This window comes from Paramylibacter ulvae (assembly GCF_014652655.1).
In the GTDB taxonomy this organism is placed as follows: Bacteria; Pseudomonadota; Alphaproteobacteria; order Rhodobacterales; family Rhodobacteraceae; genus Amylibacter; species Amylibacter ulvae.
In genome coordinates this window covers 57672-115342 of sequence record NZ_BMZF01000009.1, presented here as the reverse complement: position 1 = coordinate 115342, position 57671 = coordinate 57672, and the positions used below count along the sequence as shown (strand labels likewise).

The following is a 57671-nucleotide window of genomic DNA, read 5'->3' as shown; positions in this document are numbered from 1 at the left end:
GATAGCTAAATGGCGGCCAAAATGACCGCCATAGATATTAGTGTATCTTTGCATCCGATGGTTTTCGCGGTGGTTTTGACTTACCGTTCAAAATCAACCCCGTGTCATTTGCGGTTACTTTTACCGCACTGCCATCCAGCACATCACCAGACAGCAACAATTCGGCCAACTCATCCTGCAGTGCTTTTTGGATAACTCGTTTCAACGGACGTGCCCCATACACGGGATCATACCCTTGGTCGGCGAGCCACGTTTGCGCGGCATCATCAACATCAAGTGTAATTTTGCGCCCTTCCAAACGTTTGGCCAAAATCGCCAGTTGGATATCAACGATCCGGTCCATATTTTCACGGCTTAACCGATCAAACAGGACGATTTCATCCAAACGGTTTAGGAATTCAGGGCGGAAATGCGCCCGCACCGCTTCCATCACTTGGCCTTTTGCTTCTTCGGTATCTTGACCATCGGGCAAAATGCTCAACGCTTGCGATCCTAGGTTCGATGTTAAAATGATCAAGGTTTGTTTGAAATCAACGGTGCGCCCCTGACCATCGGTCAATTGCCCATCGTCCAATACCTGCAACAACACGTTGAACACATCTGGATGGGCCTTTTCGACCTCATCAAACAACAACACTTGATATGGACGACGACGCACAGCCTCGGTCAACACACCGCCTTCGTCATATCCAACATATCCAGGAGGTGCCCCGATCAGACGCGCAACCGAATGCTTTTCCATGAACTCGGACATATCAATCCGCACCATCGCGCTATCGTCATCAAACAGATATTCGGCCAATGCTTTGGTCAACTCGGTCTTACCGACACCCGTTGGCCCCAAAAACATAAATGAACCTAGCGGTCGCTTAGGATCATTCAAACCCGCACGCGCACGGCGCACAGCATTTGAAACAGCATGTACCGCATCAAATTGTCCAATCACGCGCTTGCCGATTGCGTCTTCCATTTTCAACAGCTTCTCGCGCTCGCCCTCCAGCATCTTATCAACGGGAATACCTGTCCAACGCTCGACAACCGATGCGATTTGTTCTGGGCGCACAGCCTCTTCGACCATAACATCGTCGCCGGCTTCTTCGGCCTTTGACAATTTCTTTTCCAATTCAGGAATGACGCCGTATTGCAATTCACCCATCTTGCCCAAATCACCCGCACGTTTTGCGTTTTCAAATGCCACGCGCGCGCCATCAAGCTCTTCTTTGATATCACGAGCAGAAGCCAGCTTATCACGCTCGCCTTGCCATTTTGCGGTCATTTGACTGGATTGTTCCTGCAATTCAGATACATCTTTTTGCAATTTTTTCAATCGATCCTGCGATGCCGCATCCGTTTCGGATTTCAACGCCTCCACTTCGATTTGCTTTTGCAATAACTCACGATCAATTGCATCCAATGCTTCTGGCTTGGAATCAACCTCCATACGCAACCGCGATGCGGCCTCGTCCATCAAATCAATCGCTTTGTCTGGCAAAAATCGATCGGTGATATAACGTTCGGACAAAGTCGCCGCCGCAACCAATGCGCTATCGGAAATGCGAATACCATGGTGTAGCTCGTATTTTTCCTTAATACCGCGCAAAATTGAAATGGTATCCGCAACTGTTGGCTCTTCAACCAACACAGGCTGGAAACGCCGTGCCAATGCCGCGTCTTTTTCAACATGCTTGCGATATTCATCGAGCGTAGTCGCACCAACACAGTGCAATTCACCACGCGCCAATGCAGGTTTCAACAGGTTCGATGCGTCCATCGCACCTTCTGATTTACCTGCACCAACCAGCGTGTGCATTTCGTCGATGAACAAAATGATTTCGCCCGCGGCCTCTGTGACCTCGGTTAAAATGGACTTCAATCGCTCTTCAAATTCACCACGATATTTCGCACCTGCAATCAATGCGCCCATATCCAACGCCATCAGCGTTTTGTTTTGCAAACTTTCTGGCACATCACCATTCACAATACGAAGCGCCAAACCTTCGGCAATTGCTGTTTTACCAACACCGGGTTCACCAATCAAAACGGGGTTATTTTTGGTTCGGCGTGACAATACTTGCATCGTGCGGCGAATTTCTTCGTCGCGCCCAATGATCGGATCAATCTTGCCGTCACGCGCCGCCGCGGTCAGATCACGTGCGTATTTTTTCAACGCATCATATCCATCCTCAGCACTCGCGCTATCCGCGGTGCGGCCTTTGCGAATATCATTGATCGCTGCATTTAAGCCTTGTGCATTCACACCGGCGTTTTTCAAAACCTCTTGCGCATCTGTTTTCACAATGCACAACGCCGTGAGCATCCGTTCCACAGGTACAAAGCTGTCGCCTGCCTTTTGCGCCAACTTCTGCGCCTCATCGAATACCCTATTTGTTTTGGTATCCAAATAAATGCTCGCACTATCGCCCGTAACCTTGGGTATTTTGGCAAGCTTCGCGTCAACATCTTGTAACGCGCGCTCTGGGTTGCCGCCCGATGCCTTGATCAGGTTGGCGGCTAAACCTTCGCTGTCATCCAACAGCGCTTTTAGCAAATGTTCAGGTGAAAATCGTTGATGGTTTTCGCGCATCGCAATGGTCTGAGCAGCATTAATCATGCCCCGAGACCGTTCAGTGAACTTTTCAAAGTCCATGTTCATCTCCTTTGTTAAGCACTTGCTATGAAATTTGACGCCCAATGTTAGGCACGTCAGATGCAAGCCTTCTCAAAATAAATAAGAACTCTTCGTGCAGCTCGCAAGTGTTCACTTCCAAATGTTCAAAATATCCTCGCCCAAGGCATCCAATCCTCTTCGCAAAACTTGACTTCGCCAACGGATTGCAACAAACCAGCCAAAACTTACAGGAGCCCCCGATGAACGCCGATGAACGCCTTATTGTTGCCCTTGATGTCCCAAATGTTTTGGATGGAATGAAATTGGTTGAACAACTTGGCAACAGTGTCTCTTTTTATAAAATTGGGCTTGGTATGTTGACGGGTGGCGGGCTTGCGCTTGCAAATGAATTAAAAGAAAACGGCAAACGCGTTTTTCTTGATATGAAATTCTTCGACATCGGTGCAACGGTCCAAAAGGCAGTATCAGGTATAGCACAATTTGATCTGGATTTTTTGACCGTTCACGGTGATCCACATGTGGTGCGTGCCGCCATTGCAGGGCGCGGTGATACCAATTTAAAAATCTTGGCGGTCACAATCCTTACATCCCTTGATCGCGGCGATCTTGATGATTGCCTCATTCAAACGGGCGACATTCAAAAATTGGTTGTGGAACGCGCACGCCTTGCATTACTTGCGGGTGCCGATGGTGTCATCGCCAGCCCACAAGAGGCCGCATTAATCCGCGCCCTGCCAGAAGCGAACGGAAAATTGATTGTAACCCCAGGCGTGCGCCCAACAGGTGGTGATGCGGGTGATCAAAAACGTATTGCAACACCTGCATCGGCTATTGGTGATGGTGCCGATCACATTGTGATGGGTCGCCCCATTTGGGCTGCGAAAAACCCCAAAGATGCGGCAATGGCCGTATTGGCAGAGTTGCAAAAAGTCTAAACTACGCAGATAATCGCGCCATGAAACGCCAAGCTTTGTGCCGCGATTGTCTATCCGCAATCCCCGATAAAAACCGCTGCCCCAAATGTGGGTCGCCGCGCGTAATCGCGCATGATGAATTATTTTCACTCAACATCGCGCATATGGATTGCGATGCATTTTATGCCTCGGTTGAAAAACGCGACAATCCAGAATTGCGCGACAAACCCGTCATCATTGGCGGTGGCACCCGTGGTGTTGTTTCAACCGCCTGTTATATCGCGCGGATCAAAGGCGTGCATTCCGCGATGCCAATGTTCAAGGCATTGAAAGTCTGCCCAGAAGCCGTGGTCGTGCGCCCGCGCATGGATGCATATGTCGCCGCATCCAAAGAAATTCGTGAAATGATGGATGCGCTCACGCCCGTGGTGGAACCGCTATCACTAGACGAAGCATTCATGGATCTGTCAGGAACCGAACACCTACATGGTGAACCGCCCGCATTATCAATGGCGCGTTTGATCAAACGTATGGAAACTGAATTGCAGCTGTCTGGTTCGATTGGTTTATCACATAATAAATTCTTGGCAAAATTGGCATCTGATTTGGATAAACCACGTGGGTTTTCAATCATCGGTGTAGCGGAAACGGAATCTTTGCTGGCGCCTTTACCTATTAAGAAAATTTGGGGTGTGGGCAAGGTGACCCAATCCCATCTTGAGCGCGATGGCATTCGCACCATAAGTGATCTTCGCCGTTATGAGCGCAAAGATTTGGCAAACCGTTATGGAACGCTTGGCGATCACCTTTGGCACCTGTGTCGCGGCATCGACAATCGCCACGTATCGCAACGCGCCAAGGTCAAAAGCATTTCCAAAGAAACAACATTCGATGAGGACACCGCAAGCATTGATATCTTAGACGGCCACCTATGGCGGCTGGCTGAACAAGTGTCTATGCGCGCCAAGGCCAAAGGCCAATCGGGCCATGTGGTCACGATCAAAGTAAAGCAAAGTAATTTTCAAAGCGTCACGCGCCGCATCACATTGCGCGAACCAACCCAAATGGCCGAACGCATTTATAAACACGCACGTCGCATGCTTGATGATGTTATACCCCTTGGCCCATTTCGTCTGATCGGTGTGGGTATTAGTAACCTTGATAGCGAAGAATTCGCAGATCAATTCAATGACCTCTTGGAACAGGACGACAAGGCACTGGCGGCAAAGGAACGTGCAACCGACGCAATTCGTAAAAAATTTGGCAATGATGCAATTGTTAAGGGGCGTTCGTTGCGCTGATCATTCGGCCGCAAATTTTAGCGGCGCTTGCGAAATCTTTGCCAATTCCAAAACGACCCGATCAATCCGACGCTTGATCAAATCAAACTGCTCGTTTTTGGTAACAGACGCTTCGTTCAAATAAAGAGCACGATCAATTTCCACCTGCACCGCATTGCGCCGCTGTGTTGGGCGGCCATATTCACGCAAAATATAAGCCCCCGCAAATGGCAAATTTCGCGCGACGACGAAATCCTGTCTGCGAAATGCAGCCTCCACCTGATCCGCGATTTCGGGCGCACAGGCCGAACCAAAACGATCCCCGATAATCACATCGGGGCGCGATCCACCGCGCACCGAAATATTATCAAGCGCTGTGTGGGGCATGGAATGGCAATCAATCAGCAATGATTCACCAAATGCGTCTGTGGTTTGTTTCAACAGGCCATTTAATCGCTGGTGATAGGGTTCGTAATATTTTGCGATCCTATCAAGCGCGTCATGGTTTGAAATCTTGCCCGATTGGATTGCCCGCCCTTGCGATACCACGCGTGGGATAACCCCCAAACCAGCTGCGGTTCGCGGATTGCCCTTGGTCGGTTTCACATCTTCGATAATCGCGCTATCCAATTCATCTGCACCGCGATTTAAATCAATGAACGCCCGTGGCATGACCGCCGCCATCAAAGGCGCACCTGATTCTGGCGCACTTGAAAACAGCTCATCCACAAACGCATCTTCTGAGCTTCGCAGATGATTGCGAGACAGATTCGATTTTTCAAAATACGAATCCGTATAATCCCGCCCGCTGTGTGGCGAGCTAAACACCGTTGAACTGGTCCAATTTGTCGGCAAAGACAGGGAAAATACGTAATTTGTCATGTTTCTGTCATAACCTATTCATTGTTTTCGCAAAAGCCCTTGATCAATTTTCACAACCCTTCTATAGAAGCCGCTCGTTAAGGGGTTTTCCCCTTGGTTATATCGGGCGTATAGCTCAGCGGGAGAGCACTTCGTTGACATCGAAGGGGTCACTGGTTCAATCCCAGTTACGCCCACCATCCTCGCCGAGGGTGGCCCAGTAATTCAAAGGCATCGGCATCGTCCGGCGCCACGACAAAGGAGAAGGCCATGAAGGTCAAGAACTCACTTCGCTCGCTCAAAGCGCGCCACCGCGATTGTCGTGTCGTGCGCCGCAAAGGCCGTGTTTACGTTATCAACAAAACACAGCGTCGCTTTAAGGCACGTCAGGGTTAATTGATTGCGAGATCAGTTTTAAAAAGGCCGCTCTTTGAGCGGCTTTTTTTATGCGAAAATGCTTGAGCCCCGAATCATCACTTGCTAGAATCACCCTATGCCAAGCTGCCTCTTGCATAGAATTAACCAAACACATGATTTCGCGAGCTTTTATCGCGTGGAAATCTGCGCGAATTTGTTCGAAGAATTTTCAGTCGTGCGTGAATGGGGTCGCGTTGGGCGGCATGGACGGCAAATTATCCAACTGTTTCCAGATTTGGTTAGCGCATCTAGCGCCGCAGACAAGGTGCGTGAAACCGCGATGAAACGCGGCTATCAACGCATCTAATCCACATTATTCTGCCGCAATTTGATCTGCCTTTTCCACACGTACAGCGGAAAACTTGAACTCTGGAATTTTACCGTATGGATCAAGTGCAGAATTGGTCAAAATATTCGCCGCCGCTTCGACATATGCAAATGGCAGAAATACCATATCCTCAGACACGGCGCGGTCAGCCCGTGCCATTACAGTGATCGACCCGCGCTTTGTGGTCAGCCGCACAATGCCGCCTGCATCTACGCCCAATTTGTGTAATGTGCGCGGATGAAGTGAACAGTTTGCCTCCGGTTCAACCGCATCCAAAACGCTCGCACGGCGCGTCATTGAACCTGTATGCCAATGTTCCAATTGACGACCCGTTGTCAGGATCATCGGATATTCTTCATCTGGTACATCATCGGGTGCAATAATGCTCGCTGGTGTAAATTTTCCACGACCATCGGCGCGTGGAAACCCATCGCCAAAAACAATCGCTTGCCCAGGATCGGTCGGTGAAAGGCTGGGATAGGTTACAACGTTTTCACGCTCCAACCGTTCCCATGTGATGTTGGAAAGCGATTCCATATTCAGCGCCATTTCACCAAACACTTGGGATGGGTGCGTATAATCCCAATTCAGCCCTAGCCGTTTTGCCAATTCAACCGTGATTGCCCAATCTTCACGCGCATCCCCCGGTGGATTGATCGCGGGGCGCCCCATCTGCACCTGACGGTTCGTATTTGTCACGGTCCCCGTTTTTTCCGCGAACGCAGATGCGGGTAAAACTACATCGGCGTAATTTGCCGTTTCTGTCAGAAAAATATCCTGCACCACCAAATGTTCTAGCTTGGCCAAAGCGGCGCGGGCGTGATCGACATCGGGGTCGGACATCGCGGGATTTTCGCCCAAGATATACATGGATCGAATGTCACCAGCATGGATTGCTTCGATAATTTCAACAACTGTCAGACCTTTTTCAGATGAAAAATCATCCGATTTCCAAACTTCGGTAAAGGCGGATCGCACGCCATCGTCACCAACAGGTTGGTAATCCGGCAAGAACATCGGGATCAGCCCCGCATCAGACGCACCCTGAACGTTATTTTGTCCACGCAACGGATGCAGACCCGCACCCGATTTACCAACATTGCCTGTCATAAATGCCAGTGAAATCAAACAGCGCGAATTGTCCGTGCCGTGAATATGTTGGGAAATCCCCATCCCCCAAAAAATCATCCCTGCCTTGGCACCCGCAAACACACGCGCCACATCGCGCAGGGTATCCGCATCGATGCCGCAAATCGGTGCCATTTTTTCAGGACTGAAATCGGCAAGATGCTCTTTTTGCGCTTGCCAATTTTCGGTGTGGTTTTTGATATAATCGTTATCAAACAGCTCTTCTTCGATGATCACATGCATGATTGCATTCAACATGGAAACATCCGCACCCGGGCGGAATTGCAACATATGCGACGCATGACGTTTTAATGCCTGACCGCGTGGATCCATCACGATCAGCTTGCCACCACGTTTAGCGAATTGTTTGAAATAGGTTGCCGCAACGGGGTGATTTTCGGTGGGGTTAGCACCAATCACGATCGCCACATCCGCGTTTTCAATTTCGTTAAATGTCGCCGTCACCGCGCCCGATCCGACGTTTTCCATCAACGCCGCAACGGATGAAGCGTGACACAACCGCGTACAGTGATCGACGTTGTTATGCCCAAATCCTTGGCGGATCAGCTTTTGAAATAAATAAGCCTCTTCGTTGGTGCATTTGGCAGAACCAAACCCCGCAATTGCATTGCCGCCAACGCTATCGCGCAATTTTGCCATGCCGCTTGCGGCGGCGTCTAATGCTTCATCCCATGTTGCTTCGCGAAAATGGGTGAATGGATTAGAGGGGTCAACATTCAAACCCTTTGGTGCGTTTTCCAAACGGATCAACGGTTTGGTCAGACGGTGCGCGTGATCGATGTAATCGAACCCAAACCGCCCTTTCACACACAAACGATTTTCATTGGCGGGGCCATCAATACCATCAACCCATGCAACCTTTTCATCTTTGATTTTAAGGCTGATTTGACAACCAACACCACAAAATGGGCAAACGGATTTTACCTCGCGGTCGAAATCATTGCTATCGCCGATCTGGTTTTCGTCAACTACGCTTGATGGCATCAATGCACCCGTTGGGCAGGCTTGCACACATTCACCACATGCCACACAAGATGACGCGCCCATGGGGTCATCCATATCAAAAACGATTTTGGCGTCGTGCCCGCGACCCGCCATGCCAATCACATCATTGACCTGCACTTCGCGACAGGCACGCACGCACAGGTTACATTGAATACAGGCATCCAAATTCACCTTCATCGCGACATGGCTATCATCGAGCAACGGCACTCGGTTTTTTTCAATTGCGGGAAAACGGCTCTCACTTACGCCTTGCATCGCGGCCATATCCCACAGATGCGAAGATTTATCATGTGCCTGATCTTGGGCCGGTTGATCAGCGACAAGCAATTCCATCACCAATTTGCGCGCATTTTCTGCGCGCGCGGATTCTGATTTCACCACCATGCCATCGGTTGGTGTGCGAATGCAGGATGCGGCCAATGTACGCTCGCCATCAATTTCGACCATACAGGCGCGACAGTTACCGTCCGAACGATAGCCCTTTTCACCAGAATGGCAGAGATGGGGAATTGTTGTTCCTTCCCGTTTGGCCACGGACCAAATGGTTTCATCCTTGTCTGCGGTGACTTCGCGCCCATCAAGGGTAAAGGTGATTTTGTCAGACATAACATTTCCACATTCAATTTGTTTGTCTTACTAGAACACAGAAACGCGCGATTGGTAAATAATTTACCGACATGATTGGCGCAAAACGCGCCGCTGATGTTTATTTCGAAACCACCATTAATCGGTTGCGAATGCGCCGCACTGCGATGGCCACAACGATAATCACGGGCAAGACCAACATCGCCGTGATTGTGTGTTTTTCCCAACCCAACAAATTGCTGCCAATTGGTGATAACAGATATGACATCAGGCTGACGGCATAATAGCTAATCGCGACGATGGAGAGTCCTTCTACCGTTTCTTGAAGGCGCAATTGAATATCGGCGCGTTCATCCATGCGTGCCAATACGCGCTGGTTTTGGCTGGTTTGGCGCACGCTGACACGTGTGCTTAACAAATCCGATGCTCGTGCAGATCGCAGCGATATGTCCTTAAGCCGTTCTGACGCCGCTTCGCATGTACGCATCGCAGGATCAAATCGGCGCATCATGAATTCCGAAAATGTTTGGCGGCCCAAAAACCGTTCTTCGCGCAAAACGGAAATGCGTTGGTTAACCAATGTGCTGTATGCGCGCGCCGCAGAAAAACGAAACGCGTGTTTTGAAATCAGCTCTTCGATGCGCGCAGATATCGACAGCAGTTTTTCCAGTGCCTCTTGTGAACTTCCTTGTTCATCGGACAGACCGTCCACCGCGTTGGATAATTCCGCATCCAAATCTTCCAGCTGTGCAAATACTTGTCGTGCGATGGGCAAGGTTAACATCGACATGGATTTATAGGTTTCGATTTCCAATAGCCGCTGCAAAATACGGCCCAACCGATTGCGCCCGACCTGACCAATTGGGTAAATGACAAACCGAATGTTATCCGCCGTATCAATACGAAAATCCGATGCAACCACGGCGGTTTTATCGACCACATATGAAACGGATAAACTTTCGGACACCAAATTATCTGCGAAAAATTGTTGTGCGGTTTTTTCAACATTTATGGTTGCATCGCTTGGGTGAACAACAACACTCACGGATGTGATCACCGTGGATTGCACATTGGCCAACCAATCGTTGGGAAATAATTCATATCCCGCGATGTCAAAACCGACTTTGCCCGCAATGGATTTAATGAGCGTATAGGTTACAAATTCAGTGTGCTTTTCCCATTTTAAAATCGCGCCACCCAATTCGCAAAAATGATGCGTTGCATCGCGTGGAATTGCCGTGGCACCAAATCGTTGTAACAGCTCGGACAGAAATTTGTGATGATCGCCGTCATCCATAAACGCGACATATCCCACCACACTTGGTGCATCAACTTGTGGAAATGGACGTGCGTGCAATTCATTTGCAAGTCCATAACGAAGCGCGTGATTTTTGACCATGGACATGCGAGAACACCCTTATTCTGTTCTGTGCATTTTAGGCGATCCAAACGATTTGTGGATTGTATATAGCGTCGCAGCCAAAATCAGCGCGACATCGATCATTAGCGTTGCAACTTTAATACATCCGCCGCTTTTTCCTCGGCGATTTCCTCGAAATCAAACGCATCAAGTCGCTTGGCGCGTGTACCTGCCTTGGTTGCGGATATCTTGATTTCCTGCACGTCTTTTGCCGCCTGTCCAAAGTGACGATCTAGGTTTTCAACACGCGTCCCCAGTCGATCGACATCTTTATAAAGTGCGCCCAATTCACGGCGAATTGCGCCCGCCTGTTCGCGCATCCGTGCATCCTTGAGAACTGCACGCATGGTATTCAATGTCGCCATACATGTGGTGGGGGACACGATCCAAACTCGTGCATCGAACCCCTCGCGCACAACTTCTGGGAAATTGGCGTGCAATTCTGCGTAAACAGCCTCGGATGGTAAAAACAACAATGCGCCATCCGCCGTTTCGCCATCAATGATGTAACGCTCGGATATATCTTTGATGTGTTTGCGAAGCGAGCTTCGCATAAATTGCCCCGCACGCTGGACATCCGCATCGGTCTTCGCATTGCGCAATGCTTCGTATGCCTCTAGCGGGAATTTGGAATCGATAACGATGGGGCCTGGCGGATTGGGCAGGTTGATCAAACAATCGGCGCGTTTCCCATTCGACAGCGTCGCTTGAAATTTATACGCCTCTGGCGTTAATGCCTTGGTTACAATGTCGTTCAATTGAATTTCACCAAACGCACCGCGCGTTTGTTTGTTGGACAAAATGTCTTGTAACGACAAAACGTCGCCTGACAATTTTTCAATATTTGTCTGTGCCTTGTCGATGGTTTCAAGTCGTGTATGCAGTTCGCCCAACGAACGCGCCGTACGCGTGGCGGTGCCATGCAAGCTGTCACCCATATTGCGTTGTACTTCTTCAAGGCGGCGTTCAACCGTTTCCAACATCTGCGCCTGCGCCTTGGCCTGTGCGTCGGATACATGTTGCAAACCACCGGTCAGCTGGTGTTGGTTGTCATTCAATCCACGCACGCTTTCGCCAAGCTGTCCCATTTGAAATGCCAATGGTTCCATAGCCCGTGCGGATCGCGCCGAGGCACGCAGCGCCATAAACACCATAATTAACAATGCTAAAAACAGAACCCCACCGATCAACGCAGCAATAATAATCGGTTGATTAAAATCCAAAATGATATCGCCAATCTGTATCATGTGCGCCCAAACAATCGTTCGATATCGGACAGTTTCAATTCAACATATGTCGGGCGGCCATGATTGCACTGACCCGAATGGGGTGTTACCTCCATTTCGCGCAGCAACGCGTTCATTTCTTCGCCGCGCATAATGCGCCCAGAACGAATGGAACCGTGACAGGCAACGCGTGACAATATCGCCTCGATCTTATCTTTCACGCTTTGTGTTTGGTTTAGATCGGACAACTCGTCCAAAATATCGTGCAACATTGCCTTGGCGTTCACCTCGCCCAAGATTGCGGGCGTTTCACGCACGGCCACCGCATTGCCGCCAAATTCTTCGATAACCAATGCAAACTCTGCCAACTGGGATGCTGCATCCAAAATCGTTTGGCGATCAGATTCTGACAATTCGACGATTTCTGGGATCAACAGAGCCTGCCCCGCAACACCATTTTGCGCCATCTGTTTTTTCAGCTTTTCATAAACTAAACGTTCATGCGCCGCATGTTGATCCACGATCACCATGCCATCATTAGTTTGTGCAATAATGTAATTTTCATGAACTTGTGCACGCGCCGCACCCAATGGATGATCCCCGTGAGATGTTTCATCCAACTGAACCGTATCTGTTGGCATTTCCACACGGCCAGAATACCCCGTTACAGAATCGTTAAACCCCTGTTGTTGCGCCATATGATTAACCCGCAACGCCGATTGCGACGGGCGATCCATTTGATATATCGGCGCGGTCGGGCGTTGCTCTGGACGAAACGCTCCGAGCGTTGCATCGGCCACCGTCGATGATGCGCGGTGCCCTGCCCCCGCCAACGCATGGCGCAAACCTGATACCAGCAATCCTCGTGCCACGCCTGGTTCGCGAAAACGGACCTCTGCCTTGGCAGGGTGCACGTTTACATCCACCCGTTCTGGATCGCATTCGATAAATAACGCAACGGCCGGATAACGATCGCGGCTTAGAAAATCGGAATAGGCAGCGCGCAATGCGCCAATCAAAACTTTGTCTTTGACGGGGCGCCCGTTGATAAACAGATATTGCGCCACCGCAGCACCACGCGAATAGGTTGGCAAACTTGCGTAACCTGTCAGGGTCATTCCCTCGCGTTCAGCATCAATCAGAATGGAGTTTTCAGCAAATTCTTTGCCCAAAATTGTGCGCAGGCGTGAATGCAACGCTTCGAATAAATCACCATTGCATGGGTCGGCGCGAAATACGATGCGCCCCTCGCCCCCCCCCGAAACATCGCGCAGGATAAACCCGATATGGGGTTCTGCCATCGCAAGACGTTTCACAACATCGCTGATCGCGCCCGATTCAGATCGATCCGTGCGCAAAAACTTGAGCCGCGCTGGTGTTGCATGAAACAAATCGCGCAATTCAACAACGCTGCCTTTGGCCAATGCCGCTGGTCGCACGGATTCGATATCACCACCATTCACCGCGATTTGCGCAGCACTATCCGCACCTTGTGCGCGTGACGTGATCGTCAAACGACCAACAGCACCCATGGATGGCAATGCCTCGCCGCGAAACCCAAATGTATGGATATTCAACAAATCTGACCCATCGATTTTCGATGTTGCATGGCGCGACAATGCCAGCGCCAATTGATCTTGCGCGATGCCATGCCCATCATCGGTCACGCGGATCAAGGTTTTTCCACCATCCGCATAGGCGATTTCAATACGCGTGGCCTGTGCATCAATTGCGTTTTCGACCAACTCCTTCACCGCCGAACTCGGCCGTTCCACAACCTCCCCTGCAGCGATGCGATTCGCCGCCGCTTCGTCCAACTGGCGGATTTGCGGTTGATTTGCGCTTATATTGGGATTTGCTTGGCTCATACCACTAGGGATAGCATAAACCAATGTACTCACGCCATAACAATCAGATCAATCTGTACTCGCAACGCCCTCTGGTTTGCCAACCACAACAAAACGCAATTCATCCGTTTTTAACAATCGTTTTGCCACACGCGACACGTCATCCATCGTCACCGCGTTGACCTGATCATTGCGCGTGGCAATGTAATCAATGGGCAAATCTTGCGATTGCATTCCTGCTAAAATGCCCGCGATTTGGCTGTTGCCGTCGAACCGCAATGGATATGCGCCGGTTAAATATGTTTTCGCCGCCTCCAATTCATCCGCCGTTACGCCACTATCGGCCATGCGTGCCCACTCAACGCGAATAACATCCAATGCTTCTTTGATGCGCCCGTTGGCCGATGCGACAGACCCGCCAATGTAATCACCAAATTCTCCAGACGCGATATAGGAATAAACACCATAGGTAAGGCCACGTTTTTCACGCACCTCTTCCGTCAGGCGTGAAGTAAATCCGCCGCCACCCAAGATGCGGTTCATTACATAGGCTGCGAAAAAATCGGGATCATGGCGATCAAGTCCCGCTTGCGCCCATAATGCCTGTGCTTGTGGTGTATCGAATTCAACAACCGTTGTACCACCCGTTGCGCCAAACGGTGTTTTGGTTGGCATCGGCGCACCAGTCGCGGGTAAATCTCCCAACAATATATCCAACATCGGGCCAAGTTCTTCGGCGGTGACGTCACCAACAACACCGATAAAGATACGATCAAGCGCCATAGCGTTTTGATGCGCAACACGCATATCATCAGGTGTTAAGGTTTGAACCGTTTCAATGGTGCCCTCTTTACCACGTGCATAAGGGTGATTTGGGAATGACAATTCGCGCATCGCTTTGCCCGCAATGGCATCAGGGTCGGTTTCATCTGATGCAAGCCCAGATAAAATTTGTCCCTTTACGCGATCAACGGCTACCTTGTTAAATGCGGGCTTTGTGATCGCTTGTTTTAACAAATCCAATGCTTCTGCTGCATTTGATTTCAAAACTTCTGCGGTGATGGAAACCGAATCGCGGCTCGCACTAAACCCAAATCGTGCGGCCATACTTTCAGATGCACGCAAGAATGCAGCTGCGTCCATGTCGCCTGTACCCTCTTCCAATGTTGCGGCCATCAGGTATGTCGCACCGCTTTTCTCATCATTATCCAAACTGGCACCACCGCGAAACGCGATGTCGAATGCGATCATGGGAATAGACGGCTCAGACACCAACCACGCCTTGATACCATTTGGCGAGGTGACTTCTTGGATTTTCACCTCTGCAAAACTTGGAATTGCCGTGATGAAAAATACGATGCAACTTATAAAAACACGGATCATTTTGCGGATTCCTTATCTGCCACCAACCATCCTGTTACGGATGCTTTGTCGTTCAACACATTGCGGGCGGCATTCATGATATCGTCAGGGGTGACCGCTTGAAGTGCATCCGACCAACCTTGTACATCTTCGATTGTTAAGCCTGCGGTCAATGCCTCGCCGTATCGGCGGGCAAGCCCACTTTGATCATCAAGCGCATAAATTTCAGAGGCGGCAATTTGCGTTTTCAAACGGGCCAAATGGTCGGTATCCACTCCCTCTTCTAAGAAAGCAGCAATAGTTGCGTCTAGCTCTGACTCCAGTTCGGTCAAGCCAACCCCAGGCGCGGGCACGGCGTAGATCCCGAGCGAAGTTGGATCATATGAAACGCCATCGTAAAATGCTGCTTGGTTGATCGAAATCTTTTTGTCCAACTGCATGCGCTGCCCCATAAACGAAGTCACACCTGAACCGCCAAACAGTTCCACAAACAGGGTCAGTGCCGCCGCCTCTTTTTGATCGCCAGCCTTACGGTTTGTCGCAGCATAGTTACGAATGACATATGGTTGGCGCACACGCGGATCTTCAAACACGGTGCGTACAGCGGCGCGATGGGGTGGTTCTGCGGGGCGAACGCGTTCGGGAATCGTTGTTGATGGTGTCAATGCGCCATAATAATTCTGGGCTAATTCCTTAACCTCGTCAGGTTCTACATCGCCTGCAACAATCAAAATTGCATTGTTTGGCGCATAATAGGTTTTGTAAAATGCTAGCGCGTCCTCGCGGCTTAGCTGTTGCATTTCATGCATCCAGCCAATCACAGGAATGCCGTATGGGTGATTGTCATACATCAACGCCGTGCGGTGTTCGCTAAACAACGCGCTTGGGTTGCTTTCGGTGCGCGAATTGCGTTCTTCGATAATTACATCGCGTTCGGGCAACACTTCTTCTTGGGTCAATTTCAACCCCTGCATACGATCCGATTCGAGTTCCATCATCAATGGCAATCGATCCGCCGCGATACGTTGGAAGTATCCTGTATAATCCTGATTGGTGAATGCATTTTCCGAACCACCATTGGCAGCAACAATCTGTGAAAATTCACCCGCTTCCATTTTATCCGTTCCCTTGAACAACAAATGTTCCAAGAAATGTGCAATGCCCGATTTTCCGGGCGCTTCGTCTGCGGCGCCTACCTTGTACCAGACCATATGTGTCACAACAGGTGCGCGGTGGTCTTCGATCACCACCCCTTGCATACCGTTGTCCAACATAAACGTGGTGACATTTTCATTGTCTGCCATGGCAAAAGTGGGAATTATCAATGTCGTCACAACGACGAAAAGGCGACGAATGAACATATTTGCTCCGAAGGTTATTTCACGCCAAACGTATTGCACCACCTGAATGATGCAAGCCCAACTTACGCGAATGTGAGAATAATTTTATTCGGCGGGTGGTGCCGTTGGTGTGCGTACGCCCAAACGGCGCAAACGTATCAATTCACGATCTGCGTCTAACTCAAATTTAGTATAGGCTCGGATTGTGCTGCTGTACCCAGCGAGGCGTTCCAAAACGCGCGGCGGATTGTCTTTGCGCTGTTTCAAATCTTCGGTCGCAAGGGTTGATCGGATGGATGGATCAACACCGTACCGCTGAGCGCTGCGCAATAATGTCTGTTCGCTGGAACGGATCAGATTTCCGTCTAATGCGGCGCCATTCCCACCAAGTGCGGCAACCGCATCTTTGTTTGGTTCTTGATCAACACGGCTGAGCGCGCCGGGACGTGGCTCTGGCAATGCGTTCAAATCATCGGGCATGGTTAAAGGTTTAGTTGGCACCACGGCAAATTCATCTGGGCCTTTACTGCTTTTGCCAGCGCCACTACATGCCGCCAAAGAAAACACAGCAATGCCTGCCAATATAACCGCTGATTTCGCCATCATTATCAAACCTAAATTACCTGTTCGCAGCATCATTAACGCATTTCAAATCAAAGGTCACGCCCGTTTGGGCAACCGTTCGCCAAAGATTATTAATCCAATGGCACCGGCGAAAACCCAGATGTCTGCCACATTGAATGAATATGGATTGTAAAACCCACAACATGACATGTTTAAAAAATCGGCAACGGCGCCGTGCAAAACACGATCAAGCGCATTACCCATTGCACCGCCCACGATCAATCCAACCAATGCCGCCGCCAACCATCCCGTAAATTGACGCGCCCAAATCAATATACCGATGCTGATGCCCATCGCCAGAATGATCAAAAACCATCTTGCCGACAGACCAGACATCAATCCAAAATTAATGCCCTCATTCCAGCCCATGCGAAAATTCAACACGGGCGGCAACACATCAATCGCGCGCTGATTGATCAAATCCAGATGCCAAACGACGTACCATTTGGTAAATTGATCAATCAAAAACGTGATTGCAGCGATGATAAGGGCGCGTGGTATCATGGATCAGTGGCGGAAATGGCGCATGCCAGTGAACACCATTGCAAGCCCTGCATCATCCGCGGCCTTGATCACTTCGTCATCGCGCATGGAACCACCAGGTTGAATGATCGCAGTTGCACCAGCGGCCGCCGCCGCAAGCAACCCATCCGAAAACGGGAAAAACGCATCAGATGCCACAACCGACCCTTGCGTTAATGGCGCATCCATACCCATTGCTTCTGCCATATCTTCGGATTTGCGTGCGGCGATACGTGTGGAATCAACACGGCTCATTTGCCCAGCGCCGACACCAACCGTTGCACCGTCTTTCACATATATAATCGCGTTTGATTTCACGTGTTTTGCAACCTTCCATGCGAATAGCATGTCTTGCATTTCTTGATCACTTGGTGCGCGTTTGGTCACAACCTTGAGATCTTCCAAATCTATAGCGCCGTTATCACGATCCTGAATCAGATATCCACCCGATACCTGACGCCAAGTTTGCCCGCCTGATTTCACATCTGGCAAACCACCGGTTGTTAACAATCGCAGGTTTTTCTTGGCTGCAAAAATTGCCTTGGCCTCATCCGTCACATCGGGGGCGATCACCACTTCGGTGAAAATCTCAACGATCTTGGTTGCGGTTTCGGCGTCTAGCGTTGTGTTCAATGCAACGATCCCACCAAACGCAGATGTTCGATCACAGTTATATGCGTTTTCATACGCCTCGACCAATGTGGCACCGCGTGATACACCACATGGGTTTGCGTGTTTGATAATCGCAACCGCTGGGCCATCTGCTGGATCAAATTCGCCAACCAATTCAAATGCCGCATCCGTATCATTGATATTATTGTATGAAAGCTCTTTACCTTGATGTTGCTTGGCGGTTGAAACGCCCGCGCGGGTTGATCCATCGGAATAAAAGCTTGCGGTTTGATGTGGGTTTTCACCGTAACGCATTTCTTGCACGAACGTGCCCGCGATTGCGCGGCGACGTGGTGCGTTATTGCCAATCGCATCGGCCATCCATGTGGAAACGGCCGCATCATATGCAGCTGTGCGCGCATATGCGATTTGTGCAAGTTCTTGGCGGAACGCCAGTGATGTAGCACCATCGTTTGCATCAAGTTGTTCCAACAAACGCGCATAATCTTCAACATCAACAACCGTGGTGACAAAACCATGGTTTTTGGATGCCGCACGGATCATCGCAGGGCCACCGATATCAATGTTTTCGATGCAATCCTCGTAATCGCCACCCTTTGCCACAGTTTCCTCGAACGGGTACAAGTTCACAACCAACAGATCGATCGCACCAATTCCATGTTCATCCATTGCGGCAACGTGGTCTTTGTTATCGCGAAGTGCGAGCAATCCACCATGTACCATTGGGTGCAGTGTTTTCACGCGCCCATCCATCATTTCGGGAAAACTAGTTATTTCGGAAACGTCTTTGACAGGCAGGCCAGCTTCACGAATTACGGCGGCGGTACCACCTGTGGACAATAACTCCACGCCCTTGTCATTCAACGCTTTGGCCAAATCAATCAGCCCCGTTTTATCAGATACAGACAGCAGCGCGCGGCGCATTTTCACAAGGTCGTTTGACATTTCCATTCCTTTGTCATGATGCCCGACCAATGCAGATTGGCCAAGCAAACCCGCATTATCCGCGGGTCAGGCTCCAACTTATGCTGCCCTCATAATCGGTTGCTTGCGAAGTTACCACAATCTGTTTGGTCGCACGCATTTTTAATCGGCCATCTTCGACATATGCGCTGTCTTGAATTTCGATTTTTGAATTCTTGCTTTGGAAAACCCAGACCGTTCCGTCGGGCAAATGCAATGAAACCGCGCGTCCGTTCATGCCAATTTGTGCATCCACATCGGGATGGATATGAAAATGAGCGTTTATCGGCATGGAATATTTGCCGTGAAACGTCATCCAATTGTCGAACCGATTGGTGGCATCCGCGCCTTCGGCGACCAAACGATCGCGCCCACGGATGATGCGCCCATTTCGCGCCACATCAATCGTGCGAAAATGTTCCAGTCCATGTGTGTGTACATATCCGCTGTGTTTACAGACTAGCATTTGATATTCTTCGTTTTCGCTATGCGTAACAACAGGGCGGGGAATTTCGCCATTCTTACCCATCTCTGCATTTTTTTCAGGCGCTTTGCCAAGAATTGAAACGGTATTATGCGCACCCACCTCTGCGCTGGCCGAATGCCATTCTTCGCCATAATAATGCCCGGGTCCGACATTTACGAATATCGGATATTTTCCGGCCGATACTTCAAACGCAAGTGGGCTGTTATGCGCCAATGCACCCGTGGGCTGATCCCCTGTATCCACCAAAACAGTGACACCCGACTGTGAAAGCCGTGCGTAACCCATACCCCCCAGCGGATAGGCATCAAGACGAATGCTCGCATCCGCCAGCGTTTGATCTAGCAACCCTTCGCGTCCACGTCCACCACCGTGGAAATACACCAATCCCCCATCGCCCAACCGCAACGCGCGCAGCGTTGGCACGATACGTTCCATTGCCAACAGATGTTCGCGGTGTGGAACGTGCCCCGCATCACTTAACGATTGAGCCGCCCACGTTAACAGGGTGAAAATTTGCAACAATTCCTCTGGATTGCGCGACTGAATGCTGCCATCGCTTTGAATGCTTTTCTGGCATTCCGCACCCAACGAGCGCAACGCGGGTTCCAAAAGGTTCGTCTTTGTTTCAAGCGCGAGCCCACAATAAACCAAGCCAACCAATGCCTCGAACCGTGGTAATCCAACGGGTGCTGCTTTCCATCGCCGCGACAGAAAACTGGCCTGATGACCCAAGGATTTGAAATACTGTACGGAACGTTCAGCAGGTTCGCCTTGCAACAGCAACAACGCATGATTGACCCAACGGATCACACGCCGCCCTGTGATGTGTGGCGACCAGCCAGCGCCAGCGCCAGATCCGCAATGTTCAATCCAATGCCAGAGCCAATCTTTTGATATTGCTTTGCTGTCCTTGGTGCCAAGTGCCACCAAATCATCCAGCCACGCAAACCCGTGGATGTCCTTCGCGAATGCAGATGTTTTTGGTTCGGCATCCCAAATGGAACCATCTGGCACGACAACCAGTTCACCTGCGAATAAAAAATTTCCAGAAATCAATTGCATCCCGCGATTGGGTAAACCAATTGATTTTGGCTGTGGATATGAAACGAACGCTTTGGCAGGGCGCGCGAAACGGGTTAATTGCGCCGCAATAGCATTGCCAATATCAGTTCCGATAAACCCCATGATGCGCTGCCTGTTGTTATCCGCCAGTTTACTTGGCGCGTTATTTTGACAAGTTTACGCGTTCATCTGAAATTTTGCTACGAAAAATCCATCCATGCCGCCCTCTGCCGCCCAAAAATCGGGGCGAAGCCGTAAATCACCGTTTGCTGTGGCGGCATCACTTGGCAATCCCAAATCCGCCGACGCCAATGATTGATGGGTTAATCCATTGTCTCCCGCAACCAACCAATCGGATTGATCTTCGCCTTCTTCGGCAAATAATGAACAGGTACTGAACACGATTTCACCGCTTGGTTTTAACCATGTCAGCGCCTTGGACACCATTGCCTGTTGCAATTCAACCAGCGCAAATAAGTTCAACTGATCTATCAACAGCGGCAAATCTGGATGGCGGCGCACTGTGCCCGTCGCCGAGCAGGGTGCGTCGATCAATATTGCATCAAACTGCATATCTGGTTCCCATTCCATCGCATCTGCAACAACCAAATTGGAAATCAACCCCGTGCGTTTCAAATTTTCACGCACACGTTTCATGCGATAGTTCGATATATCAAGGGATGTCACATCCGCGCCCATCGCGGCCAATTGCATGGTTTTACCACCGGGCGCGGCGCATAAATCCAACACCCGCTTGCCCGACAAATCACCAAAGCATCGCGCTGGGATTGTTGCGGCGGCATCTTGTATCCACCAATCGCCCGCATCAAATCCATCGAGTGCGGATATCTGTGCATTGTGATACATCCGCAGCCCACCCGTGGGCAGGATTTCAGCATCCAACCGATCAGCGAATTCATCCAACCGCGATGCATCCTTGAGCGAAATATCAACAGGTGCGCCCTGTTCATGTGCAGCTTCGATTGCATCGGTGATTTCGCGACCATAAATGCCTATCATATGCTGACGGAATTCTTTTGGTAGATGCTGTGGCGCTTGTCCGTCAAAATGCTGTGCACCATCGGCCACCAATTTTCGCGCAACCGCATTGGTTAGCCCAGAAAAATGGCTGGTGCGGCGATTACTTTTGACCAAGGTGACAGCCGCATCAACCGCTCCATGTGGCGCAATGCCATCAATCAACAATTCGGCGGCACAAAGACGCAGGATATTATGAACTGCGGGCGGCGGGCGTTTGGTTAAAAACCGTGCCAAAACGGCGTCAAGCCGTCCAAGGTATCGCAAAGTTGTTGTTGCCAATGATTGCGCGCGTGCGCGTTCTGCTGGTGCTAACCCAACCAGTGGACCATCACGACGATCCAACACCTCGGACAACAAACGTTGCTCATTCAGCACCGCGTTCAATAACTTTGCAGCTGCTTTGCGTGCCTCTAAACCTTGTTTTGCCATCGAATATTCCTTTCAACGCACCCTGTAGCGTAACAGTTGCGACAACAACAGGGCTTTTGCATGAATGCAAGACAGGTTATATCGCACGCATGACCGATAAAGACGAAAAAATCAAAGCGGCGGCCAAACGCGCCCTAACCGAAGCAGCAGAGCGCAAAGCGGCGGAAACCGCAAAACCGCGTGCCACCGAGCTGGGCGGGCGTGAAGGCCCCGAGCCAACCCGATTTGGCGATTGGGAAAGAAAAGGCATCACCTCCGATTTTTGAGTGGATGCGTTCAAATTTAAAACAAATCCGCGCAATCATTCTGTGCAAAGTGGCGGAATTTTACCAACCGTAAACACTGTTAAATTAACAAGTCAGTCAACTGTACGGGGCTGACATTGATACATATTATTTTAAGGGTGATGATTGTTGGCGTGTTTTCATGCACCGCTGTCGCCACACAAGCACAGAACGAAACAAACCGGTTTTGGTTGATGTGGGAACAAAGCCGCATTGATTTGGCGGCCTGTCTGCATGATGGGCTGTGTAACCCCCAACGATCATTCATTACCCGCCTTGTCGAAGAACCCGATTTCGCGCGCGCGCAAAGCGTGTTTTACGAATTGGATCGCGTATCACTGGCGCGACGGCAACCACCAATTCATCCCGATACCCCAATCGTTTGTCCCGCAAATTTCAACCAAATCGAACAACCCACAACACCACAATTACAGGTGTACACTGACTCGCCCGATTACGAAAAGATGGAAATCAGCGATAAGCTCGCACCATTAAAAAACCTACCAGGGGTTTATTTCAAATTGGACGGAGTGCGCGGCCCAACGGATGATGGCGGTAAATTTGGCCAACAATTACAAGGTTACGTCACCGATGCGATGACCAAGGCTGGCATTCCAATATTAACCAAAGAAGAATTGGAAAACACACCGGGGAAACCCCAATTCAGCGCATCATTTTCTGGCACACAATCCAACGGATGCACATGGCGTGTGTCTGCAATGTTGAAACAAACCGTTCTTTTGTCTCGCGACTTGTCGGTGAAATTGGCCAGTACAACTTGGGCTTCTTTTGGCGGGTTTGATGCCGCACAGCCTGAACAGGATGAATTTGATGCGCTTACCATGTTGATTGACAAATTCATCACCGATTACAAAAAGGTGAATGAAATAGCGGATTAAAGTCCAAGCACATCCATCATATCATATTCACCTGGGCCTTTGTCCTGCCCCCATAACGCGGCCTTGACCGCGCCGCGTGCGAATATATTGCGATCTGTTGCCAAATGGCGCAGCACAATCCGTTCGCCATCTGCTGCAAAAATCACATCATGTTCGCCCACAACATCGCCGCCACGTATCGCATGAAATCCAATATCACCACGTTTGCGCTCACCCGTAATGCCATCACGACCCCGATCGGAAACATCATCCAACGTAACGCCGCGCCCCGCCGCCGCGGCCTCGCCCAGCATCAATGCCGTACCTGATGGCGCATCGACCTTGTGTTTGTGATGTGATTCCACAATTTCGATATCGAAATCTGCATCCAGTGCTTGTGCGACTTTTTGGGTTAACTTGGTCAACAGGTTCACACCCAATGACATATTGCCCGCACGAATGATCGGCGCATGACGCGCAGCGGCGGATAGCTTTTTCAAATCATCCGGCGCAAACCCCGTCGTGCCAATCACATGCACGGCGCGTGCCTGTGCTGCCAGTTCAGCATGGGCAATTGTGGCCGCTGGTGCGGTGAAATCAATGATTGCTTGGGATTTTGCAAACACTTCCAAAGGATCATCCGACACGATCACCCCAATCGGCGCCCCGCCCATGCATTGCCCCAAATCCTGTCCAATCCAATCATGCCCAGCGCGTTCTGTGACCCCCGCCAATGTGGCATTATCATTGTCCAAAACAGCCTTGATCAACATCTGACCCATGCGCCCTGATGCACCCACAATTGCAATCGCTGTTTTATTTGACATGATTAAATCTCCAATTCTGCTGCAAATCCTTTACAATGGGTTTGCGCGAATGGCAAAGCCTGCCTTGCGATAGATCGCCAAAGCGCATAAATGGGCGCGAAAAGGATACACACCATGGCAAAACGCAACGATTTTTCACCAGAAGGCCCAAGCCAACGCCAATTACGCGTCGGCGAATTGATCCGCCGTGCGGTTGCAGAAACGCTGCAACGTGGGGACATCCATGACCCAGAATTGGCCCATGTATCCATCACGGTTGGCGAGGTCCGTCCAACGCCCGATCTCAAAACTGCGATTGTGTTTGTGTTGCCCCTTGGTGGTATCAATGCAGAGGCGGTGATTGCTGCGCTTAACCGCAACACCTATGAAATTCGCCGTGCGATGAACAAGGCCGTGACGTTGAAATTTTCCCCAAAGCTAAAGTTCGTTTTAGATACGACTTTTGACAATTTGGACGAAACGCGCCGCCTGTTGTCCCAAGACAAGGTTGTCAAAGACATCGCAACAGACGACGAATAATCCGATATGCTGACCCGTCAGATTCGATCGCTTGCACGTTTTCATGATGCCTCGCCGCCACCAAATTATGGTAAGAAGCTGACCACAACCTATCGCTATCCGATCCTTTATCGCCAAATCACCAAATGCGGCTGTACATATATGAACCATGTATTGCGCAATTTGGATGGGCGCGATGACGATCAAAACATTCTTGCGACAGCATCAAGCAATGATGAAATTATGGCCGCCACGCATAAATTCATTATTATTCGCAATCCGATTGATCGTTTCACATCGCTCTATTTCGATAAAATAATGGGCAGTGACAGCAAAGTTCAGCGCAGCATCTTGCGCCGTAACTTGATCGATTTGAACGCGGACGATAACATCGACACCCACCAAGAAAACTGTGTCCGCGTGTTACAATATATCCAGAAAACCTTTGATCCCAAAACCAAACACAAACCAAATTGGCATTGGAAACCACAATTGTTGCGGTTGAAACAGGTCACTCCGTTTAATTTCAACGTGATCACGCTGGAAGGAATGATTTGGCAATTGCCACCGTTAATGCACGATATCGCGCCTGATTTTGCACAAGCGATGTACGATGTACCACGACGCAATATTTCGAACAAAACCGTCGATCCAAATAAATTGATTGTCCCAGAAATCGAAGACATGTTGATCGATATTTACCCCATGGATTTCCAAGTGTTCGACGAAGTGTCGGCATATTGGGATAAACGCAAACAAGAATTGGTAAAAAATGGCACGGCGTAAAAAAGGTGATCGCGTGGATGGCTGGTTGGTGGTTGATAAACCAAGCGGCATTACATCAAGCGCGATGGTGAACAAGGTAAAATGGGCAATGAATGCACAAAAAGCTGGCCATGCCGGCACGCTTGATCCCGATGCAACGGGTGTACTGGCCATAGCCTTGGGCGAGGCGACAAAAACCGTGCCCTACATCACCGATGCGACCAAGGCCTACACATTCATCGTGCGCCTAGGTCAGGCGACCAACACCGATGACGAAGAAGGCGAAGTGATCGCACAATCAAACCTACGCCCCAGCGATGATGACATCCGTGCGGCACTGGCTCAATTCACTGGCGACATCATGCAAATCCCACCCAAATTTTCAGCTGTGAAAATTGATGGACAGCGTGCATATAAATTGGCGCGTGATGGTGATGATTTTGAAATTCAGCCCCGCCCCCTATTCGTCGAAGAATTACGAATTGTATCACGCGATGATGCGGATCACGTCACGCTTGAAATGGTCTGTGGCAAGGGTGGATATGTGCGATCCATCGCCCGTGATCTGGGCGCGGCACTTGGCTGTTATGGTCACGTGAAATCGCTGCGCCGCATTTGGTCTGGCCCGTTTGAATTGTCCGATTGCATCACGCTTGAAACCATCGAAAATCTAGCCAAAGATCCTGCTCTTCGCGATCATTTATTGCCGATGGAAACGGGACTGCATGATCTGGAACAGCTTTCATGCACACCAGAGGCGGCGGCAAAGCTGCGCAATGGCAACCCTGCATTGGTGATCGCATCCAATTTGGATTACGGCGACGAGGCATGGGTGGCCTGTAACGGCGAACCCATTGCCGTGGGCGTTTACAAGGCGGGTGAATTGCACCCCAACCGCGTCTTCGTTCCCGCATGATCACCCGAAGCCACACCAAGGGCGATGCCCCATCGATTGCGATCTATTCCGATTGCGAACAATATCGTTACGCGTTGACGAGGGTGTGGGATGAAGCGGGCAAACGCGCATTGTTCGTAATGCTCAACCCATCCACCGCGACAGAGGTGCAAAATGATCCCACCGTGGAACGCTGTGAACGGCGTGCACGCGCCCTTGGGTTTGGGGCGTTTCGGGTCACAAATATTTTCGCATATCGTGCCACCGACCCACGCGATATGCGTGCGCAATCCGATCCAGTTGGGGTCCATAACGACGCCACCATTTTGGATGGTGCCGCATGGGCGGATACGGTGATTTGTGCCTGGGGTACGCACGGTGAACACTTGGGACGCGGCGAGATCGTGGAACGGTTGTTACGCGCACAATCGCGCCCGCTTACCCATTTGGGGCTGTCCAAGGCAGGGCATCCAAAACACCCTCTTTACATCGGTTACGCCAAAGAATTGGAAAGCTGGGATTAACCCCCGCTTAAGATAAAATGAGAAATTTCATCCATTACCAAGGGCGACAACGGCAAGGATGACGGCGGGAACGTTAAATCCGTTTCCTGAAACACATGATTGACGCCGTCAAAAATACGCAATGTCGCATGGGGTAATGAGCGTGCGAGGTTGCGTGCATCTTTGGGTTTAATCCGCACATCCGTGTCACCTTGAATGATCAGAATTGGTATCGTCAGGCTTTCCACCACCGCAATCGGATCATATGTCATCCAATCAATGAAATAGGCTTGGTTCACGGGTGAAAATAAATCGCGTAGCGTAATGGGAATATCGTCTTGATCCGCCAATTCTCCGCGTTTCATCGCATCGATCGCCCCCTCGATTTTGCGCAAAATCCGTTTGCTACGGGTGTAGCGGGTCAATTGATCGTGCAGCACCAGATCAATTTCGCGCCCTGCGGACGCCGCCAAAATCACGCCACAGACATTTGCATCGGATTGGCGCATCGCAACAGATGCGACCAATCCCCCCTCTGAATGGCCTAGCACCCAAACACAGCGATTACGCGCAATGCGATCAATCCAGACGCGCACGTCATTTGCATATCCTGCAATGCGCAAATCATCGTCGTTGCGAATCGCACCTGCGGAGCCATAACTGCCGCGCTTATCAATGCGCAGCGTTGAAATACCCCGCGACGCCATTTCATTCGCCATTTTGTGATACACACCCAGCCCAAGTGCGGGGGGTTTTTGTCCATCACGATTTATCGGACCTGATCCGGGAATAATTAACAAAACAGGTGCGTCGTCACTTGCCTGATAAAATGTGCCTGCAAGCTGGCCAAATTCCCCCGCCGTATGAATTTCAAATTCATCCGCGCCAACGCTTGTCGCCCAAACGATCAAAAACATTGCCAGCAATTGTTTCATGAACCTATCCAAGCACTAATAATCAAGCCACGCAAATAATGGCTTTACTCCTTGCGGATAATCGCCGAAGTCTGGCGCCATGAATGATCAAACCAAAGGCTTGTTAATTACCGTATTTGGCGTGCTTTGTATCGTGCCAGATGCGCTGTTTGTGCGCCTGATTGATGCCAGTACAATGACCGTCACCATGTGGCGCAATGTGCTGTGCGGTGGGGTGATGTTGATTGCGATGTTGATATTACATCGCGGTCAAACACTCAAAGCCATTCGCGCCGCGGGCAAGGCTGGTTTAATCTATGCCGTATGTGCCGCTGGTGCGTCGATTTTATTCGTCCTGTCGGTGCGCCTGACCACCGTTGCCAACACTGTATTCATCATCTCTTCCCTGCCCGTGTTCGCCGCTTTTTATAGCTGGCTGTTAATGGGTGAACGCATCAGCAAACGCATGGCATGGACCATCGGGTTGGTTATGATCGGACTTATCATCATCGGCTATGGCTCGCTTGGCCAAGAAGGCAGCAATATTTGGGGTGATCTGGCGGCATTGGGCGTGGCGGCGATATTTTCGCTTGGCCTGACCGTGGCACGACAGAAAAAATCGGTATCGATGGTGCCGATGGCGGCGGTGGCATATCTGGCGTGTGGTATTTTGTTAATCCCGTTTAGCCAACCGTTCAACGTCCCCAATGATGATTGGATTTTTGTAATTTTACATGGCGGTGTTTTCATTGCGATCAGCACGGCAATGCTGGCCATCGGCCCACGATACATTCCATCCGCCGAGGTGGCGGTCATCATATTACTGGAATCCGTTCTTGCACCATTATTGGTCTGGTTCGTGATCGGAGAAGAACCCCATACATCTGCATTGATCGGTGGCGGATTGGTGATTGGCGTGTTGTTCATATCAAACTTGATTGTGCTGACGCGCAAACGCCCACAGACCGTACAAAAATGATTCCGCTTTCAATTTAGCGCAATCCACACTATATGCCGCAAATCCGATTCATTTTGGATACTCCAAGGGCCTTTCTGGACGACATCCCGGATTGCGCCATAACGCTAACCTTTTAAGGAGACCCCGATGTCGATAACACCAGAGCGTAAAGCTGAATTGATAAAAGAATATGCAACAAAACCGGGCGACACTGGTTCACCCGAAGTTCAAGTTGCGATCCTGACATCACGTATTTCAACACTGACAGAGCACTTTAAAACCAACAAGAAAGACAACCACTCACGTCGTGGTCTTTTGAAAATGGTTGCGCTGCGTCGTAAACTGTTGGACTACACACGTGGCAAAGACGAAGCGCGTTACCAAGACTTGATTAAACGCCTTGGCATCCGCCGCTAAACGTTACGATACATTCGTATCAAACGATCAACGCCCGTCTCTTTTGAGCGGGCGTTTTTTATGGGTTATATGAAACCGCCCAGAGCGCGGTAGCGCTAGATGTTCCAATCTGTTTTCTCATCCAACCATGTGCCGATATTCAAATTCGGTACTATTCCCATTTTCTGCTTTTTAATATCATTGGGCATTCCGTATTCGCCTTTTTCCTTCAAAATATACCATCAAAATTCACACCCCTTCCCATAGAGGTGTTTTCCCTGTATACGCCCGCCTATCTGAGACGTGATGCTTTGACCTCGGCACATGAAATAGGATTGAGGTCGGTGGCAATGGGGCCACCATTTAGATCGGGAGACCTTGGAAGGCCAAGGAGTGCTCCCTCGTTAGGAAACGATACATGTTTAACGAAGTTAAAAAATCAATCCAGTGGGGCGAAGAAACCCTAACACTGGAAACAGGCAAGATTGCCCGCCAAGCTGACAGCACCGTTATCGCCACATTGGGCGAAACATCTGTTTTGGCTGCGGTGGTTTTCGCCAAGAAAGAAAAGCCGGGAATGGATTTCTTCCCGCTGACTGTGAATTACCAAGAAAAATATTACGCTGCGGGTAAAATCCCAGGTGGCTTTTTCAAACGCGAAGCGCGTCCAACAGAAAAAGAAACACTTACCGCACGTTTGATCGACCGCCCAATTCGTCCATTGTTCGTACCCGGTTTCAAACATGAAACACAGGTGACATTGACCGTATTGTCACACGATCTGGTCAATGACCCAGACATGGTTGCAATGATCGCGGCATCTGCGGCGCTGACATTGTCAGGCGCACCGTTCCGTGGCCCAATCGGCGCATGTCGCGTTGGTTTTGAAGATGGCGATTACATCTTGAACCCAACTGTTGATGATATGCACGATATCCGCAACAAACCAGAACAACGTCTGGATCTTGTTGTTGCCGGCACCAAAGACGCTGTGATGATGGTTGAATCAGAAGCATACGAATTGTCAGAATCTGAAATGCTGGGCGCGATTAACTTTGCTCACGCACAAATTCAGCCTGTGATCGATATGATTATCGACATGGCCGAAGACGCTGCTAAAGAACCATTTGATTTCCAAGCGCCAGATTATTCCGATCTGTACGCTGTTGTGAAAAAAGCTGGTGAAAAGGCTGTTCGTGCTGCATTCGCAAACACAGACAAACAAGAACGCACCGCTGCAATTTCTGCGGCACGCGAAACCATCAAAGAAGCGCTTACAGAAGAACAGCTCGAAGATGCGAACCTTGGTTCTTGCATGAAAAAGCTCGAAGCAGAGGTTGTTCGCGGTGACATCGTGAAAACGGGCAAGCGTATCGATGGCCGTGATCTGTCAACTGTGCGCCAAATCGTTTCTGAAACTGGCGTTTTGCCACGGACACACGGTTCTGCATTGTTCACACGCGGTGAAACGCAAGGCTTGGTTGTGACTACATTGGGCACAGGCGATGATGAACAAATGATCGACGCGCTGAACGGTACATACCGCTCACCATTCTTGTTGCACTATAACTTCCCTCCATATTCCGTTGGTGAATGTGGTCGTATGATGGGCCCAGGTCGTCGTGAAATCGGTCACGGTAAATTGGCATGGCGCGCATTGCAGGCGGTTTTGCCACCAGCAACCGAATTCCCATACACAATCCGCGTGGTATCAGAGATCACTGAATCAAACGGCTCGTCATCAATGGCGTCTGTTTGTGGTGGCTCTTTGTCCATGATGGATGCGGGTGTTCCATTGCGCGCACCTGTTGCGGGTGTTGCCATGGGCTTGATCTTGGAAGAAAACGGCGAATATGCTGTTTTGACAGATATCTTGGGCGACGAAGACCACCTTGGCGATATGGATTTCAAAGTTGCGGGTACTGAAAACGGTATCACATCTTTGCAAATGGATATTAAGGTCGCGGGTATCACACCTGAAATCATGGAAAAAGCGATGGCACAGGCCAAAGATGGCCGTTTGCACATCCTTGGTGAAATGTCGAATGCACTGACAGAGGCGGGTTCCTTCTCTGAACATGCACCGCGCATTGAAACCATCCAGATCAACCCAGAAAAAATCCGCGAAGTGATTGGTTCTGGCGGCAAGGTTATCCGTGAAATCTGTGAAGTATCAGGCGCCAAAGTCGACATTAACGACGACGGCGTGATCAAGATTGCATCTTCAAACGGCGAGCAAATCGAAAAAGCCCGCGAAATGATCATGTCAATCGCCGCAGAACCAGAGGTGGGCACAGTCTACACTGGCACCGTGGTCAAGGTGATGGATTTCGGCGCATTCGTAAACTTCTTTGGTAAACGTGACGGTCTGGTGCACGTATCCCAAATGGCGAACGAGCGTGTAAACCACCCCAACGATTTGGTGAAAGAAGGCCAAAAAGTAAAAGTGAAATTGATGGGCTTTGATGACCGCGGCAAAGTGCGCTTGTCTATGAAAGTTGTCGATCAAGAAACAGGCGAAGAAATCGCCGCGGAGAAAAAAGAAGACTAAGGTTTTCGAAAACTCTGAAAATTAGGAAGGCCTCGCATTTGCGGGGCCTTTTTTGTTTGGTTTTTCAAGCTCTGAGAGCGAGAAAATCTCTCACAGCGAAATCAGTTCTTAAAACAGTTTTCCCTATGCCACTTAATAAATTCTGATCTTGGCTGATTGGCAAGACGCTCTGGTGCCAATAGTTTGCCAGACGAATTAATCATATTGTTTACTGCTTCAATGTCGTTGCTTTGACGAGATACAAGTATCGTTAGATCATCGGACAGCCCAACAAGGCCACGATCAAACATCCAATGTGCGGTACCCGACAAAGCCAATCCATTACTCACAATATCAGGGCCATTATATTCTACTGGCCTGATATGGGCCGCTTCCACTTCTGCACGCCCGCCACCGTTGATAAGCCGCAGCCCAGTTATGGCACAGCGTTCGCCGTATACTCGTAACACGTTTTTCCGAAAGTTACGATCGCGCACGGCTCGATTGGAAATTTGCAGTACCCTTTCGCGCGCCGGTATGCGCTGAAAAGGTAATTGTTGTTCGTTAAATCCTTCGCTAGGGATGTGCTCACCTTCACGGGGTAAAATATCTTCTTCTCGCCCCAAGCCCTTTTCAACAATGCGCGCAAAGTCTTCTGCGGACAACGGCCTTACCGCGGCTTGGGCACGTCCGGAAATATTCCCATGTGCATTCAATAACCCTGTTTCGACAACTTCATTATTCTGCCTAAATGAAACAGGATCGCCAAAGTCAAGATATGAGCTAGGTGCGATAATCGCTAAAAACATATCGTCATGTGTAGGGTCTTTGATAATTTCTTGGACTTTTGCGACAGCAAAATAACCTTTGGTGCTCTTAACTTTACTCGGCTCTAAATAGACAACCCAGTCGCCCTCGCATTGTTTTGCACGAGACAAATATTGCTTGGGAAACTGGTATCGTTCAGATGGGACATCATCGTAAATTGAATCAGATTTATGAATAAATATACCAAACGCCATACGTGTAAGTCTGAAGTAATTCCTTCCCTATGGCAATCGCTGAAAAGTTGCGAACCACCCCCCATTTGCCCCAACCCTCAACCTTTGCTACCATCCCCTTATGCGTACACCTTGGCATATCTGGCTGATCGGCATTGTCTCTCTGATTTGGAATAGTTTCGGAGCGCTTGATTATGTCATGACACAAACCCGTAACGAGGCTTATCTTGCCAGTTTCACCCCGGAACAGCTTGCGTTTTTTCACAGCTTTCCCGCATGGGCCGATGGCACTTGGGCGCTGGCGGTTTGGGCGTCTGTGGCAGGGTCAATCCTTTTGCTGCTGCGCTCGCGCTTTGCGGTGACGGCATTTATCATTTCATTCATTGCGATGATCATCACCACATTCCACAACTTGGTTCTGGCAGAAGTGAAAGCATATGAAATTATGGGGCCAGAGGCCGTGATTATTTCCATCGTTATATTCATCATCGCGCTTGCGCTCATGCTCTATGCGCGTGCGCAAAAAATACGCGGCGTGTTACGCTAGACAGGCGTAAATTTCTGACCTAATCCTTTGGCAAGTCAACCAAAGGAAAACAACCCATGTCCATCACCCGTCACGATTCAAACCAACGCATGTCGCAACTTGTTGTTCACGGCAACACTGCCTATTTGGCGGGGCAAGTCGCCGATGATTTCAACGCCGATATCACCACCCAAACACAACAAGTGCTGGCCAAGGTTGAATCCCTGCTCGCCACCGCGGGATCGGACAAGGATCACATTCTATCCGCCACCATCATCATCAAAGATATGGCACAGTTTGGCGAAATGAATGCGGTTTGGGATGCATGGGTTGCCGATTCTGGCAAACCCGCGCGCGCCGCCATTCAGGCCGATATGGCCGCGCCAAATATTTTGGTTGAAATCTGTGTCATCGCAGCAGTGAAATAATTTTGGGGGCGCAGATTTGCGCCCCTATCCAAATGTCGATTTTAAGATCGCGGATAATGCATCCGCATCCGCTTGCGTAAACGCACCTGGCTGATCGCTGTCGATATCAAACACCCCGATTAATTCACCCGCGCGATCATAAACGGGAATTACCAATTCGGATTGCGTGGAACTGGCACAGGCGATGTGCCCGTCAAACGCATTCACATCCGCCACCAATTGCGTTTCACCCGAACGGGCCGCCGCGCCGCACACACCACGCGAAAATGGGATCACCAAACATCCGTGCCCGCCCTGATACGGGCCGATTTTCATCAGATCGGGTTCAACCACGCGGTAAAACCCCGTCCAATCAAACCGATCATCGGCATGATGTACCTCGCAGGCGACTGTTGCCATTAATGCCACCTGATCGGATTCGCCCGATGTTAAACTGTCAATGGATTTGGCCAGATCAGCGTAATTTACGTTACCCATTTTTGTCCCTCTTTGCCCGACGACCTGTCCGACGGATGTCCGACACATGTCATACGGGTGTCCCACGGATGTCCGCAAGGAGAAAATCACAAATGGTAGAGCGCGATTTTTTTCGTTTTTGTTCTTTTGATCAAAATTTTACACAAGCGTCATACGCATGTTTTTTCACTGTTACATCGGTTCCCTATTCGCCCCTCACTGCACCCGCTGGGGTGCTTTGCAAATTTAGGAAACAACGATGAACTTGAAAAACACTCTGCTCGCCAATGCAGTTGCATTGGGCATGGCAACAGCAGCAACAGCACAAACAGAAATATCTTGGTGGCACGGTATGGGCGGTTCGCTGGGGGACACGGTCAACCAAATCGCATCTGATTTCAACGCAAGCCAGTCAGATTATAAAATCACACCCGTTTTCAAAGGCACATACGAAGAAACATTGACCGCAGGAATCGCCGCATTCCGCGCGGGCGAACAACCAAACATCATGCAGGTGTTTGATGCAGGTGCCGCAACAGTGATCGGCGCCAAGGGTGCAGTTGTGCCAGTACAAGATTTATTCGCGGCCAACGACGTACCATTCAACATCGAAGATTACATCGCAGGTGTGCGTTATTTCTATGCAGACGAAGATGGTAAAATGATCGGCATGCCGTTCAATTCATCCACACCAATTCTGTATTACAACACAGAAGCCCTTGAAAAGGCTGGCGTAACAGCCCCAAAAACATGGGAAGAATTTGAATCCGTGACCGCCCCAGCATTGAAAGATGCGGGTTACATTGCCCTAGCGCAATCGCACATGCCGTGGATTTTCACAGAAAACTTCTTCTCTCGTCACAACATCCCATTTGCGACAAACAACAACGGTTATGGTGGCACAGACGTGACAATCAACGCCGATGCACCTGAATTGAAAGCGCATTTCGAAGCATTCAAAAGCTGGATCGACAACGGTTATGCTGGTTTCTTTGGCGCAGCGTGGGATGACAACGCAAAGCCATTTGAATCTGGCGAAGTTGCCATGTGGTTGGGTTCATCCGGTTCATTCGGTGGTTTGGTTCAAAAAGCGGATTTTGATTTTTCCGCTACCGTTTTGCCATACTGGGAAGGTGTGACCAAAGAGCCAAAACAAACCTTCATCGGTGGTGCAGCATTGTTCGCGATGGCAGGCAAATCTGATGCAGAAAACAAAGCTACCGCTGAATTTTTCCGCTTCATGACATCACCAGAGGTTCAATACATGTGGCACAAAGAAACTGGTTATGTGCCAATCACAGAGGCCGCATATGAAATGGCCAAAGCCGATGGTCACTATGATCGTTTTCCAGCTGCTGAAACAGGTATCCAACAATTGCAATTGCCAGCTGGTGAATGGACCAAAGGATACCGCATGGGTTTCTATGTTCAAATCCGCGACGTGATGAACCGTGAATACACACGCTACCTGACAGGTGAAACATCACTGGATGATGCGTTTGGCGCGATCAAATCAGAAGCAGATAAACTGCTTGCACGTTTCGCAAAAACGCAAAGCTAACACCCCCACAAATCCGACAGGCAGCCGCAACTTTGGCTGCCTGTTTTCGTTCAGGAGAATACACATTGAAACGCGCAGGCTTTGCCAACTATTGGCTCCCGATTTTGTTATTGCTACCGCAGCTGACAATCATCGCAGTTTTCTTTTACTGGCCCGCGTTTAACGCGGTGCAATCATCGTTTTATCTACAAGACCCATTTGGGTTTGGATCGCAATTTGTCGGGTTTGAAAACTATTCCGATTTGTTCGCATCTAAAGAATATGCCAAGGTCGCACGTTTCACATTGCTGTTCACATTGTTGGTCACTGCAACCTCGCTTGCCACTGCATTATTGTTGGCGGTCAAAGCAGACAAGGTTCTGCGCGGCGCACGTACATATAAAACACTATTGATGTGGGTATATGCCGTGGCACCACCCGTTGCGGGCTTGATGGGTGTGATGTTGTTTGACCAAAACATCGGATCGGTAACCGATCTGTTTGCATGGTTTGGATATGATTATCGTCTGGGCGTAAATTACTGGGATACAGCATTTGCAATGATCATTGTTTCGGTCTGGATTCAGATCCCTGTGAATTTCATTTTCTTCCTTTCGGGTTTGCAATCAATCCCGCAACATGTGCGTGAAGCAGCAATGATTGATAACCCATCTGGCTTTGGCCGTTTTTGGCAGATCACATTTCCACTGCTCGCGCCAACCGCGTTTTTCTTGCTGATCATCAACATCACATATGCGCTGTTCGATACATTTGGCATCATTGATACACTGGTCAAAAACAACCCCGCCAGCAACCCGATGACACTGGTTTACAAAGTGTTTGTCGATGGTTTCCGAGGCAATGATATGGGTGGTTCATCTGCGCAATCTGTTGTGTTGATGGTGCTTGTTCTTGCTCTCACCATTTTTCAGTTCCGCTTGTTGGAACGCCGCATTCATTATACGTAAGGCGCGCAAAATGACCGATATAACATCCACAACACCGCGCGCGAAAAAACGGTTTCGCTGGTCGGCGATTTTTGATCATTCGATCCTGATCCTTGGTTCATTATTCATGTTGCTGCCTGTGTTTTTGGCACTAACAACATCCAGCCATGACAATGTTGAAATCCAACGCGAAGGTTTGAAATTCTGGTTTGGCAATGACATCGACGAAAACTTTGGCAATGCCATGTTTGAAAAAGGTGGCTTTACCAAAACGGTGACAGGCATGACTATGTTGATGAATTCATTCATCCTTGGGATCGGATTTGCGGTTGGTAAAATCATCCTGTCGATGATGGCGGCATATGCGATTGTATATTTCCGGTTCCGGTTTGCAACATTTGCATTTTGGATAATCTTCACGACGATTTTGTTGCCCCTAGAGGTGCGCATTTTACCATCTTACGAGGTGATCCAAAGCATTGGATTAACCAATAGCTACACCGGCCTGATCGTACCTTTGCTGGCATCCGCCACAGGCACGTTTTTCTTTCGCCAATTTTTTCTGTCCGTCCCCGAAGAGTTGGTCGAGGCTGCACGCATTGATGGCGCAGGGCCAGTGAAATTTTTCGTCGATATCTTGGTGCCTTTGTCGCAAACCATGATTGCTGCGATATTTATCATCATGTTTGTGTATGGTTGGAACCAATATTTGTGGCCCACTTTGATCACAACGGACGAAGGTCTGTTCACATTGGTGCGCGGCATTCGTCAAATCATCCAAGCCTATGCCGAAGGCAGCGAAATCCCCGAATATGGTCAGGCCATGGCATTGGCGCTGATCGCAATGTTGCCCCCCGTGGCAATCGTTATTTTCTTCCAGTCTTGGTTCGTCAAAGGCTTGGTCGAGTCTGATAAATAGGAAAATAAAAATGGCAAACGTAAGCGTCAAAAATATACGCAAAACCTATCCCAATGGAACAGAGGCCGTGATGCCGTGCAATTTTGATATTGCCGATGGTGAATTGGTGGTTTTGGTTGGGCCATCTGGCTGTGGTAAATCCACGTTGTTGCGCATGGTCGCAGGGCTAGAGGATATTACCGATGGCGAATTGCAAATTGGTGATCGTGTGGTCAATGATCTGGACCCTGCCGAACGCGATATCGCGATGGTGTTCCAAAACTATGCGCTTTACCCACATATGAGCGTTTATAAAAACATGGCCTATGGTTTGAAAAACCGTGGCACATCCAAGAACGATATTGATCAAAAGGTTCGCGAAGCATCCGCGATGTTAAATCTTGATGATTACCTTGATCGCCGCCCAAGCCAGCTATCTGGTGGGCAACGCCAGCGTGTGGCGATGGGGCGTGCGATAGTGCGTGATCCTGCGTTGTTTTTATTTGATGAACCGCTATCCAATCTGGATGCAAAGCTGCGCAATCAAATGCGTATCGAAATTCGTAACTTACAACGGCGCCTTGGCGTCACAGCCATGTATGTAACCCATGATCAGGTCGAAGCGATGACAATGGCCGATCGCATTTTTGTACTGAACGCTGGGCGCATCGAACAGGTGGGCACACCATCCGAAATTTATCGCACACCTGCATCCACATTTGTCGCAAGCTTCATGGGCGCACCACCGATGAACCTGTTACCCGCGACATACAACGGCAATGGCAGTGTGCATTTGAACGGTGAAACAAGCCTTGCGGTGGGCGCACCCAAAGATCACAAAGGTGATATTCAACTGGGCATTCGCCCCGAAGAGGTGAAATTGGCAACAGGTAAATCTGCAACTCCGTTCAAGCTTGAATTGATCGAAGAACTGGGTGCAAGCCGTCTGTTACATGGCAAACTGGCAGGGCATGATTTTACCGTCAATGCACCAAATAATGATGCGCCACTTGCCGATGATCTGATGTTGGATATCCCATCTGATGCTTTGCACATGTTCGATCATGAAACAGGAAAACGGCTATGACAAATTTGCTTGACCACCTGCCATTGGCAAGTGCGGCCATGCGTAAACGCATCGTCACTGTTGAACGAAATGCTTCTGAACACCGCGCGATCATGAAAGATTTTCCAGCAATGCATTTGTTGGAAACAGGCGGGAAATCGGGAACGTCAGAGCTTTCTAAATCATTCAACGTGGTTGCCTGGAATTTGGAACGTTGTTTGTTTCCAGAGGATAGCGTTGCACATCTGGCATCCCTGAAACCTGATGTGATTTTATTGTCCGAAATGGACAGCGGCATGTCTCGCACAGCGCAGCGCAACACAACCGCAGAAATGGCAGCGGCGGCAGGTATGTCGTACCTGTACGGCGTTGAATTTTTCGAACTCGATTTGGGCGGCCCAACCGAGCGCAAATTCTGCAAAGACGATTTTAATACGTCTGGTTGGCACGGGAACGGAATGCTGACATCTGCCAAACCAAAGGATGCGTTATTGATCCGCCTTGACGATCATGGCCATTGGTTTGCACCTGATGAAAATGCGGGCGACAATCAACAACCCCGTGTGGGTGGGCGCATGGCCGTAGCTGCGATCATCCCAACAGCGGGCGGTGATGTGTGTTTCGTATCCACCCACCTAGAAAGCAACGCAGTAGTCGCACATCGCCACAAACAGTTTGTTGTATTGTTGGATGCCATCGATAAATTTGCGCCCGATTTACCCGTTGTAATCGGAGGCGATTTAAACACAGGAAATCATTTGGATGATGGCGATTGGCGCCGCGAAACATTGTTCGATTATGCCCGCTCGCGCGGATATAGCTGGGATACAAACGCCAAAGGCGTCACAACCCAAGCCAGCCTGATTACACCCCACCTTGATCGCGAAATGAAACTAGATTGGTTTTGCACACGTGGCGTTTTGGGATCTGATGCACAGATTATAAACGCAACAAATCTAGATGGGAAACCATTGGCCGATCATCACGCCATCAAGGCATGTTTTTCGTCATAATTAAAAAGGGGCGCAAAACCCGCGCCCCTTTTTAAATTCAATTCTCTATTATGATGGCAACGATGTTTTGCGCAGATATGGCAGAACCGTTTCAAATTCACCAAACTTTGCTTTCGCATCGTCGTTGCTTACGGTTGGCGGAATAATCACATCTTCGCCGCTGACCCAGTTTGCAGGTGTTGCAACGCCGTGTTTGCTTGATGCTTGCAACGCATCAAGAGCACGTAGGATTTCCGCAAAATTACGGCCAACCGTCATTGGATATGTCATCGACAATTTTAACTGTTTATCGGGCCCAATGATGAAAACCGAACGCACGGTCGCGCTGTCCGCTGGCGTGCGCCCATCGGGCAAATATGCCTCTGCTGGTAGCATATCAAATGCTTTGGACACTTCTAATCCTTCGTCGGCGATAATCGGGAAACCAGCGGTTGCGCCTGATACCTTTTCAATGTCCACTTTCCATTTTTTATGATCGGACACGCCATCGACGGAAACACCCATCACCTTGGTTCCGCGTTTTTCCCATTCATCGGCAAGCTGTGCAACGGCGCCGAATTCCGTGGTACACACGGGGGTGAAATCTTTGGGGTGGGAAAATAAAATGGCCCAGCTATCCCCGATCCAGTCGTGGAATTTTACGGTGCCAGTGTCGGTTTCCGCGGTGAAATTTGGAACAACGTCGTTAATGCGCAATGACATGGAAGACTCCTGTTATGTGGTTGCAATGTGAATTTCGACTCAGAGGGTGATACAAATCACCCCCAACTTCAAGCGCCCATTATTCCGCGTCGGATCAGGTTGATCCCAAGCAGCAGGAACGCAAACAAAAAAGCCTTCATGAATTGCGCCGTATCCATGCGTTTGCGAATGCGTTCACCAAAATACATACCAACAAATGTTGGCACCAACAATCCGCTACCAAGGATTGCAATTTGTAACGTCAATTCACCTGTCACAATAAACCCAGCCATCAAAAATATGGATTGCACGGAAAACATCACACCCAATGTTTGTATCATCACGTCGCGTTCAAGGCGCAGCGCCATCAGATACACCGCCAATGGCGGCCCCCAAATGGCCGTAAGTCCGCCCAAAATACCGCTACCAATTCCTGCGCCGATTTGTGCAGAGGTCGTGTATTTTGGTGTTAACCGTGGGATCGCGCCATACAGGCTGGTCACGGCAAATAACACCATCGCGCCGCCAACACATGTTTGCAACAAAGCCAATGGCACCTTTGCGCCGATCAGAGCCACCAGAAATATTCCTGCACATGCGAATGTGGCGAAATATTTGTGCCGCTTTAATATCACCCACATCGACCCGCCAACAGATGCTTGGCGAAAATTGGTTGCCATAATCGCAAACAAAATCATCGCCACCGCTGCGCGTGGTTCGTAAAAAAATGTGAGCAACCCGACCAACAGCGCAGGAAACCCAATCCCCAACGCGCCTTTGACAACGCCACCAAATAAAAATATTGCTGTAAGCAACCCGATCTCTGACAGTTCCACTTTTCCCTCGTGCGGTTTCGATTTCCCAAATGTCGTAAAATCGATGTTGCGTTACGTTAATAGCGGTGTAACTGTCCCCAACAAACAAGTCCAATCGATATAGGTGTCACATGCTTGATAAACGCGAATTTTACATCAACGGCAAATGGGTCAAACCCGCCAAAGCAAAAGATTTTGAAGTCATCAACCCAGCAACAGAAGAACCATTTGCGGTGATTTCACTGGGTGGTCAGGCCGATACAGATGCGGCGGTTGACGCGGCACGTAATGCGTTTTCAACATGGTCTGTCACATCAAAACAAACACGTATTGATTTGTTGAAATCAATTTATGACGAATACAAAAAACGTGCCGATGATATGGCTGTGGCGATCAGCAATGAAATGGGCGCGCCCATCACATTGTCGCAAACACAGCAATTCACAACGGGCATCAGCCACATCAAAAAATTCATTCATGCATTGGAAGAATTCGAATTCGAACATCCGATTGATGGCCACCCAACGGAAATGATCCTACACGAACCCATTGGCGTTTGTGGTTTGATCACGCCGTGGAACTGGCCAATGAACCAAATCTGTCTAAAGGTTATTCCGGCAATTGCGGTTGGTTCCACCACCATTCTTAAACCGTCAGAGGTTTCACCGCTTTCTGCTCATGTGTTTTCTGAAGTTATGGATGCGGCTGGTTGTCCCGCTGGTGTTTATAACTATCTCAACGGTGATGGCGTTGGTGTTGGCACACAGCTTTCATCGCACAAAGATGTCGATATGATTTCCTTTACCGGTTCAACGCGCGCGGGCACCGCAATCACCAAGGCAGCAGCAGACAGCGTGAAACGCGTTACGCTCGAATTGGGTGGCAAAGGTGCCAATGTGGTTTACGCCGATGCGGACGAAAACGCCGTTAAACGTGGCACACAGCATGTATTCAATAACACTGGTCAATCCTGTAACGCGCCGACACGTATGTTGGTTGAACGCTCCATTTATGACAACGCCGTGGAAATTGCAGCGGAAACCGCAAAGAACCATCCCGTCGGCAACCCAGCGACCGAAGGCCCTCACATGGGCCCACTGGTTTCCGAGGCACAATTCAACAAGGTGCAAGGTTTGATCGAGGTTGGCATCAAAGAGGGCGCACGCCTTGTCGCAGGTGGTCTTGGCCGCCCAGAGGGTATCAACAAAGGTTTCTTTGCACGCCCAACCGTGTTCGCCGATGTAGATAATTCCATGCAAATCGCCCAAGAAGAAATCTTTGGCCCCGTGATGGTGATGATCCCGTTCGACGACGAAGAGCAAGCAATGCAAATCGCCAATGACACGCCATATGGTTTAACCAACTATGTTCAAACCCAAGATCCAGAAAAAGCAAAACGCGCTGCACGCGCGATGCGTTCTGGTATGATCCGTATGAATGGCGACGGTGGCGGTGCTGCATCTCCGTTTGGCGGTTACAAACAATCGGGCAACGGGCGCGAAGGTGGCAAATGGGGTTTGGAGGATTTCCTTGAAATCAAACACGTCACAGGTTGGGACGCTTGAATTTAACACCGATTACGAACATATTAACACCGTCCCAAGGGGCGGTGTTTTCATTTAAAGGAGTCTCTAAATGTTTTTACGATCCACTTTAATTTCGCTCTCGCTTCTTGCGTTGCCAACTCTGGCACTTGCCAAAACGCCCTGTGGCGGCAATTTCAACAGCTTCATCAACGGTGTAAAATCAGAGGCTGCGAAAAAGGGACATTCCAAAGCAGAATTGGACAAGTTTTTTGCCAATGTACGCCAAGATAAAAAAGTGTTGCAACATGATCGATCGCAAGCCGTTTTTCGCCAAAACTTTAGCCAATTCGCTGGCCGCGTTGTCAGTTCCAATCGGTTAAAGGTCGGCGCATCGAAACGCAAACAATACGCCAGTTCCTTTAAATCCGCACAATCAAATTTTGGCGTTCCTTCATCTGTGCTGCTCGCCTTCTGGGCGATGGAAACGGATTTTGGCGCAAACCAAGGGAATTTCAATACATTGAATGCACTAGCAACCCTTGCGCATGATTGCCGTCGCCCACAATTGTTCCGCCCACAAATTTTCGCCACCATCGAGCTTTGGAAAAAAGGTACATTTAATCCTGCAACCAGCAAGGGTGCTTGGGCAGGTGAAATCGGTATGGTGCAGATGTTACCAGAAGACGTGCTTTACCGTGGTGTCGATGGTGATGGCGATGGCAAGGTGAACCTTGTATCATCTGCCCCCGATGCGATCCTTACTTCCGCCAAAGTTTTGTCCAGCCACGGTTGGAAATCAGGGCAACCTTGGATGGTCGAAGTCTCTGTTCCGCAAAACCTAGATTGGGCGAAAACGGGCTTGGGTAAACCGCAATCAGTATCCAGTTGGTCATCAATGGGCGTGAAAGCCCGTGGAAAAATGCCATCTGGAAAATACCAAGCATCCCTTTTGTTGCCAGAGGGTCGCAAAGGCCCTGCATTCCTTGTGTTCCCAAATTTCGACGTTTATTTCAAATGGAACAAATCATTGGTGAACGTGACATCCGCCGCCTATTTTGCAACTCGCCTCGCGGGTGCACCAGCGTTTAACAAAGGCAATCCAGACAAAGCCCTGAGCACCAATCAAATGGTCGCATTACAGAAAAAGCTGAAATCACGCGGTCACGATGTTGGGCGTGTCGATGGCATTCTTGGTGCAAAAACCCGTATTGCGGTGCAAAAAGAACAGGCCCGCGTTGGCCTACCAGCGGACGCATGGCCGACAACCGCACTGTTAAACAAAATCTAATCCATTTTGTAAAAATATCCTCGCCGAAGGCATAAAATCATTTGCCTTTGGCGATCAGCCATCCACCATTTCTTCGGCGGCTTGTAGATCAACCGATACCAACTGGCTAACACCTTGTTCGGCCATTGTCACACCAAACAAACGATCCATCCGTGCCATGGTCACCGCATGGTGGGTGATGATCATAAATCGTGTCTTTGTGCGCTGTGTCATTTCATCAAGCAAATCACAAAAACGCCCGACATTGGCATCATCCAATGGCGCGTCCACCTCGTCCAACACACAAATTGGTGCTGGGTTGGCAAGGAACACAGCAAAGATGAGCGCAAGCGCTGTTAGCGTTTGTTCACCACCTGATAGCAGTGACAGCGTAGATAGTTTTTTACCGGGAGGTTGGCACATAATTTCCAAACCCGCTTCCAACGGATCGTCACTTTCGACCAGAACCAAGTTCGCCTCGCCACCACCAAACAGATGTTTAAACAGATTGGCAAAGTTTCGGTTCACTTCGTCAAAGGCCGCCAACAAGCGCTCGCGTCCCTCTTTGTTCAAACTGGCAATCCCGGAGCGCAACTTTTTAATCGCCTCTTCCAGATCGAGTTTTTCCTCGGCGAGCGTATCGCGTTCTTCGGTTACCTCTTTGGCGTCTTCTTCGGCACGTAAATTCACCGCGCCCAAACCATCGCGTTGACGGCGAAGCCGCGCGACATCCGCCTCGATCCGATCGGCAGGTGGCATTTTTTCAGGGTCTGTTTCCAGTGTTTCCAGCAATGCCTCTGGTTCGATTTCCAACTCTTCGCGAATCCGTTCGGCGGCGGTTGCCACCTGAACGGCGGCCGCATCGGCAACGGCATCTGCGCGCGCGCGGGCTTCGCGGGCCTCGGATGCGCTACGCTCGGCATTGCGTTCCGCTTGTTCGGCATCGCGCAACGCGCCTTCGCCAACAGATAATGCATCGCTGGCCTCTGCAAGCCGTTTTTCCGCATCCGAAATGGATTTCCCCAATTCTTCGCGCTTGGCTTTTATTTCATCTGGTGCTTGGGTCGCGGATTTCAGTTCTGATTCTGAACTGGTCTTGCGCGTTGCCAATTCACCAATACGCTGTTCCGCTGTTTCCAAACGGTGACGCCAACCTGACACCTCTTTCATGATTTCTTGGCGGCGTTTTGTGCGTGCTTCGCCGTCACGCCGCGTTTCATCATACATCGAACGTTTGGTGATCATCGTCATACGCGCGGCCTCAACCGCGACTTTGATCGATTCAACGTTTGTGCGTGCTGCGTCCAAATCATCCAGATCACGCACGCCTGCTTCTGCTTCTTTTACCGATGCGCGTGCAGCGATTGTTTCTTCTTCCAATCGCGATTGCGCGAGCTTAAGCGTTTCAACCTTGCCAGACAGCATATCGCGATCTGCTTCGGCGCGGGATAACTGGCGGTTGGCATTTGCTGCCGTTTCATCCGCAGATTTACGTGTTTGGCGTGCAGTTTGATCCGCTGAAATCAATTCTTGCAATGCGTTATGTACAGTGTCGAAATTTTCTTTTGCACCCGCCATGCGTGAAATCGCGTTGGCGTTCGCCTTGCGTAAATCTTCAAGCCTATTGATTTGTTGTAACCGCAACGCAGATGCCGATGGTGCATCCTCGGCACCAATACGAAAACCATCCCAGCGCCACAGATCGCCCTGTGCGGATACCAATCGTTGACCCGGTTTTAAGTCGGCCTGCAATGCCGCGCCTTGTGCACGTTCAACCACACCGATATGTGCCAAGCGTCGCGCCAACACATCAGGTGCGTCAACATATGCGGCCAAACTATCAACACCCGTTGGTAATGGTGCAATCGCATCATATTCGGGCAAACGTGCCCAACCCGATTCACCATCGGGATCAACCAATGGCGCCTTAAGGTCATCGGCAAGGGCTGCACCCAATGCGGCCTCGTATCCCTTGCGTGCACGGACATTATCGATCAGTTGATCATCATCAGATTTATCACGCGCAATCACACGTTCCAATGCCCCAACTTCGGCACCGAGCGCATTTGCTTCGCCTTCGGCCTCTGACAATGCGGCGCGGGCATCGGAATCTTTGGCCTGTGCGTCTGCGCGTTTACCCTCGATCGCGAGCAGATCTGCATCGGCCTTTAACGCGGCTTCTTGGGCGATGGCGCGTGTTTGTGTTGCCTCTTCAAAACGTGTTTGCGCATCGCCAAGGCTTTCTTCGACAGATAAAACAGAACTGGCCGCTGCATCGCTTTGCTCTGTGCGTTTGTCCAACATCGCCTTTGCATCAGACAGCAACCGATGTGCCGATTGATGACGCGCGGACAGGCGTGCGACATCCTCGGTTAATTTATCTAATGCGGCTTCTTGCTCTTGCATTACACTTGCCGCATCACGTGCGGCGGCATTGGCAGATTCCACTTTTGCGTCATGACCTTCGGACGCTTTTTCGATTTGTTCTTTTTCCCAATCAAGGCGTTTGATGGTTTCTTCTGCGTCTTTGTTCAAACCCTGTTCACGCGTAATATCCGCACCCAATTGGGCGATGCGGCGTTCCAGTGTTTCAATGGTTTCGCGCGCGCGGGCTTCTTGGTCGGCCAAGGTATCGCGCTGTACTTGCAAACGTTGCACAACCGCGGCGGCGATTGCTTGCTCTTCACGCAACGGTGGCACCTTGCCTTCCAACTCGATCCGTTCACGTGCGGATTTGGATGCATCACCTTGCGCCGACGCTGCCTTTTGTGTGGCGGCGGTTAAATCGGTTGCTGCCGCTTGGCGTGCAACATCTGCCTCGCGCCAGCGGCGATACAATAACAACCCTTCAGATTGACGTAGCTCTGCCCCGATTTCGCGGTATCGTTTTGCTTGGCGCGCTTGGCGTGCCAATGAATTTAATTGGCTGTCGAGTTGTTCAACAACATCATCAACCCGCGCCAAGTTGGTTTCGGCCCCTTTTAATTTCAACTCCGCCTCGTGGCGACGCTGATAAAGACCCGAAATGCCCGCGGCCTCTTCCAGAATACGGCGTCTGGATTTCGGCTTTGCATTGATCAATTCCGAAATCATGCCTTGGCGCACCAACGCGGGCGAATGCGCACCTGTTGATGCATCCGCAAACAACATCTGAATATCGCGAGCACGGGTTTCTTTGCCGTTGGCCTTATAGGCAGAACCAACGTCGCGCGTGATGCGACGGGTCACTTCCAACACATCTTGATCATTGAAATTCGCAGGGGCGAGCCGATCAGTGTTATCCAACAACAACAATACTTCGGCATAGTTGCGCGCAGAACGTTTATCCGTGCCTGCGAAAATCACGTCTTCCATGCCGCCGCCGCGCATCGCTTTGGCGCGATTTTCACCCATCACCCAACGCAACGCTTCCAACAGGTTTGATTTACCACAGCCGTTTGGCCCAACAACACCCGTCAGGCCATCCGCAATCACCAATTCCGTGGGGTCCACGAAACTTTTGAAGCCAGTTAATCGTAATTTGGTAAATCGCAACGCGGATTCGCCCCTGTTGATTCTTGTTCGAAACAAAATCCGTTCCCAATGGGGTCTGAGTCAACCCAAAACCACCGTATATTGGGTTTTTGGGCGAGTTATCCACAAGATATCGGTGTTTTTGGCGAAAAATCGGACCAATTGCCCTGTAAAACTGTCGCTAAATTTCATCATTTGTCGGAATCGACCTTGACCAAACCACCCCCATCAGCGCAAAGATAGGGCTGCATGGTTCCCCGTATAGATGCGAAGCGTCTGGGGATGAAATGGGAATATGGTACGGGAATACCCATCAGGGGCCCAAATCCATGACCGCCCCCGCGACTGTATGCGGAGAGTGTTGTCCAATACGCCACTGGCAATCGCTGGGAAGGCACGACAACATGATCGATCCGCAAGTCAGGAGACCAGCCAAGCAACGATGCAGTCGCATCGGCCACAACAAACGGACGGGGTGTTCCGTGATGGTTTCGTTTCGCAATATGTGGAACAACATCGCAACCGAACTCCCCCAAAACACGAAAGATATTTGGGGATTCCATTATGAAAAAATTATTCGCGACACTTGGCGCAGTACTTGCAGCAGGTCCAGCATTGGCACACCACCCATTGGGCGGCGCACCAATGGAAACATTTGCGCATGGCGTATTTTCAGGGATCGGTCACCCTGTGTTGGGTTTTGACCACCTGTTCTTTATCGCACTTGTCGGTATCGCAGCGATTTACACAGGGCGTGCAATGCTAGCACCCGCGGGCTTTATCGGTGGTATGTTGATCGGCACAATCATGATGTCTGCGGGCATCGCATTGCCAGCAATCGAAACCATGATTGTGGGTAGTTTGCTTATCCTTGGTTATATTGTTGCATCTGGACGTGCATTATCTCTGACACCTGCATTGGCGCTGTTTGCGATTGCTGGCCTGTTTCACGGCTCTGCATTTGGCGGTACGATCGCCGAACAAGAAGCGGCCATTGGTGGCGGTGTGATGATCGGTTACTTGCTGGGTCTTGGCGTAACACAATACTTGATCGCATTGGGCGCTGGTTGGGTTGCGAAAAACCTGTGGAACGCAACAGAAGCATCCGCAATGCCTGCGCGTTTGGCTGGTGCAGTGGTTGGCGGCATGGGCGTATTGCTGGCCATGGAGCAAATCGAAGGTGCTGCGTTTGCAGCGCTCGGTTTGGGCTAATCCCTCGCGATTATAACGTTATTACGGTCGGGCAATGCTCGACCGTTTCCATTTTTACAGGATAAAACATGGCTCAAAAAATACCAGCAACCGTTGTCACCGGTTTTCTTGGCGCGGGCAAAACCACGCTCATCCGTCACATGTTGCAAAATGCACAAGGCAAACGCATCGCGTTGATCATTAATGAATTTGGTGATCTGGGCGTTGATGGCGATATCCTGAAGGGATGTGGCGATGAAACATGTACCGAAGATGACATCATGGAGCTGTCCAATGGATGCATCTGTTGCACGGTTGCGGATGATTTCATTCCCACGATGGAAAAATTATTGGCACGCGAAAATAAACCCGATCATATCGTGATCGAAACATCTGGTTTGGCATTGCCACAACCATTAGTGCGCGCATTCAACTGGCCTGAAATTTCAACCAAGGTTACCGTCGATGGCGTTGTCACCGTTGTGGATGGCAAGGCCGTGACCGAAGGGCGTTTTGCCCATAACGTGGCGGCGGTGGATGCGCAGCGCAAATTGGACGAAAACCTTGATCACGAAACGCCGTTGTCCGAATTGTTCGAAGATCAAATCGCTTGTGCCGATATGATTGTGGTGAACAAATCTGATTTGTTGAATGACATAGAATCCGAAACGTTGGTTTCAAATCTGAAATCGGAATCGCGCAAAGGTGTGCAGGTGATTAAGGCCAGCATGGGTGCGCTGCCTGTTGATGTTTTGCTCGGCCAAGGTATCGGTGCCGAGGGTGATTTGGATGCCCGCCACGAAGTTCATCACCACGATCATGATCACGACGATGACCATCACGATGATGATGACCACCATCATCACCACGATCACGACCATGACGAATTTGAAAGCTTTGTCGTTGAGCTGGGTGAAATCGCAGATCCAACAGCATTTGCACAACAGGTTGCCGATGTTATCCGCACCCACGATATTTTACGCCTAAAAGGTTTCGCCGCTGTTCAGGGCAAACCAATGCGTTTGACATTGCAAGCGGTTGGGCCGCGTGTTGATACGTATTTTGACCGCCCCTTTGGTGCGAATGAAACACGCAGCACACGATTGGTTGTGATTGGGCAAGCTGGATTAAAACAATCCGAAATCACAGCAGCGCTATCTGCATGATTACGATTGAAGCAGGGGATCCCCATCACCCACAGGCGACTGCATTGTTACAGGCCAGCCATGCGTTGATGGAATCCCTGTTTCCTGCGGAATCCAACCATTACCTTTCAATTGATGCGCTTTGTGTCCCCGACATCCATTTTCTGGTTGCCAAAAACGATGATCAAATCGTGGGCTGTGGCGCAATCGCAAACAAGGGTGATTACGGCGAAATCAAATCCATGTTTGTCGCAGAGTGTGCGCGTGGCTTGGGCGTGGCAAAATTATTGATGGATGCGTTGGAAAAGCAAGCGCTACTGCAAGATCTTTCTACCGTGCGGCTTGAAACAGGAAATCTGCTACATGCAGCGCATCGTTTGTACGAAGCCTGTGGATTCACTTATGTCGGGCCATTTGGTGATTACCCAGACGATCCCAACAGCCTGTTCATGCAAAAGGTATTATGACAGCACGATGCCTGAACAACTACGCAAACCCTTTTTTGAATTCTTGCGCGGTACGTGGTTTCCACAAATTACCGGCGCGTCTGGTATCGGGCAATGCGCGCCCGCGTGGGATTGCGATGAAATGTTTGGTTTTGCCGCCACGCGGCCCAACCTCTTGAAAAATGATGGCGTTGCTTGGGCAAAGATCGCCTGGTTGCATCGCGTTGCTAATATCAATTGGCATTTTCTGCACCTTTCTATCGTTGCGATCACATCAGATTCTGCACACACAGATTTAACACAAACTTAACAGGTAAAATTGAATGCATTTATTGGCCGCGACCACTGGCAGCATTGATGATGGTTCAGAACCATTTGACCTTGGGCAAACGCCAGCGGATATTGTGTTTATTTCTGCCGCGGATACGGAATTGGCGGCACTGTCCGAAGCGCGTGCGCAAATGGACAATGCACCTGAAATGCGCCTGGCGAGCTTGATGCATTTGCAACATCCGATGTCGGTTGATTTACACATCGATGATTGTGCATCAAAATCCAAATTGGTGATTGCGCGGTGCTTGGGTGGGCGCGGATATTGGCAATACGGTCTGGAACAATACGCAGCACGTTTGGGTGCGGCGGGTATTGCTTTTGCTGCATTGCCTGGTGACGACAAACCTGATGACGAGCTTTGGGAATTATCCACGGTTTCGCGCGATGATTGGAATGCGCTTTGGGCGTATATGGTTGAGGGCGGGCCAGAAAACGCCACGAACTTTATCAACTATGCGCAATCCATGTTGGATGGCTCTGAAAAACCAGCGGCGGCCAGCCCATTACTACGCGCGGGGGTTTATTGGCCGGGTGCGGGAATATCGGACATCGCCACCGCTCAGGGCGCATGGGTTGAAAACGCCCCCGTTGTGCCAATCATTTTTTATCGCGCGTTGGTACAGGGCGCAGGGCTTCACCCCATAAATCGCATGGTGAAATCATTACTGCGCCGTGGATTGAATCCGTTGCCGGTTTTTGTGGCATCCCTAAAAGATCCCGTATCGGTTGCGACACTCGAACATTTGTTCGATGCGGCGAAACCTTCGGTCATTATCAACTGCACCAGCTTTGCGGTTGGATCACCACACCAAGGCGATAATAACGCCGATAATCCATTGACCATGCCCGCTTCAAATAACGCACCAATATTCCAAGCGGTATTATCCGCAAGTGCGGAAGCCGCATGGGAAGAAAACCTTAATGGATTATCCGCGCGTGATATCGCCATGAACGTCGCCTTGCCAGAGGTTGATGGGCGCATCCTATCACGTGCGATATCATTCAAGGGCGAAGCATTTTTTGACGAAGCAACACAATGTCCCATCGCCAGTTATCGCGCACGCGGTGATCGCGTGGAATTTGTTGCGGATTTGGCGGCACATTGGGCACGTCTGCGCAACACGCCAGCAGTGGATAAAAAGGTCGCGCTGATCTTGGCGAATTACCCAAACAAAGATGGGCGTTTGGCAAATGGTGTTGGGCTGGATACACCCGCAGCCACCGTACATGTTTTGAATGCGTTGGCAGCGGATGGTATAAACGTCACCGAAATACCCGCCGACAGCGCAGCGTTGATGACGCAGATTACATCAGGGCCGACAAACTGGCTGACAGATCGCGCGAACCGAACGGGTGGACAGCGATTATCGTTGGCAGATTATGAATCGGCATTTGCCACGCTGCCATTGGCATTGCGGGATCAAATCAATGATCGCTGGGGCGCACCCGCCGATGATCCGTTTGTTGGCAGTGATGGCTTTGCACTATCAATCTTGCAATATGGCAATGCCGTTGTCGGAATCCAGCCCGCGCGTGGATATAATATCGACCCCAAGGATACTTATCACGCGCCCGATCTTGTCCCGCCACATAACTATCTTGCGTTCTATTTCTGGCTGCGAAATCAATTTCAAACCAATGCCATTGTTCACATGGGCAAGCACGGTAATTTGGAATGGCTGCCGGGCAAGGCCGTGGCGTTATCCGATGAGTGTTGGCCAGAGGCGATATTGGGACCAATCCCACATCTTTATCCATTTATCGTCAATGATCCGGGCGAAGGAACACAGGCCAAGCGGCGCTCAAGTGCAGTGATAATTGATCACCTGACACCACCCCTGACGCGTGCGGAAACATACGGGCCGCTGCGTGACTTGGAAGCATTGGTTGACGAATATTACGAGGCCGCGGGTGTTGACCCACGCCGTATTGAACACATCCGCAAAGAGATATTATCCCTAACATCAAGCACGGGCATCGGTGATGACGTCGGCATGAAGGGGACAGACGAAGAAACCGATCTGGCCAAGCTGGATGAATATTTATGTGATCTAAAGGAAGCGCAAATCAGGGATGGTTTGCATATTTTTGGACAATCCCCAACAGGTCGCCTTGAACGCGATTTGATACAGGCATTGTTGCGCATCCCACGCGGTGATGGCATTGGTGCAGACGCCAGTTTGCAACGTGCATTGGCGATTGATCTGGGCCTGGGTTTCGATCCGTTGGATTGTGAAATGGCAAAACCGTGGACGGGTGAACGCCCCGATGTTTTGGCAAATGTTAACGATGATACGTGGCGAACACATGGTGACACCGTGGAGCGATTGGAATTGTTAGCCTCTGCATTGCTGGATGGTCAACCCGTTGGAGACTGGCCACGAACCAACGCCGTTTTGGAATTGGCGCAAAAATCTGTTTTTCCAATTGTGCAATCATGTGGTCCAAACGAACTGGACGGATTGCTCACAGGGGTTCGCGGTGAATTTGTACCACCTGCCCCATCGGGCGCACCAACGCGTGGACGATTGGATGTCTTGCCAACTGGTCGCAATTTTTTCAGCGTTGATAGCCGTGCAGTGCCAACCCCCACCGCCTGGAAATTGGGCTGGAAATCTGCCAATCTGTTGATCGAACGCCATCTGCAAGATCACGGTGATTGGCCGCGTGCAATGTTGCTCACGGCATGGGGCACCGCAAATATGCGCACCGGTGGTGATGATATTGCACAGGCACTGGCGTTGATGGGTGTGAAACCAAAATGGGACAGCGCGAACCGCCGTGTGACGGGATTTGAGATTATTCCGATCACTGCGCTTGGCCGCCCGCGTGTTGATGTTACATTGCGCGTATCTGGTTTTTTCCGCGATGCATTTCCCCAACAAATGGCGCTGGTGGATTCCGCAGCGCGCGCCGTGATGGCATTGGATGAATCCGTTGATATGAACCCTGCCGCCGCGCAATTGAAATCTGAAAACTCAGCAGAAGCCGCATTTCGCGTGTTTGGGTCAAAACCAGGCGCATATGGTGCTGGCTTGCAGGCAATGATCGATGAACGTCTTTGGGCGGATAAGGGCGATTTGGCCAATGCTTATCTGGAATGGGGCGGGTATGCTTATGGCGCAAAGGGCGATGGTGTGCGTGCACGCGGCGCCTTGGAAAACCGACTGTCACAGGTTGATGCCGTTGTGCAAAACCAAGACAACCGCGAACATGATATTTTGGATAGTGACGACTATTATCAATTCGAAGGTGGTGCGGCGGCGGCGGTATCCACCCTGCAAGGCGTCGATCGCCCAATTTATCACAATGATCATTCGCGCCCCGAACGCCCCGTCATTCGCACGTTGGATGATGAAATCGGGCGTGTGGTGCGCAGCCGAGTTGTAAACCCCAAATGGATCGATGGCGTGAAACGCCACGGGTACAAAGGGGCGTTTGAAATGGCGGCAACGCTGGATTATCTCTTCGCCTTTGCCGCAACAACAGGTGCGGTAAAAAATCACCATTTTGATTTGGTCGAAGCCGCATTTATCGGCGACGACGATACACGCGAATTTATCCACGATGCCAATCCAGCCGCACTTCGTGAAATGGCAGAGCGTTTACAAGAAGCAATTGATCGTGGGCTTTGGACGCCAAAATCCAACAGCGCACGCGCACGCATCGAAGAACTTTTATAACCTCAATCTGCAAGGTTGCATATCGCGATCGATCTGCCAAAATGACCCTGCCCAAACCAAGGAACAGACCATGTCAGAGGATACCGAACGCCACGCAATGAAAATGGCCAAGAAAAAGGCCGCGCGCGATAAAATCATGGCGACCAAAACCGATAAAAAGGGTTTGATTGTTGTGCACACCGGCAAAGGTAAGGGGAAATCAACCGCTGCCTTTGGTATGATTTTTCGCCACATCGCACATGGGATGCAATCCGCCGTTGTACAATTCATCAAGGGCGGCATGTCCACGGGTGAACGCGATATGATATTGGAACGCTTCAGCGATATTTGTTCGTTCCATACCATGGGCGAAGGGTTTACTTGGGAAACCCAAGATAAAACACGCGACACCGAAATGGCGCAAGCCGCATGGGAAAAGGCCAAGGAATTAATCCGCGACCCCGCAAATTCCATGGTCTTGTTGGATGAAATCAACATCGCCATTCGATACGATTATGTCGATATCAATGATGTGGTGGAATTCTTGGTCGAGGAAAAACCTGAAATGACCCATGTTGTTTTAACGGGGCGCAATGCCAAGGACGAATTGATTGAAATCGCGGATTTGGTTACGGAAATGGAACTGATCAAGCATCCATTCCGTTCTGGCGTAAAAGCACAAATCGGGGTGGAGTATTGAACGACGAACCCGAAAAATCAGAGTTATCTCAACTGTTGGAAGAGGTGCAAAAACTCAATCGTCACCACTATGTGCGCGCGCATGATAGCTGGTGGGGATTGATTTCGTATCAAGTAGTGCGTGGCTTGGCCTTTGGTCTGGGATCTGTTGTGGGCGCCACGGTATTAGTGTCTGTGATGGTTTATGTGCTCGGACAACTTGATTTCATACCGATCCTTGGTGAGTGGGCTTCGCAAATTTTGGACATCATACAACAAAGGTAAAATATGAAACTGCTTGGAATATCGGGGAGCCTTCGCAAAGGTTCACTTAATCGCAATCTGATGCACGAAGCGATCCGCCTGTTTGGTGACGCGGATGTAACAATCGCCGACCTGAATTTGCCATTGTATGATGGCGATCTCGAAGAAGAACATGGCATTCCCGACAGCGTGACATTGCTTGCCAATCAGATCGACGCGGCCGATGCCGTTGTGATTTCGTGCCCTGAATATAACCAAGGCATTTCTGGTGTGATGAAAAACGCATTGGATTGGGTGAGCCGCACAGATGGATCACCATGGGCGAATAAACCCGTTGCATTGCTTGCCGCCGCTGCGGGGCGTGCGGGTGGGGCACGATCAAATTACGCGCTGCGATTGGCGATGGCACCGTTCAATACAAACTTATTGCAAGGGCCCGAAATTTTGGTGGCTGGCGCACATAATGAATTTGATGAAAACGATCAATTGACGAGCAAGTTTTATGTCAAATCACTGACCGTATTGATGGACGATTTGCGCAACGTGACCAGCAGTTAATTCACAAATCCAAGTGATGCGGTACGGTGAAATTTGCGGGTATGTCACAGGGCTTTCCTTGAATCATATCCGCAATCATTGTTGCCGATTGATGCGCCAAGCCAAACCCAATTTTATACCCGCCAAGCGCAACATACACGCCATCCATTTTCGGTATCGCCCCTAACATGGGCGTGCGTTTGCGTGCCTTTGGCCGCAAATCCGCCCAGCGCTTGATCACTGGTGCATCGGATAGTGTGGGACAAATACGTTTTGCTGTTGCGATAACGGCGTCTAATTTTTCATCCGTTTCGGTTGGGTGCGACCAATCGGTTTCCGATGTCGATCCAACACCAACCGTTCCATCGATATGTGGAATAATATAAATACCTTCGGCGTTGATCTGAGGCCTGCTACCCATATCGCATTTTAGCAACGCACCCTGCCCTTTGACACCCGACCCCGTTTGCATTTCAAATTTTTGATCCAAAAATTTAAAACCACCAACGCCAGCGGCCAAGACGATAGCATTTGCACGGATTTCACCCCATCGGCCCACAACGGTGTTGTCTTGGACTGTATCAACCGCACATTTCGTTCGTATTTCAATTCCCGTTTTCAATAGTGCGCCGCGCAATGATTGACACGCACGCGCGGGATAAATTCGCGCCGACATCGTATCATGCACAACACCATATGGTGCGGCACTAGGGGCGATCAGAGGATGATCGGGCAATACGCTCCAGCTAAACTTACCTTGCCAAAACTCCTTGGCAGATTCTGCGCGCATATGGGCAAGCCCCAGCAATCGCTCGTCTGGAATGGGAAAGACCCTCCCAATGCGACCATATCCAGATGACATGCCCGATTGCGAATCCAAATTGTGCCAAAACGTTTCCGCCCCACATAGCGCATCAAATTGAAATTGTTTTTTCTGGTTCCAATTGTCGGGCGTGTGCGGTGACATTGCGCCAACAATTCCACCACTTGCCCGCGCACCAACTGCATTGGATTTTTCTAACACAACAACCGACATGCCGCGCAACGCACACATATATGCAGCGCACAGGCCAAATACCCCACCACCAACAATTACAACATCTTTGATTTCACGGCTTGCCAATGCGCCAAACTTTCCTAAAGTGCGCTTATTGCTTACGGCATCCAACCAAAACCAGCCAGTCAAAATCGCATTGAATAAATGCGCCGGTTTGTTTTGGGCGTCAATGTCCGTATTCCACTCACGCAGCAGGAAACGATATGACGCGAAACGACCCAAAACTTGGCATTTGGTTAATGATTGCCACGACATTTGTATTCGCCCTGCAAGATGGTGTCTCGCGCCACTTGGCCAGCGAATATAATGTTTTGATGGTCGTCATGGTGCGCTATTGGTTTTTTGCCGCGTTCGTCATTACCATCGCACGCATTCAACAAGGTAGCATTCGAAAGGTTGCAAAAACCAGCCAACCGATTTTGCAAATTTTCCGAGGGCTATTGCTGATCACGGAAATCTGCGTGATGATCTTGGGCTTTGTTTATTTGGGCCTGATCGAAAGTTACGCAGTATTCGCCGCATATCCATTGTTGATCGCCGCGCTCTCTGGCCCCATTTTGGGTGAAACCGTTGGCTGGCGGCGCTGGGTTGCGATTGGCGTTGGGTTTCTTGGCGTGTTGATAATTTTACAACCAGGTGTTCAGGTATTCAGCCCGCTTGCCTTAATCCCACTGGCCGCCGCATTAATGTTCGCCCTTTATGGATTGCTCACACGGTTTGCCGCACGCAAAGATACCGCCGCGACCAGTTTTTTCTGGACGGGGGTGAGTGGTACAGTCGCGATCACCATGATCGGTGTGTTTTATTGGGAAAACATGATCGCCCCAGACTGGGCGTGGATGGCAGCTTTATGCGTGTTGGGCGCATTGGGGCATTACCTGTTGATCAAATGTTATGAAGTTTCGGATGCTAGCACGGTGCAACCGTTTGCCTATTTCCAATTGGCATTTGGCGCTGTGATCGGGCTGTTCATTTTTCACGAAGAATTGCGTTTCACAACCGCACTTGGCACGACGATCATCATATCAGCAGGTTTGTTTACCTTGTGGCGCGAAAACCGTGCCAAGGCGAAACGCTAACCCTTTGCCAAATCCACGCTGAGCGCGACG

53 protein-coding genes, 1 tRNA gene and 1 riboswitch (1 of these 55 only partly in view) are annotated in these 57671 nt (G+C 50.1%); of the genes, 31 read left to right on the top strand and 23 right to left on the bottom strand.

Going from position 1 to position 57671, the window contains the following annotated elements; all coding sequences use genetic code 11:
- Positions 1–37: 37 nt before the first annotated feature.
- Positions 38–2647: an ATP-dependent chaperone ClpB gene (clpB, locus tag IE094_RS13645; protein WP_189641271.1), complete on the bottom strand. Its 2610-nt coding sequence runs from the start codon at positions 2645–2647 to the stop codon at positions 38–40.
- 221 nt (positions 2648–2868) lie between these two features.
- Between clpB and pyrF the strand changes: the two genes are divergently transcribed.
- The gene (gene pyrF, locus IE094_RS13640) at positions 2869–3564 is read left to right on the top strand and encodes an orotidine-5'-phosphate decarboxylase (protein ID WP_189641270.1); all 696 of its coding nucleotides are present in this window, start codon (positions 2869–2871) and stop codon (positions 3562–3564) included.
- 20 nt (positions 3565–3584) lie between these two features.
- Positions 3585–4844 (top strand): DNA polymerase IV, encoded by a 1260-nt coding sequence (locus IE094_RS13635; RefSeq protein WP_189641269.1) that lies wholly within the window; start codon positions 3585–3587, stop codon positions 4842–4844.
- Here IE094_RS13635 and IE094_RS13630 read toward each other — a convergent pair whose 3' ends face one another.
- The gene (locus IE094_RS13630; protein WP_189641268.1) at positions 4845–5705 is read right to left on the bottom strand and encodes an N-formylglutamate amidohydrolase; all 861 of its coding nucleotides are present in this window, start codon (positions 5703–5705) and stop codon (positions 4845–4847) included. It lies immediately after the preceding gene.
- 104 nt (positions 5706–5809) lie between these two features.
- On the opposite strand from IE094_RS13630, the gene IE094_RS13625 reads away from it, so the two are divergent.
- The 3 genes from IE094_RS13625 to IE094_RS13615 all read left to right on the top strand — a co-directional run bounded on the left by IE094_RS13625 (position 5810) and on the right by IE094_RS13615 (position 6408).
- Positions 5810–5884, top strand: a tRNA-Val gene (locus tag IE094_RS13625).
- Between the two features lie 70 nt (positions 5885–5954).
- Entirely contained in the window at positions 5955–6080 is a 126-nt protein-coding gene (gene ykgO, locus IE094_RS13620) for a type B 50S ribosomal protein L36 (RefSeq protein ID WP_072746485.1), read from the top strand.
- A 112-nt stretch (positions 6081–6192) separates the two neighbouring features.
- On the top strand, positions 6193–6408 hold the full coding sequence (locus IE094_RS13615) for a WGR domain-containing protein (protein ID WP_229802352.1): 216 nt from the start codon (positions 6193–6195) through the stop codon (positions 6406–6408).
- Positions 6409–6414: 6 nt separating this feature from the next.
- Here the strand turns inward: IE094_RS13615 and fdhF are convergent, their stop codons facing one another.
- The 11 genes from fdhF to IE094_RS13560 form a co-directional block, all read right to left on the bottom strand.
- A complete protein-coding gene (gene fdhF / locus IE094_RS13610) occupies positions 6415–9189 on the bottom strand; it encodes a formate dehydrogenase subunit alpha (protein WP_189641266.1) in 2775 nt (924 codons plus the stop codon).
- 100 nt (positions 9190–9289) lie between these two features.
- Entirely contained in the window at positions 9290–10573 is a 1284-nt protein-coding gene (locus IE094_RS13605; protein ID WP_189641265.1) for a DUF3422 family protein, read from the bottom strand.
- 98 nt (positions 10574–10671) lie between these two features.
- Positions 10672–11835 carry a DNA recombination protein RmuC gene (locus IE094_RS13600; protein WP_189641264.1) on the bottom strand — a complete coding sequence of 388 codons (1164 nt, stop codon included), beginning with the start codon at positions 11833–11835 and terminating at the stop codon, positions 10672–10674.
- Positions 11832–13682 (bottom strand): DNA mismatch repair endonuclease MutL, encoded by a 1851-nt coding sequence (mutL, locus tag IE094_RS13595; protein WP_189641263.1) that lies wholly within the window; start codon positions 13680–13682, stop codon positions 11832–11834. Before mutL ends, IE094_RS13600 begins: the two co-directional genes overlap by 4 nt.
- 48 nt (positions 13683–13730) lie before the next feature.
- Positions 13731–15044, bottom strand: coding sequence for a M16 family metallopeptidase (locus IE094_RS13590; protein WP_189641262.1), 1314 nt, complete (start codon positions 15042–15044; stop codon positions 13731–13733).
- Positions 15041–16384, bottom strand: a complete 1344-nt coding sequence (locus tag IE094_RS13585) for a M16 family metallopeptidase (RefSeq protein ID WP_189641261.1) — start codon at positions 16382–16384, stop codon at positions 15041–15043. Before IE094_RS13585 ends, IE094_RS13590 begins: the two co-directional genes overlap by 4 nt.
- Before the next feature lie 84 nt (positions 16385–16468).
- The gene (locus IE094_RS13580) at positions 16469–17002 is read right to left on the bottom strand and encodes a DUF3035 domain-containing protein (protein ID WP_229802349.1); all 534 of its coding nucleotides are present in this window, start codon (positions 17000–17002) and stop codon (positions 16469–16471) included.
- A 21-nt stretch (positions 17003–17023) separates the two neighbouring features.
- On the bottom strand, positions 17024–17491 hold the full coding sequence (lspA, locus tag IE094_RS13575; RefSeq protein WP_189641259.1) for a signal peptidase II: 468 nt from the start codon (positions 17489–17491) through the stop codon (positions 17024–17026).
- A gap of 3 nt (positions 17492–17494) precedes the next feature.
- Positions 17495–19087, bottom strand: a complete 1593-nt coding sequence (gene purH, locus IE094_RS13570; protein ID WP_189641258.1) for a bifunctional phosphoribosylaminoimidazolecarboxamide formyltransferase/IMP cyclohydrolase — start codon at positions 19085–19087, stop codon at positions 17495–17497.
- A gap of 55 nt (positions 19088–19142) precedes the next feature.
- Positions 19143–20777 (bottom strand): heparinase II/III family protein, encoded by a 1635-nt coding sequence (locus tag IE094_RS13565; protein WP_189641257.1) that lies wholly within the window; start codon positions 20775–20777, stop codon positions 19143–19145.
- Between the two features lie 54 nt (positions 20778–20831).
- On the bottom strand, positions 20832–22124 hold the full coding sequence (locus IE094_RS13560; RefSeq protein WP_189641256.1) for an RsmB/NOP family class I SAM-dependent RNA methyltransferase: 1293 nt from the start codon (positions 22122–22124) through the stop codon (positions 20832–20834).
- A gap of 89 nt (positions 22125–22213) precedes the next feature.
- On the opposite strand from IE094_RS13560, the gene IE094_RS13555 reads away from it, so the two are divergent.
- Together IE094_RS13555 and IE094_RS13550 are read left to right on the top strand one after the other, a co-directional pair.
- On the top strand, positions 22214–22390 hold the full coding sequence (locus IE094_RS13555; RefSeq protein WP_189641255.1) for a DUF1674 domain-containing protein: 177 nt from the start codon (positions 22214–22216) through the stop codon (positions 22388–22390).
- Between the two features lie 116 nt (positions 22391–22506).
- Positions 22507–23307 carry a hypothetical protein gene (locus tag IE094_RS13550; protein ID WP_189641254.1) on the top strand — a complete coding sequence of 267 codons (801 nt, stop codon included), beginning with the start codon at positions 22507–22509 and terminating at the stop codon, positions 23305–23307.
- Here the strand turns inward: IE094_RS13550 and dapB are convergent.
- Positions 23304–24113 carry a 4-hydroxy-tetrahydrodipicolinate reductase gene (gene dapB, locus IE094_RS13545; RefSeq protein ID WP_189641253.1) on the bottom strand — a complete coding sequence of 270 codons (810 nt, stop codon included), beginning with the start codon at positions 24111–24113 and terminating at the stop codon, positions 23304–23306. The genes IE094_RS13550 and dapB overlap by 4 nt on opposite strands.
- A gap of 114 nt (positions 24114–24227) precedes the next feature.
- Between dapB and rbfA the strand changes: the two genes are divergently transcribed.
- Genes rbfA through IE094_RS13525 form a run of 4 tightly spaced genes read left to right on the top strand, consistent with a single transcriptional unit; the run spans position 24228 to position 26795 of the window.
- A complete protein-coding gene (gene rbfA, locus IE094_RS13540) occupies positions 24228–24632 on the top strand; it encodes a 30S ribosome-binding factor RbfA (RefSeq protein WP_189641252.1) in 405 nt (134 codons plus the stop codon).
- A gap of 6 nt (positions 24633–24638) precedes the next feature.
- Entirely contained in the window at positions 24639–25397 is a 759-nt protein-coding gene (locus IE094_RS13535; protein WP_189641251.1) for a sulfotransferase family 2 domain-containing protein, read from the top strand.
- A complete protein-coding gene (gene truB, locus IE094_RS13530; RefSeq protein WP_189641250.1) occupies positions 25384–26292 on the top strand; it encodes a tRNA pseudouridine(55) synthase TruB in 909 nt (302 codons plus the stop codon). The genes IE094_RS13535 and truB overlap by 14 nt, the downstream gene beginning before the upstream one ends.
- On the top strand, positions 26289–26795 hold the full coding sequence (locus IE094_RS13525) for a DUF1643 domain-containing protein (RefSeq protein ID WP_189641249.1): 507 nt from the start codon (positions 26289–26291) through the stop codon (positions 26793–26795). The genes truB and IE094_RS13525 overlap by 4 nt, the downstream gene beginning before the upstream one ends.
- On the opposite strand, the gene IE094_RS13520 is transcribed toward IE094_RS13525, so the two are convergent.
- Positions 26792–27709, bottom strand: a complete 918-nt coding sequence (locus IE094_RS13520; RefSeq protein WP_189641248.1) for an alpha/beta hydrolase — start codon at positions 27707–27709, stop codon at positions 26792–26794. The genes IE094_RS13525 and IE094_RS13520 overlap by 4 nt on opposite strands.
- A gap of 79 nt (positions 27710–27788) precedes the next feature.
- Between IE094_RS13520 and IE094_RS13515 the strand changes: the two genes are divergently transcribed.
- The 3 genes from IE094_RS13515 (at position 27789) to pnp (ending at position 31593) form a co-directional block, all read left to right on the top strand.
- Entirely contained in the window at positions 27789–28667 is an 879-nt protein-coding gene (locus IE094_RS13515; RefSeq protein ID WP_189641247.1) for a DMT family transporter, read from the top strand.
- Between the two features lie 126 nt (positions 28668–28793).
- Positions 28794–29063: a 30S ribosomal protein S15 gene (gene rpsO, locus IE094_RS13510; protein WP_189641246.1), complete on the top strand. Its 270-nt coding sequence runs from the start codon at positions 28794–28796 to the stop codon at positions 29061–29063.
- Between the two features lie 397 nt (positions 29064–29460).
- Positions 29461–31593, top strand: coding sequence for a polyribonucleotide nucleotidyltransferase (gene pnp, locus IE094_RS13505; protein WP_189641245.1), 2133 nt, complete (start codon positions 29461–29463; stop codon positions 31591–31593).
- Between the two features lie 101 nt (positions 31594–31694).
- Here pnp and IE094_RS13500 read toward each other — a convergent pair whose 3' ends face one another.
- Positions 31695–32594: an HNH endonuclease gene (locus IE094_RS13500; protein WP_189641244.1), complete on the bottom strand. Its 900-nt coding sequence runs from the start codon at positions 32592–32594 to the stop codon at positions 31695–31697.
- 100 nt (positions 32595–32694) lie between these two features.
- Between IE094_RS13500 and IE094_RS13495 the strand changes: the two genes are divergently transcribed.
- Together IE094_RS13495 and IE094_RS13490 are read left to right on the top strand one after the other, a co-directional pair.
- Entirely contained in the window at positions 32695–33120 is a 426-nt protein-coding gene (locus IE094_RS13495; RefSeq protein ID WP_189641243.1) for a hypothetical protein, read from the top strand.
- 56 nt (positions 33121–33176) lie between these two features.
- Positions 33177–33527 carry a RidA family protein gene (locus IE094_RS13490; protein WP_189641242.1) on the top strand — a complete coding sequence of 117 codons (351 nt, stop codon included), beginning with the start codon at positions 33177–33179 and terminating at the stop codon, positions 33525–33527.
- A 24-nt stretch (positions 33528–33551) separates the two neighbouring features.
- Here the strand turns inward: IE094_RS13490 and msrC are convergent, their stop codons facing one another.
- Positions 33552–34004 (bottom strand): free L-methionine (R)-S-oxide reductase MsrC, encoded by a 453-nt coding sequence (gene msrC / locus IE094_RS13485; protein WP_189641241.1) that lies wholly within the window; start codon positions 34002–34004, stop codon positions 33552–33554.
- Positions 34005–34242: 238 nt separating this feature from the next.
- Between msrC and IE094_RS13480 the strand changes: the two genes are divergently transcribed.
- The 5 genes from IE094_RS13480 (at position 34243) to IE094_RS13460 (ending at position 39447) form a co-directional block, all read left to right on the top strand.
- The gene (locus IE094_RS13480) at positions 34243–35544 is read left to right on the top strand and encodes an extracellular solute-binding protein (RefSeq protein ID WP_189641240.1); all 1302 of its coding nucleotides are present in this window, start codon (positions 34243–34245) and stop codon (positions 35542–35544) included.
- A 65-nt stretch (positions 35545–35609) separates the two neighbouring features.
- Positions 35610–36491: an ABC transporter permease subunit gene (locus tag IE094_RS13475; RefSeq protein WP_189641239.1), complete on the top strand. Its 882-nt coding sequence runs from the start codon at positions 35610–35612 to the stop codon at positions 36489–36491.
- A gap of 10 nt (positions 36492–36501) precedes the next feature.
- On the top strand, positions 36502–37389 hold the full coding sequence (ugpE, locus tag IE094_RS13470) for a sn-glycerol-3-phosphate ABC transporter permease UgpE (RefSeq protein WP_189641238.1): 888 nt from the start codon (positions 36502–36504) through the stop codon (positions 37387–37389).
- 10 nt (positions 37390–37399) lie between these two features.
- A complete protein-coding gene (locus tag IE094_RS13465; protein ID WP_189641237.1) occupies positions 37400–38455 on the top strand; it encodes a sn-glycerol-3-phosphate import ATP-binding protein UgpC in 1056 nt (351 codons plus the stop codon).
- Complete coding sequence (locus IE094_RS13460) at positions 38452–39447, top strand: endonuclease/exonuclease/phosphatase family protein (protein ID WP_189641236.1); 996 nt, start codon at positions 38452–38454, stop codon at positions 39445–39447. Before IE094_RS13465 ends, IE094_RS13460 begins: the two co-directional genes overlap by 4 nt.
- 48 nt (positions 39448–39495) lie before the next feature.
- Here IE094_RS13460 and IE094_RS13455 read toward each other — a convergent pair whose 3' ends face one another.
- Positions 39496–40149 (bottom strand): peroxiredoxin, encoded by a 654-nt coding sequence (locus IE094_RS13455; RefSeq protein WP_189641235.1) that lies wholly within the window; start codon positions 40147–40149, stop codon positions 39496–39498.
- Positions 40150–40217: 68 nt separating this feature from the next.
- Positions 40218–40964, bottom strand: coding sequence for a sulfite exporter TauE/SafE family protein (locus tag IE094_RS13450; RefSeq protein ID WP_189641234.1), 747 nt, complete (start codon positions 40962–40964; stop codon positions 40218–40220).
- Between the two features lie 110 nt (positions 40965–41074).
- On the opposite strand from IE094_RS13450, the gene IE094_RS13445 reads away from it, so the two are divergent.
- Together IE094_RS13445 and IE094_RS13440 are read left to right on the top strand one after the other, a co-directional pair.
- Positions 41075–42508 carry an aldehyde dehydrogenase family protein gene (locus tag IE094_RS13445; RefSeq protein ID WP_189641233.1) on the top strand — a complete coding sequence of 478 codons (1434 nt, stop codon included), beginning with the start codon at positions 41075–41077 and terminating at the stop codon, positions 42506–42508.
- Positions 42509–42578: 70 nt separating this feature from the next.
- On the top strand, positions 42579–43757 hold the full coding sequence (locus tag IE094_RS13440; protein ID WP_189641232.1) for a lytic murein transglycosylase: 1179 nt from the start codon (positions 42579–42581) through the stop codon (positions 43755–43757).
- A gap of 54 nt (positions 43758–43811) precedes the next feature.
- Here the strand turns inward: IE094_RS13440 and smc are convergent, their stop codons facing one another.
- Positions 43812–47270 carry a chromosome segregation protein SMC gene (gene smc, locus IE094_RS13435; RefSeq protein WP_189641231.1) on the bottom strand — a complete coding sequence of 1153 codons (3459 nt, stop codon included), beginning with the start codon at positions 47268–47270 and terminating at the stop codon, positions 43812–43814.
- 212 nt (positions 47271–47482) lie between these two features.
- A riboswitch (cobalamin riboswitch) is annotated at positions 47483–47700 on the top strand.
- Between the two features lie 113 nt (positions 47701–47813).
- On the opposite strand from smc, the gene IE094_RS13430 reads away from it, so the two are divergent.
- The 3 genes from IE094_RS13430 (at position 47814) to IE094_RS13420 (ending at position 50052) form a co-directional block, all read left to right on the top strand.
- Complete coding sequence (locus IE094_RS13430; RefSeq protein WP_189641230.1) at positions 47814–48461, top strand: HupE/UreJ family protein; 648 nt, start codon at positions 47814–47816, stop codon at positions 48459–48461.
- Positions 48462–48529: 68 nt separating this feature from the next.
- Positions 48530–49606, top strand: coding sequence for a cobalamin biosynthesis protein CobW (gene cobW, locus IE094_RS13425; protein WP_189641229.1), 1077 nt, complete (start codon positions 48530–48532; stop codon positions 49604–49606).
- Positions 49603–50052 carry a GNAT family N-acetyltransferase gene (locus IE094_RS13420; protein ID WP_189641228.1) on the top strand — a complete coding sequence of 150 codons (450 nt, stop codon included), beginning with the start codon at positions 49603–49605 and terminating at the stop codon, positions 50050–50052. Before cobW ends, IE094_RS13420 begins: the two co-directional genes overlap by 4 nt.
- Positions 50053–50071: 19 nt before the next feature.
- Here IE094_RS13420 and IE094_RS13415 read toward each other — a convergent pair whose 3' ends face one another.
- The gene (locus IE094_RS13415) at positions 50072–50275 is read right to left on the bottom strand and encodes a hypothetical protein (protein WP_189641227.1); all 204 of its coding nucleotides are present in this window, start codon (positions 50273–50275) and stop codon (positions 50072–50074) included.
- 79 nt (positions 50276–50354) lie between these two features.
- On the opposite strand from IE094_RS13415, the gene cobN reads away from it, so the two are divergent.
- From cobN to IE094_RS13395, 4 genes are all read left to right on the top strand, one after another.
- Entirely contained in the window at positions 50355–54047 is a 3693-nt protein-coding gene (gene cobN / locus IE094_RS13410; RefSeq protein WP_189641226.1) for a cobaltochelatase subunit CobN, read from the top strand.
- 70 nt (positions 54048–54117) lie between these two features.
- Entirely contained in the window at positions 54118–54726 is a 609-nt protein-coding gene (gene cobO, locus IE094_RS13405) for a cob(I)yrinic acid a,c-diamide adenosyltransferase (RefSeq protein WP_189641225.1), read from the top strand.
- The gene (locus IE094_RS13400; RefSeq protein ID WP_189641224.1) at positions 54723–54989 is read left to right on the top strand and encodes a DUF5665 domain-containing protein; all 267 of its coding nucleotides are present in this window, start codon (positions 54723–54725) and stop codon (positions 54987–54989) included. Before cobO ends, IE094_RS13400 begins: the two co-directional genes overlap by 4 nt.
- A 3-nt stretch (positions 54990–54992) precedes the next feature.
- Positions 54993–55526 (top strand): NADPH-dependent FMN reductase, encoded by a 534-nt coding sequence (locus IE094_RS13395; protein WP_189641223.1) that lies wholly within the window; start codon positions 54993–54995, stop codon positions 55524–55526.
- Position 55527: 1 nt separating this feature from the next.
- Here IE094_RS13395 and IE094_RS13390 read toward each other — a convergent pair whose 3' ends face one another.
- A complete protein-coding gene (locus tag IE094_RS13390; RefSeq protein ID WP_189641222.1) occupies positions 55528–56817 on the bottom strand; it encodes an NAD(P)/FAD-dependent oxidoreductase in 1290 nt (429 codons plus the stop codon).
- On the opposite strand from IE094_RS13390, the gene IE094_RS13385 reads away from it, so the two are divergent.
- On the top strand, positions 56766–57641 hold the full coding sequence (locus IE094_RS13385) for a DMT family transporter (protein WP_189641221.1): 876 nt from the start codon (positions 56766–56768) through the stop codon (positions 57639–57641). The genes IE094_RS13390 and IE094_RS13385 overlap by 52 nt on opposite strands.
- Here IE094_RS13385 and IE094_RS13380 read toward each other — a convergent pair.
- On the bottom strand, positions 57638–57671 hold the final stretch of the coding sequence (locus IE094_RS13380) for a lytic transglycosylase domain-containing protein (RefSeq protein ID WP_189641220.1). The gene runs 1922 nt beyond the window's last position; only the last 34 of its 1956 coding nucleotides appear in the window; the start codon falls outside the window, past its right edge; it ends in the stop codon at positions 57638–57640. The two genes, IE094_RS13385 and IE094_RS13380, sit on opposite strands and share 4 nt — an antisense overlap.

Bases quoted from the DNA above. Each gene is read 5' to 3' on its own strand.
- clpB (WP_189641271.1), bottom strand. From the start codon at position 2,647: ATGGACTTTGAAAAGTTCACTGAACGGTCTCGGGGCATGATTAATGCT.
- pyrF (WP_189641270.1), top strand. From the start codon at position 2,869: ATGAACGCCGATGAACGCCTTATTGTTGCCCTTGATGTCCCAAATGTT.
- IE094_RS13635 (WP_189641269.1), top strand. From the start codon at position 3,585: ATGAAACGCCAAGCTTTGTGCCGCGATTGTCTATCCGCAATCCCCGAT.
- IE094_RS13630 (WP_189641268.1), bottom strand. From the start codon at position 5,705: ATGACAAATTACGTATTTTCCCTGTCTTTGCCGACAAATTGGACCAGT.
- ykgO (WP_072746485.1), top strand. From the start codon at position 5,955: ATGAAGGTCAAGAACTCACTTCGCTCGCTCAAAGCGCGCCACCGCGAT.
- fdhF (WP_189641266.1), bottom strand. From the start codon at position 9,189: ATGTCTGACAAAATCACCTTTACCCTTGATGGGCGCGAAGTCACCGCA.
- IE094_RS13605 (WP_189641265.1), bottom strand. From the start codon at position 10,573: ATGTCCATGGTCAAAAATCACGCGCTTCGTTATGGACTTGCAAATGAA.
- IE094_RS13600 (WP_189641264.1), bottom strand. From the start codon at position 11,835: ATGATACAGATTGGCGATATCATTTTGGATTTTAATCAACCGATTATT.
- mutL (WP_189641263.1), bottom strand. From the start codon at position 13,682: ATGAGCCAAGCAAATCCCAATATAAGCGCAAATCAACCGCAAATCCGC.
- IE094_RS13590 (WP_189641262.1), bottom strand. From the start codon at position 15,044: ATGATCCGTGTTTTTATAAGTTGCATCGTATTTTTCATCACGGCAATT.
- IE094_RS13585 (WP_189641261.1), bottom strand. From the start codon at position 16,384: ATGTTCATTCGTCGCCTTTTCGTCGTTGTGACGACATTGATAATTCCC.
- IE094_RS13580 (WP_229802349.1), bottom strand. From the start codon at position 17,002: ATGATGCTGCGAACAGGTAATTTAGGTTTGATAATGATGGCGAAATCA.
- lspA (WP_189641259.1), bottom strand. From the start codon at position 17,491: ATGATACCACGCGCCCTTATCATCGCTGCAATCACGTTTTTGATTGAT.
- purH (WP_189641258.1), bottom strand. From the start codon at position 19,087: ATGTCAAACGACCTTGTGAAAATGCGCCGCGCGCTGCTGTCTGTATCT.
- IE094_RS13565 (WP_189641257.1), bottom strand. From the start codon at position 20,777: ATGGGGTTTATCGGAACTGATATTGGCAATGCTATTGCGGCGCAATTA.
- IE094_RS13560 (WP_189641256.1), bottom strand. From the start codon at position 22,124: ATGGCAAAACAAGGTTTAGAGGCACGCAAAGCAGCTGCAAAGTTATTG.
- IE094_RS13555 (WP_189641255.1), top strand. From the start codon at position 22,214: ATGACCGATAAAGACGAAAAAATCAAAGCGGCGGCCAAACGCGCCCTA.
- dapB (WP_189641253.1), bottom strand. From the start codon at position 24,113: ATGTCAAATAAAACAGCGATTGCAATTGTGGGTGCATCAGGGCGCATG.
- rbfA (WP_189641252.1), top strand. From the start codon at position 24,228: ATGGCAAAACGCAACGATTTTTCACCAGAAGGCCCAAGCCAACGCCAA.
- IE094_RS13535 (WP_189641251.1), top strand. From the start codon at position 24,639: ATGCTGACCCGTCAGATTCGATCGCTTGCACGTTTTCATGATGCCTCG.
- truB (WP_189641250.1), top strand. From the start codon at position 25,384: ATGGCACGGCGTAAAAAAGGTGATCGCGTGGATGGCTGGTTGGTGGTT.
- IE094_RS13525 (WP_189641249.1), top strand. From the start codon at position 26,289: ATGATCACCCGAAGCCACACCAAGGGCGATGCCCCATCGATTGCGATC.
- IE094_RS13520 (WP_189641248.1), bottom strand. From the start codon at position 27,709: ATGAAACAATTGCTGGCAATGTTTTTGATCGTTTGGGCGACAAGCGTT.
- IE094_RS13515 (WP_189641247.1), top strand. From the start codon at position 27,789: ATGAATGATCAAACCAAAGGCTTGTTAATTACCGTATTTGGCGTGCTT.
- rpsO (WP_189641246.1), top strand. From the start codon at position 28,794: ATGTCGATAACACCAGAGCGTAAAGCTGAATTGATAAAAGAATATGCA.
- pnp (WP_189641245.1), top strand. From the start codon at position 29,461: ATGTTTAACGAAGTTAAAAAATCAATCCAGTGGGGCGAAGAAACCCTA.
- IE094_RS13500 (WP_189641244.1), bottom strand. From the start codon at position 32,594: ATGGCGTTTGGTATATTTATTCATAAATCTGATTCAATTTACGATGAT.
- IE094_RS13495 (WP_189641243.1), top strand. From the start codon at position 32,695: ATGCGTACACCTTGGCATATCTGGCTGATCGGCATTGTCTCTCTGATT.
- IE094_RS13490 (WP_189641242.1), top strand. From the start codon at position 33,177: ATGTCCATCACCCGTCACGATTCAAACCAACGCATGTCGCAACTTGTT.
- msrC (WP_189641241.1), bottom strand. From the start codon at position 34,004: ATGGGTAACGTAAATTACGCTGATCTGGCCAAATCCATTGACAGTTTA.
- IE094_RS13480 (WP_189641240.1), top strand. From the start codon at position 34,243: ATGAACTTGAAAAACACTCTGCTCGCCAATGCAGTTGCATTGGGCATG.
- ugpE (WP_189641238.1), top strand. From the start codon at position 36,502: ATGACCGATATAACATCCACAACACCGCGCGCGAAAAAACGGTTTCGC.
- IE094_RS13465 (WP_189641237.1), top strand. From the start codon at position 37,400: ATGGCAAACGTAAGCGTCAAAAATATACGCAAAACCTATCCCAATGGA.
- IE094_RS13460 (WP_189641236.1), top strand. From the start codon at position 38,452: ATGACAAATTTGCTTGACCACCTGCCATTGGCAAGTGCGGCCATGCGT.
- IE094_RS13455 (WP_189641235.1), bottom strand. From the start codon at position 40,149: ATGTCATTGCGCATTAACGACGTTGTTCCAAATTTCACCGCGGAAACC.
- IE094_RS13445 (WP_189641233.1), top strand. From the start codon at position 41,075: ATGCTTGATAAACGCGAATTTTACATCAACGGCAAATGGGTCAAACCC.
- IE094_RS13440 (WP_189641232.1), top strand. From the start codon at position 42,579: ATGTTTTTACGATCCACTTTAATTTCGCTCTCGCTTCTTGCGTTGCCA.
- IE094_RS13430 (WP_189641230.1), top strand. From the start codon at position 47,814: ATGAAAAAATTATTCGCGACACTTGGCGCAGTACTTGCAGCAGGTCCA.
- cobW (WP_189641229.1), top strand. From the start codon at position 48,530: ATGGCTCAAAAAATACCAGCAACCGTTGTCACCGGTTTTCTTGGCGCG.
- IE094_RS13420 (WP_189641228.1), top strand. From the start codon at position 49,603: ATGATTACGATTGAAGCAGGGGATCCCCATCACCCACAGGCGACTGCA.
- IE094_RS13415 (WP_189641227.1), bottom strand. From the start codon at position 50,275: ATGCCAATTGATATTAGCAACGCGATGCAACCAGGCGATCTTTGCCCA.
- cobN (WP_189641226.1), top strand. From the start codon at position 50,355: ATGCATTTATTGGCCGCGACCACTGGCAGCATTGATGATGGTTCAGAA.
- cobO (WP_189641225.1), top strand. From the start codon at position 54,118: ATGTCAGAGGATACCGAACGCCACGCAATGAAAATGGCCAAGAAAAAG.
- IE094_RS13395 (WP_189641223.1), top strand. From the start codon at position 54,993: ATGAAACTGCTTGGAATATCGGGGAGCCTTCGCAAAGGTTCACTTAAT.
- IE094_RS13385 (WP_189641221.1), top strand. From the start codon at position 56,766: ATGACGCGAAACGACCCAAAACTTGGCATTTGGTTAATGATTGCCACG.
- IE094_RS13390 (WP_189641222.1), bottom strand. From the start codon at position 56,817: ATGTCGTGGCAATCATTAACCAAATGCCAAGTTTTGGGTCGTTTCGCG.